Source organism: Cellulosimicrobium funkei (genome assembly GCF_001019615.1).
Classification (GTDB): domain Bacteria; phylum Actinomycetota; class Actinomycetes; order Actinomycetales; family Cellulomonadaceae; genus Cellulosimicrobium; species Cellulosimicrobium cellulans_E.
The window spans coordinates 114,207-171,877 of sequence record NZ_JNBQ01000004.1 but is presented as its reverse complement, the minus strand read 5'-3'; the positions used below and the strand labels follow the sequence as shown (position 1 = coordinate 171,877).

Annotated in this window: 50 protein-coding genes (2 of these 50 cut by a window edge); 21 read left to right on the top strand and 29 right to left on the bottom strand. The window is 73.9% G+C overall.

The annotated features are described in order from the left end of the window. The 3 genes in view from FB00_RS06905 to mtrA are tightly spaced (each overlapping or abutting the next) and all read right to left on the bottom strand, a layout consistent with a single transcriptional unit that may run on beyond the window. A protein-coding gene (locus FB00_RS06905) for an LpqB family beta-propeller domain-containing protein (RefSeq protein WP_047232134.1) crosses the window boundary here: on the bottom strand, nucleotides 1–84 show its beginning. It extends 1,647 nt beyond the left edge of the window; the window shows 84 of its 1,731 coding nt (coding positions 1–84); it begins with the start codon at nucleotides 82–84; its stop codon lies off the left edge, out of view. Next, nucleotides 81–1,922, bottom strand: coding sequence for an MtrAB system histidine kinase MtrB (gene mtrB, locus FB00_RS06900; RefSeq protein WP_331386738.1), 1,842 nt, complete (start codon nucleotides 1,920–1,922; stop codon nucleotides 81–83). The genes FB00_RS06905 and mtrB overlap by 4 nt, the downstream gene beginning before the upstream one ends. Next, nucleotides 1,919–2,602, bottom strand: a complete 684-nt coding sequence (gene mtrA / locus FB00_RS06895) for an MtrAB system response regulator MtrA (protein ID WP_047232133.1) — start codon at nucleotides 2,600–2,602, stop codon at nucleotides 1,919–1,921. The genes mtrB and mtrA overlap by 4 nt, the downstream gene beginning before the upstream one ends. Before the next feature lie 365 nt (nucleotides 2,603–2,967). Between mtrA and FB00_RS06890 the strand changes: the two genes are divergently transcribed. The 6 genes from FB00_RS06890 to FB00_RS06860 all read left to right on the top strand — a co-directional run bounded on the left by FB00_RS06890 (nucleotide 2,968) and on the right by FB00_RS06860 (nucleotide 10,320). After that, nucleotides 2,968–4,281, top strand: a complete 1,314-nt coding sequence (locus FB00_RS06890) for a DUF7544 domain-containing protein (RefSeq protein ID WP_052877512.1) — start codon at nucleotides 2,968–2,970, stop codon at nucleotides 4,279–4,281. After that, the gene (locus FB00_RS06880) at nucleotides 4,278–6,206 is read left to right on the top strand and encodes a DUF4350 domain-containing protein (RefSeq protein ID WP_231581753.1); all 1,929 of its coding nucleotides are present in this window, start codon (nucleotides 4,278–4,280) and stop codon (nucleotides 6,204–6,206) included. The genes FB00_RS06890 and FB00_RS06880 overlap by 4 nt, the downstream gene beginning before the upstream one ends. Before the next feature lie 224 nt (nucleotides 6,207–6,430). Next, nucleotides 6,431–7,405: an AAA family ATPase gene (locus FB00_RS06875; protein WP_087472472.1), complete on the top strand. Its 975-nt coding sequence runs from the start codon at nucleotides 6,431–6,433 to the stop codon at nucleotides 7,403–7,405. Nucleotides 7,406–7,415: 10 nt separating this feature from the next. After that, a complete protein-coding gene (locus tag FB00_RS06870; RefSeq protein WP_047232132.1) occupies nucleotides 7,416–8,708 on the top strand; it encodes a DUF58 domain-containing protein in 1,293 nt (430 codons plus the stop codon). A 171-nt stretch (nucleotides 8,709–8,879) separates the two neighbouring features. Continuing rightward, nucleotides 8,880–9,002, top strand: a complete 123-nt coding sequence (locus FB00_RS22965; protein ID WP_255318720.1) for a hypothetical protein — start codon at nucleotides 8,880–8,882, stop codon at nucleotides 9,000–9,002. Nucleotides 9,003–9,009: 7 nt separating this feature from the next. After that, nucleotides 9,010–10,320: a winged helix DNA-binding domain-containing protein gene (locus FB00_RS06860; RefSeq protein WP_052877511.1), complete on the top strand. Its 1,311-nt coding sequence runs from the start codon at nucleotides 9,010–9,012 to the stop codon at nucleotides 10,318–10,320. A gap of 39 nt (nucleotides 10,321–10,359) precedes the next feature. On the opposite strand, the gene FB00_RS06855 is transcribed toward FB00_RS06860, so the two are convergent. Continuing rightward, a complete protein-coding gene (locus tag FB00_RS06855; RefSeq protein WP_047232130.1) occupies nucleotides 10,360–11,349 on the bottom strand; it encodes a stage II sporulation protein M in 990 nt (329 codons plus the stop codon). An 89-nt stretch (nucleotides 11,350–11,438) separates the two neighbouring features. Between FB00_RS06855 and FB00_RS06850 the strand changes: the two genes are divergently transcribed. After that, nucleotides 11,439–12,257, top strand: coding sequence for an RDD family protein (locus FB00_RS06850; RefSeq protein WP_047232129.1), 819 nt, complete (start codon nucleotides 11,439–11,441; stop codon nucleotides 12,255–12,257). On the opposite strand, the gene FB00_RS22665 is transcribed toward FB00_RS06850, so the two are convergent. The 5 genes from FB00_RS22665 to ahcY all read right to left on the bottom strand — a co-directional run bounded on the left by FB00_RS22665 (nucleotide 12,230) and on the right by ahcY (nucleotide 18,358). Next, the gene (locus tag FB00_RS22665; protein ID WP_231581752.1) at nucleotides 12,230–12,742 is read right to left on the bottom strand and encodes an acyltransferase family protein; all 513 of its coding nucleotides are present in this window, start codon (nucleotides 12,740–12,742) and stop codon (nucleotides 12,230–12,232) included. The two genes, FB00_RS06850 and FB00_RS22665, sit on opposite strands and share 28 nt — an antisense overlap. Before the next feature lie 1,013 nt (nucleotides 12,743–13,755). Further along, nucleotides 13,756–14,415: a response regulator transcription factor gene (locus FB00_RS06840; protein ID WP_047232210.1), complete on the bottom strand. Its 660-nt coding sequence runs from the start codon at nucleotides 14,413–14,415 to the stop codon at nucleotides 13,756–13,758. A gap of 115 nt (nucleotides 14,416–14,530) precedes the next feature. Continuing rightward, on the bottom strand, nucleotides 14,531–16,051 hold the full coding sequence (locus FB00_RS06835) for a sensor histidine kinase (protein WP_082141077.1): 1,521 nt from the start codon (nucleotides 16,049–16,051) through the stop codon (nucleotides 14,531–14,533). Between the two features lie 92 nt (nucleotides 16,052–16,143). Next, complete coding sequence (locus tag FB00_RS06830; protein ID WP_047232128.1) at nucleotides 16,144–16,761, bottom strand: hypothetical protein; 618 nt, start codon at nucleotides 16,759–16,761, stop codon at nucleotides 16,144–16,146. A gap of 34 nt (nucleotides 16,762–16,795) precedes the next feature. After that, nucleotides 16,796–18,358 (bottom strand): adenosylhomocysteinase, encoded by a 1,563-nt coding sequence (gene ahcY / locus FB00_RS06825; RefSeq protein ID WP_082141076.1) that lies wholly within the window; start codon nucleotides 18,356–18,358, stop codon nucleotides 16,796–16,798. A gap of 571 nt (nucleotides 18,359–18,929) precedes the next feature. On the opposite strand from ahcY, the gene FB00_RS06820 reads away from it, so the two are divergent. From FB00_RS06820 to FB00_RS06805, 4 genes are all read left to right on the top strand, one after another. Beyond that, entirely contained in the window at nucleotides 18,930–20,288 is a 1,359-nt protein-coding gene (locus FB00_RS06820) for a quaternary amine ABC transporter ATP-binding protein (protein WP_052877509.1), read from the top strand. Next, nucleotides 20,285–21,154, top strand: coding sequence for an ABC transporter permease (locus tag FB00_RS06815; RefSeq protein WP_047232127.1), 870 nt, complete (start codon nucleotides 20,285–20,287; stop codon nucleotides 21,152–21,154). Before FB00_RS06820 ends, FB00_RS06815 begins: the two co-directional genes overlap by 4 nt. Nucleotides 21,155–21,257: 103 nt before the next feature. Further along, a complete protein-coding gene (locus FB00_RS06810; RefSeq protein WP_047232126.1) occupies nucleotides 21,258–22,202 on the top strand; it encodes a glycine betaine ABC transporter substrate-binding protein in 945 nt (314 codons plus the stop codon). A 74-nt stretch (nucleotides 22,203–22,276) separates the two neighbouring features. Beyond that, on the top strand, nucleotides 22,277–24,436 hold the full coding sequence (locus FB00_RS06805; protein WP_052877508.1) for an acyltransferase family protein: 2,160 nt from the start codon (nucleotides 22,277–22,279) through the stop codon (nucleotides 24,434–24,436). Between the two features lie 59 nt (nucleotides 24,437–24,495). On the opposite strand, the gene FB00_RS06800 is transcribed toward FB00_RS06805, so the two are convergent. The 4 genes from FB00_RS06800 to FB00_RS06785 all read right to left on the bottom strand — a co-directional run bounded on the left by FB00_RS06800 (nucleotide 24,496) and on the right by FB00_RS06785 (nucleotide 30,139). Beyond that, nucleotides 24,496–26,499, bottom strand: a complete 2,004-nt coding sequence (locus FB00_RS06800; protein ID WP_052877507.1) for a hypothetical protein — start codon at nucleotides 26,497–26,499, stop codon at nucleotides 24,496–24,498. Between the two features lie 137 nt (nucleotides 26,500–26,636). Next, the gene (locus tag FB00_RS06795; RefSeq protein WP_172819983.1) at nucleotides 26,637–27,389 is read right to left on the bottom strand and encodes an ABC transporter ATP-binding protein; all 753 of its coding nucleotides are present in this window, start codon (nucleotides 27,387–27,389) and stop codon (nucleotides 26,637–26,639) included. Next, nucleotides 27,389–28,207: an ABC transporter permease gene (locus tag FB00_RS06790; RefSeq protein ID WP_231581751.1), complete on the bottom strand. Its 819-nt coding sequence runs from the start codon at nucleotides 28,205–28,207 to the stop codon at nucleotides 27,389–27,391. The genes FB00_RS06795 and FB00_RS06790 overlap by 1 nt, the downstream gene beginning before the upstream one ends. A gap of 78 nt (nucleotides 28,208–28,285) precedes the next feature. Beyond that, nucleotides 28,286–30,139: a glycosyltransferase gene (locus FB00_RS06785; protein WP_052877506.1), complete on the bottom strand. Its 1,854-nt coding sequence runs from the start codon at nucleotides 30,137–30,139 to the stop codon at nucleotides 28,286–28,288. A gap of 270 nt (nucleotides 30,140–30,409) precedes the next feature. Between FB00_RS06785 and FB00_RS06780 the strand changes: the two genes are divergently transcribed. The 3 genes from FB00_RS06780 to FB00_RS06770 are packed head-to-tail and all read left to right on the top strand — an operon-like array spanning nucleotide 30,410 to nucleotide 33,210. Then, nucleotides 30,410–31,984 (top strand): methyltransferase domain-containing protein, encoded by a 1,575-nt coding sequence (locus FB00_RS06780; protein ID WP_047232123.1) that lies wholly within the window; start codon nucleotides 30,410–30,412, stop codon nucleotides 31,982–31,984. 12 nt (nucleotides 31,985–31,996) lie between these two features. Next, nucleotides 31,997–32,230 carry a DUF6752 domain-containing protein gene (locus FB00_RS06775; RefSeq protein WP_047232122.1) on the top strand — a complete coding sequence of 78 codons (234 nt, stop codon included), beginning with the start codon at nucleotides 31,997–31,999 and terminating at the stop codon, nucleotides 32,228–32,230. Between the two features lie 50 nt (nucleotides 32,231–32,280). Next, the gene (locus FB00_RS06770; protein ID WP_047232121.1) at nucleotides 32,281–33,210 is read left to right on the top strand and encodes a glycosyltransferase family 2 protein; all 930 of its coding nucleotides are present in this window, start codon (nucleotides 32,281–32,283) and stop codon (nucleotides 33,208–33,210) included. Nucleotides 33,211–33,278: 68 nt separating this feature from the next. On the opposite strand, the gene FB00_RS06765 is transcribed toward FB00_RS06770, so the two are convergent. The 4 genes from FB00_RS06765 to rfbB all read right to left on the bottom strand — a co-directional run bounded on the left by FB00_RS06765 (nucleotide 33,279) and on the right by rfbB (nucleotide 36,773). Further along, nucleotides 33,279–33,977: a phosphocholine cytidylyltransferase family protein gene (locus tag FB00_RS06765; RefSeq protein ID WP_260665667.1), complete on the bottom strand. Its 699-nt coding sequence runs from the start codon at nucleotides 33,975–33,977 to the stop codon at nucleotides 33,279–33,281. Between the two features lie 88 nt (nucleotides 33,978–34,065). Then, entirely contained in the window at nucleotides 34,066–34,254 is a 189-nt protein-coding gene (locus FB00_RS06760) for a Trm112 family protein (protein WP_047232120.1), read from the bottom strand. Continuing rightward, complete coding sequence (locus FB00_RS06755; RefSeq protein WP_047232119.1) at nucleotides 34,251–35,723, bottom strand: phosphomannomutase/phosphoglucomutase; 1,473 nt, start codon at nucleotides 35,721–35,723, stop codon at nucleotides 34,251–34,253. The genes FB00_RS06760 and FB00_RS06755 overlap by 4 nt, the downstream gene beginning before the upstream one ends. A gap of 54 nt (nucleotides 35,724–35,777) precedes the next feature. Beyond that, the gene (gene rfbB, locus FB00_RS06750; protein ID WP_047232118.1) at nucleotides 35,778–36,773 is read right to left on the bottom strand and encodes a dTDP-glucose 4,6-dehydratase; all 996 of its coding nucleotides are present in this window, start codon (nucleotides 36,771–36,773) and stop codon (nucleotides 35,778–35,780) included. Between the two features lie 123 nt (nucleotides 36,774–36,896). Here rfbB and rfbA point away from each other — a divergent pair, with 123 nt between their 5' ends. After that, nucleotides 36,897–37,760 carry a glucose-1-phosphate thymidylyltransferase RfbA gene (gene rfbA / locus FB00_RS06745; protein ID WP_047232117.1) on the top strand — a complete coding sequence of 288 codons (864 nt, stop codon included), beginning with the start codon at nucleotides 36,897–36,899 and terminating at the stop codon, nucleotides 37,758–37,760. Here the strand turns inward: rfbA and rfbD are convergent. Further along, a complete protein-coding gene (rfbD, locus tag FB00_RS06740; protein WP_047232202.1) occupies nucleotides 37,733–38,635 on the bottom strand; it encodes a dTDP-4-dehydrorhamnose reductase in 903 nt (300 codons plus the stop codon). The two genes, rfbA and rfbD, sit on opposite strands and share 28 nt — an antisense overlap. A gap of 37 nt (nucleotides 38,636–38,672) precedes the next feature. Here rfbD and FB00_RS06735 point away from each other — a divergent pair, with 37 nt between their 5' ends. Then, on the top strand, nucleotides 38,673–39,290 hold the full coding sequence (locus tag FB00_RS06735; protein ID WP_047232116.1) for a dTDP-4-dehydrorhamnose 3,5-epimerase family protein: 618 nt from the start codon (nucleotides 38,673–38,675) through the stop codon (nucleotides 39,288–39,290). 4 nt (nucleotides 39,291–39,294) lie between these two features. Here FB00_RS06735 and FB00_RS06730 read toward each other — a convergent pair whose 3' ends face one another. After that, a complete protein-coding gene (locus FB00_RS06730) occupies nucleotides 39,295–39,648 on the bottom strand; it encodes a DUF3499 domain-containing protein (RefSeq protein WP_047232115.1) in 354 nt (117 codons plus the stop codon). 112 nt (nucleotides 39,649–39,760) lie between these two features. On the opposite strand from FB00_RS06730, the gene FB00_RS23075 reads away from it, so the two are divergent. Continuing rightward, nucleotides 39,761–40,339: a metallopeptidase family protein gene (locus tag FB00_RS23075; protein WP_082141074.1), complete on the top strand. Its 579-nt coding sequence runs from the start codon at nucleotides 39,761–39,763 to the stop codon at nucleotides 40,337–40,339. 14 nt (nucleotides 40,340–40,353) lie between these two features. On the opposite strand, the gene FB00_RS20995 is transcribed toward FB00_RS23075, so the two are convergent. From FB00_RS20995 to FB00_RS06710, 3 genes are all read right to left on the bottom strand, one after another. Beyond that, a complete protein-coding gene (locus tag FB00_RS20995; protein ID WP_052877505.1) occupies nucleotides 40,354–42,120 on the bottom strand; it encodes a DUF5719 family protein in 1,767 nt (588 codons plus the stop codon). A gap of 4 nt (nucleotides 42,121–42,124) precedes the next feature. Further along, entirely contained in the window at nucleotides 42,125–45,490 is a 3,366-nt protein-coding gene (locus tag FB00_RS06715) for a glycosyltransferase (RefSeq protein ID WP_052877504.1), read from the bottom strand. Between the two features lie 131 nt (nucleotides 45,491–45,621). Further along, nucleotides 45,622–45,951 (bottom strand): WhiB family transcriptional regulator, encoded by a 330-nt coding sequence (locus FB00_RS06710; RefSeq protein WP_082141085.1) that lies wholly within the window; start codon nucleotides 45,949–45,951, stop codon nucleotides 45,622–45,624. A gap of 179 nt (nucleotides 45,952–46,130) precedes the next feature. On the opposite strand from FB00_RS06710, the gene FB00_RS06705 reads away from it, so the two are divergent. Beyond that, the gene (locus FB00_RS06705; RefSeq protein WP_047232114.1) at nucleotides 46,131–46,928 is read left to right on the top strand and encodes a TIGR03089 family protein; all 798 of its coding nucleotides are present in this window, start codon (nucleotides 46,131–46,133) and stop codon (nucleotides 46,926–46,928) included. 68 nt (nucleotides 46,929–46,996) lie between these two features. Here FB00_RS06705 and glf read toward each other — a convergent pair whose 3' ends face one another. The 7 genes from glf to FB00_RS06670 form a co-directional block, all read right to left on the bottom strand. Then, nucleotides 46,997–48,184 carry a UDP-galactopyranose mutase gene (gene glf, locus FB00_RS06700; RefSeq protein WP_047232113.1) on the bottom strand — a complete coding sequence of 396 codons (1,188 nt, stop codon included), beginning with the start codon at nucleotides 48,182–48,184 and terminating at the stop codon, nucleotides 46,997–46,999. 70 nt (nucleotides 48,185–48,254) lie between these two features. Continuing rightward, nucleotides 48,255–50,210 (bottom strand): DUF6541 family protein, encoded by a 1,956-nt coding sequence (locus FB00_RS06695; protein WP_156186324.1) that lies wholly within the window; start codon nucleotides 50,208–50,210, stop codon nucleotides 48,255–48,257. Nucleotides 50,211–50,319: 109 nt separating this feature from the next. Next, nucleotides 50,320–51,759, bottom strand: coding sequence for a hypothetical protein (locus tag FB00_RS06690; RefSeq protein WP_052877503.1), 1,440 nt, complete (start codon nucleotides 51,757–51,759; stop codon nucleotides 50,320–50,322). Nucleotides 51,760–51,777: 18 nt separating this feature from the next. Beyond that, the gene (locus FB00_RS06685) at nucleotides 51,778–53,157 is read right to left on the bottom strand and encodes a lipopolysaccharide biosynthesis protein (RefSeq protein WP_047232111.1); all 1,380 of its coding nucleotides are present in this window, start codon (nucleotides 53,155–53,157) and stop codon (nucleotides 51,778–51,780) included. A gap of 50 nt (nucleotides 53,158–53,207) precedes the next feature. After that, on the bottom strand, nucleotides 53,208–54,020 hold the full coding sequence (locus FB00_RS06680) for an SDR family oxidoreductase (RefSeq protein WP_047232110.1): 813 nt from the start codon (nucleotides 54,018–54,020) through the stop codon (nucleotides 53,208–53,210). Beyond that, nucleotides 54,017–54,754, bottom strand: a complete 738-nt coding sequence (locus FB00_RS06675) for a cytidylyltransferase domain-containing protein (RefSeq protein ID WP_047232109.1) — start codon at nucleotides 54,752–54,754, stop codon at nucleotides 54,017–54,019. Before FB00_RS06675 ends, FB00_RS06680 begins: the two co-directional genes overlap by 4 nt. A 2-nt stretch (nucleotides 54,755–54,756) precedes the next feature. After that, a complete protein-coding gene (locus FB00_RS06670) occupies nucleotides 54,757–55,716 on the bottom strand; it encodes a Gfo/Idh/MocA family oxidoreductase (RefSeq protein ID WP_269429997.1) in 960 nt (319 codons plus the stop codon). A 103-nt stretch (nucleotides 55,717–55,819) separates the two neighbouring features. Between FB00_RS06670 and FB00_RS06665 the strand changes: the two genes are divergently transcribed. The 3 genes in view from FB00_RS06665 to neuC are tightly spaced (at most 21 nt apart) and all read left to right on the top strand, a layout consistent with a single transcriptional unit that may run on beyond the window. Continuing rightward, nucleotides 55,820–56,419, top strand: coding sequence for a NeuD/PglB/VioB family sugar acetyltransferase (locus FB00_RS06665; RefSeq protein WP_047232108.1), 600 nt, complete (start codon nucleotides 55,820–55,822; stop codon nucleotides 56,417–56,419). Between the two features lie 21 nt (nucleotides 56,420–56,440). Next, entirely contained in the window at nucleotides 56,441–57,490 is a 1,050-nt protein-coding gene (locus FB00_RS06660) for an N-acetylneuraminate synthase family protein (RefSeq protein WP_052877501.1), read from the top strand. Continuing rightward, nucleotides 57,487–57,671, top strand: the beginning of a protein-coding gene (gene neuC, locus FB00_RS06655; RefSeq protein ID WP_047232107.1) for a UDP-N-acetylglucosamine 2-epimerase. Its footprint extends 973 nt past the window's final position; only the first 185 of its 1,158 coding nucleotides appear in the window; the start codon lies at nucleotides 57,487–57,489; its stop codon lies off the right edge, out of view. The genes FB00_RS06660 and neuC overlap by 4 nt, the downstream gene beginning before the upstream one ends.

The following is a 57,671-nucleotide window of genomic DNA, read 5'->3' as shown; positions in this document are numbered from 1 at the left end:
GCCGAGCGCGGCGACGAGCGCCGTCGCGAGCCCGGCGGTGAGCGCACGCACGGCCCGACGGCGCAGCGTCCCTGTCGTGCTCATCGCGCCTCCTGCACGTCGTCGGAGGTCAGCCGCTCCGGCTGCTCTCCGGGGTGGGGCTCTGTCCCGCGGCCCGGGTACGGGCCGGGGTCGCGCAGGAGGACGACGGGGATGCCGCCCGTGACGGACGGCAGGTCGGCGGGACCCGCCGTTCCCTCGACGTCCTCGACGACCGGCGTCGTGGCGCTCCACTCGGCGGGGAGCCCTCGGCCGACCGCCGCCTCCGACACGAGCGGCAGCGGCGACGACTGGAGCCGGATGCCCGCGCGCCGCGGGAGCGTGAGCCGGAAGCTCGCGCCGCGCGCCGGGCGGCCCCAGGCCTCGAGCCAGCCGCCGTGCAGGTGGGCGTCCTCGAGCGAGATCGCGAGGCCGAGGCCCGTGCCGCCGGTCGTGCGGGCGCGGGCGGGGTCCGCGCGCCAGAAGCGGTCGAACACGTGCTGGACCTCGTCCGCGGTCATCCCGACCCCGTGGTCGCGCACCGCGACCGCGACGGCGTGCCCGTCGCCCTCGACGGTGATCTCGACGGGCCGCTCCTCGGCGTGCTCGATCGCGTTCACGACGAGGTTGCGCACGATGCGCTCGACGCGCCGCGGGTCGACGTCCGCCGTCACGGGCTCGTCCCCGAGGTGGACCGACAGCCACACGCCCTTGCGCTCGGCGAGCGGGGCGGCGTGGTCGACCGCGGCGTTGACGACGTCGCGCAGGTCGCGGCGCTCCGCGTCGAGGACCGCGGCCCCCGCGTCGAACCGGCTGATCTCGAGCAGGTCCGCGAGCAGGTCCTCGAACCGGTCGAGCTGGGTCTGCAGCAGCTCGGTCGAGCGCTTCGAGACGGGGTCGAAGTCCTCGCGCGAGGAGTGCAGCACCTCGGACGCCATCCGGATCGTCGTGAGCGGTGTGCGCAGCTCGTGCGAGACGTCGGAGACGAACCGGCGCTGGAGCATCGACAGCTCCTCCATGCGCCCGATCTGGTCCTGGAGGCTTCGCGCCATCTCGTTGAACGAGTGCGCGAGCGAGGCCATCTCGTCGTGCCCCTTGACGGGGAGCCGTTCGTCGAGCCGGCCGTCGGCGAGCCGCTCCGCGACCGTCGCCGCCTGCCGCACGGGCAGCACGGCCTGGCGCGTGACGAGCGCGGTGATGCCGACGAGCAGCGCGAGCAGGACGAGCGCGCCGACGAGCAGGACGGACTGCAGGAAGCGCAGCGTCTCCTGGTCGGCCTCCAGGTCGTACAGGTAGTAGAGCTCGTACGTCCCGGCGACGGGCACCTCGACCGTCGAGCCGACGACGATGCCCGGCACGACCGGCGAGTCCGGGTCCGCCGGGTCGACCGGGATGGCGACGGACTGCAGGTACTGCTCGCCGTCGGCGGTGACCGTGGCCGCGCGCATCTCGGGCGTGACGAGGTCGACGAGCTGCGGGTTCGTCGACAGGTCGAGGAAACCGACGGTGCTCGACCCCCCCGCCTGCCACAGGAAGACGTCGCGCGACGACCCCGTGCTCTGGAGCATCGAGAAGAGGTCGAACAGCAGCGACTGCGCCTCCGTCGCGTTCGCGGCGGGCGAGGCGTCGAGCGTGCTGCGCGCCTGCTGCGTCGACTGCGCGCTCTCCAGGTCCACCTCGGCCGCGCGCCGCTCGTAGAGCCCGTCGCGCATCGCGTCGGTCAGGTAGGCGCCGAGCGCGCCGACCGTGAGGACGCCCACGACGAGCGCGGACGTCACGACGCGCAGCTGCATCGACGAGCGCCAGCGCCACACGACGCGGCGGACCGTGGCACGCGCGCGTCGGCGGACCCGGCGCCAGAGCCCCCGCCAGCGCCCGTCGGTGGAGCCGGCCGTCGCGCTCACGTGCGGGTCGCGCCCGCCTTGTACCCGACGCCGCGGACGGTCAGCACGATCTCCGGGTTCTCGGGGTCGTGCTCGATCTTCGAGCGCAGACGCTGGACGTGGACGTTGACGAGGCGCGTGTCCGCGGCGTGCCGGTAGCCCCACACCTTCTCGAGGAGGACCTCGCGCGTGAAGACCTGCCAGGGCTTGCGCGCGAGCGCGACGAGGAGGTCGAACTCGAGCGGCGTGAGCGCGACCTGCTCGCCCCCGCGGGACACGCGGTGACCCGTCACGTCGATCTCGACGTCGCCGATCGACAGGTGCTCCGGGGCCGGCTCCTCCGTGCGGCGCAGGCGCGCCCGGATGCGCGCGACGAGCTCCTTGGGCTTGAACGGCTTGGAGATGTAGTCGTCGGCGCCGGACTCCAGGCCGAGCACGACGTCGACCGTGTCGCTCTTCGCGGTGAGCATGATGACGGGCACGCCGGACTCGGCGCGGATGAGGCGGCACACCTCGGTGCCGTCCTTGCCCGGGAGCATGAGGTCGAGGAGCACCAGGTCCGGCTGGGTGCTGCGGAACGTCTCGAGCGCGAGGTCACCGTCCGCGCAGAACACGGGTTCGAAGCCCTCGGAGCGCAGGACGATCCCGATCATCTCGGCCAGGGCGGTGTCGTCGTCCACCACGAGCACACGAACCTTCATGCGGACATCTTGCCATCGACGCGCCTCACCTCGGCGCGGCCCGACGCCGCGGCGCGGGTGAACCCGCCGCGCCTCGCGCCGAGGTGGCGGGCCGGTCCCGCATGCGCACGAGGCGAGGTCGGCAGGCGCGTGGCCCCGGCCGTGCCACGCGGGACCACGCCTCTCCTCGGCACGACGCGCAGGGGCGCGTACTAGGGTGGCCTCGCCGCCGTTGCCGATCCTCGCCCGGCGGCCTGGAACGACGCCCGAGCCGACCGCGGGGGACCACGAGCACATGAGCACACCCGACACCTCCGGCACGCCGGACGGTGCCACGCCGGACCCGACGGCGGCACCCGGTCCGACGACGCCCGCGGGCCCGAGCGGTGACGCCGGAGGCTGGGGGGGCCCCCGCGTACGGCGCACCCGGCTACGGCGCGCCGGGCAGCACAGCCCCGCAGCCGCCGCCCCCGCCCCGGTACGGCCAGTACGCCCCCGGGTACGCACCCGGTCAGGTCCCGACGGCGGACCAGCCGCCCGCGCCCGACGCGCCCGGCGGGTGGGGGCAGCCGTCGTACGGGCAGCCGCAGTACGGTCAGTCCGCGCCGCAGGCTCCGGGCGGATACGGCCAGCAGGGCTACGGACAGGGGCAGCACGGGCAGGGTCAGTACGGCCAGGGTCAGTACGGCCAGGGTCAGTACGGACAGCCGCAGTACGGCGCCCCCGGCTACGGCCCGCCCGCCGGCTTCGCGGGCGCGCCCTACGTGCCGCCCGCCGCGAAGCCGGGCATCGTCCCGCTCCGCCCCCTGTCGCTCGGCGAGATCTTCGACGGTGCGTTCGGCGCGATCCGGCACAACCCCCGGGTCATGCTCGGCATGAGCGCGCTCGTCGTCGTGATCGCGACGATCATCGGGGCGCTCCTCGGTTGGGCGTTCTCCGGCTACTTCGCCGACTTCTTCCTCTCCCTGCCCAGCGAGTCCGGGCTCGGCGGGATGGAGAACGACTTCGCGATGCTCTACTCGAGCACGCTCGGGACCGGGCTCACGACGAGCCTCGCCACCCCGATCGTCAGCGGTCTGCTGACGGTGTCCATCGGGCAGTCCGTCATCGGGCGCAAGGCCACGATCGGAGAGGTCTGGTCGCAGGTCGGGCGCCGCGCCTGGTTCCTCATCGGCTTCTCGCTCCTGCTGGGCCTCGCGTGGGCGGTCGCCGTCGCGCTGGTCGTGCTCCTGGTCGCTCTCGGCTTCGCCGCCACGACCGGGCTCGGCGTGGTCCTGCTCGTCGTCGCCCTCCCGGGCCTCCTCGTGCTCGCCGTCTGGGTCGGCACCCGGACCGGGCTCGTCCCCCCGGCGCTCGCGCTCGAGGGCCAGCCGTTCTGGGCGACCGTCCGGCGGTCGTGGCGACTGACGCGCGGCAGCTTCTGGCGCCTCTTCGGCATCTACCTGCTGGCCTACGTCGCGATGTACGTCGTCGTGCAGATCGTCGTCTCGCCGTTCAGCATCGTGAGCACGTTCCTCCTCGCCGCGGGTCAGGCCTTCCTCGCGAACGCCCTGCTGGCACTCGGTGTCGCGGTCTCGACCATCGTCATGACGCTGTTCCTCGGGAGCGTCGTGGCGCTCCTCTACATCGACGTGCGCATGCGTCGCGAGGGCCTGGACGTCGAGCTCGCCACCGCGGCGAACGCGCAGCCGCCGGCATGACGCTGCGGTCGCTCGCGGCCGACGTGCCCGTGCAGCCGGACGCCGACGAGGCGCGCCGGTGGCTCGTCGAGGAGCTCGCGAAGCCCGAGTACCGCACGGAGCCGTCGCTCCTCCAGCGGTTCCTCGACTGGCTGCTCGGGCTCTTCGACGGCGCGCCCACGATCGACCTGGGCGGCCCGCTCACCGCGGTGCTCGTCGTCGTGGTCGTGCTCCTCGTGGCCGGCATCGCCTACTGGGTGGCGGGCCCGGTGCGCCTGTCGCGCCGGGCGACGTCGTCCGCCGTCGTGCACGACGACGACGCGCGGACCGCCGCCGAGATGCGCGCGGCGGCCGACGCCGCGGCGTCCCGGGCCGACTGGGCGACCGCCACGCTCGAGCGCTTCCGTGCCGTCGTCCGCTCGCTCGAGGAGCGGGCCGTCCTCGACGCGCGTCCCGGACGCACCGCGTGGGAGGCCGCCGAGGCCGCGGGCGAGCGCGTACCCGACGTCGCCGACGGCCTCGCCCGCGGCGCGCACCTCTTCGACGACGTCGCGTACGGCAAGGCCGCCGTCGGGCCCGAGGCGGACGCGTTCCTGCGGGCGCTCGACGAGCGCACCCTGGCGACACGCCCCGCGCTGCGGGCAGAGCTCGCGAGCTCCGCCCCGGCCTCGGGGGGGTGGCGACGCGTGAGCACCACGGCGTCCCCGCCCCACCCCACCGCGCCCCCGTCCGGTGACGGTCCTCGAACCGTCACGACGGCGCACGTGCCCGTCGTGGGCGACGGCACCACGGCGGGCTCGCGCGCCCGCAGCCGGTGGCGTCGCGCGCGCTGGCCGGTGGCCGTGGTCGTCGCCCTCCTCGCGCTCGCCGGCCTGTCGGCGATCGCACGGCCGACGACGTCGTCCACGCCCCTCGCGCCGGACAACCCCGGGCCCGCCGGCGCCAGGGCCGTCGCGGAGGTCCTGCGCGACCAGGGCGTCGAGGTCACCTACGTGACCACGGTCGCGGACGCGGTCGCGGCGTCCGCTGACGGCGGCACGCTGCTCGTCGCGCAGGGCGACTTCCTGCTCGACGAGCAGGTGGAGGCGCTCGTGCGCACGCCCACCGACCTCGTCCTCGTGGCCCCTCCCGACTTCCTGCTCTCGCCCGCGACGGACGGCGGCGCGGAGCTCGCCTACGACTGGGGCTCGGGGACGTCCGCGCGCTCCCCGCGCTGCGACGACCCGGCCGCGGAGGCCGCCGGCGCCCTGCGCTCGGACGGCGTCGGCTTCCTCGCGCTCGACCGGACGACCGTCCTGTGCTTCCCCTCCCCGGACGACCCGGCCATCGGCGCCTACCTCGTGCACGAGACCGACGAGCGGGCCGTGCGCGCCGTGGACACGACGGCCGTGCTGCGCAACGACTCGGTCACCGAGGACGGGAACGCGGCGCTCGCCCTGTGGATGCTCGGCGAGAACGACCGCCTCGTGTGGCTCGTGCCCGACCCGTTCGACACGTCCCTCGGCGGCGGCGAGGACGAGCAGACCCCCGCCCTGTCGCTGCCGCCCTGGTTCGGCGTCGTCGCGCTCCAGGTCCTCGTCGTCGTGCTCGTCGTCGCGCTGTGGCGGGGCCGGCGGCTCGGGCCGCTCGTCACCGAGGACCTCCCGGTCGTCGTGCGCGCCGCCGAGACGACGCGCGGCCGCGGCCGCCTCTACCGGCGCGCCGGTGCCCGCGGGCACGCCGCCGCCGGGCTCCGCGCGAGCGCCGCGGACCGGCTCGCGGGCCGGCTCGGCCTCCCGCGCTCCGCCGACGCACCTGCCCTCGTCGACGCCGTCGCCCGCGCGACGGGCCGACCGGGCGACCAGGTCGCCCAGCTCCTGTACGGACCACCACCCGCCGACGACGCGGCGCTGCTCGAGCTCGCGCGTCACCTTGACCGGATCGAGAGCGAGGTCTACCACTCGTGACGCACCACCCCGACGGCTCCGTGCCGCAGCCCGACCGCTACGCGCCGCCACCGCACCAGGGGCAGCCGTACACCCAGGACCCGAGCGTCGCCGACCGCGTGAGCGCGGCCGCCGGCGCCCCCGGGCACGAGCAGGGACCGCCCGCCCCCGGTGCCCCGGCGCCGGGCCACGCCGCCGCGCCCCCGGCCGGCCACGGCCAGCCGGGCGTGCCCGCGCCGGCGCCCGTGCACGACGCGCCGCCCGCGCCGTCTCCCGAGCTGCGCCAGGCCCTGGCCGCCGTCCGCACCGAGGTCGGCAAGGCCGTCGTCGGGCAGGACGGGGCCGTGACGAGCCTGCTCATCGCGCTGCTGTGCAAGGGCCACGTGCTGCTGGAGGGCGTGCCCGGCGTCGCCAAGACTCTCCTCGTGCGCACGCTCGCCGCGTCGCTCGACCTCGGCACCAAGCGCGTGCAGTTCACGCCCGACCTCATGCCCGGCGACGTCACCGGCTCGCTGGTGTACGACGCGCGGACCGCCGAGTTCTCGTTCCGCGAAGGCCCGGTCTTCACGAACCTCCTGCTCGCCGACGAGATCAACCGCACGCCCCCCAAGACCCAGGCGTCGCTCCTGGAGGCCATGGAGGAGCGGCAGGTCTCGGTCGACGGGACGCCGCGCCCGCTGCCCGACCCGTTCCTCGTCATCGCGACGCAGAACCCCGTCGAGTACGAGGGCACCTACCCGCTGCCCGAGGCCCAGCTCGACCGTTTCCTGCTCAAGGTCGTGCTGCCCCTGCCCGAGCGCGAGCAGGAGGTCGAGGTGCTCGCGCGCCACGCCGCCGGGTTCAACCCGCGCGACCTCGCGGGCGCGGGCGTGCGCCCCGTGGCCGGACGCGACGTGCTCGACCGGGCGCGCGCCGAGGTCGCGCGCGTCCAGGTCGCGCGCGAGGTCCTCGGCTATGCCGTCGACGTGTGCCGCGCGACGCGCCACTCCCCCTCGCTGTCGCTCGGCGTCTCCCCGCGCGGCGCCACCGCGCTCCTCGCGACCGCGCGTGCGTGGGCGTGGCTGTCCGGCCGCTCCTACGTGACGCCCGACGACGTCAAGGCCCTCGCGCACCCGACGCTGCGCCACCGCGTGCAGCTCCGGCCCGAGGCCGAGCTCGAGGGCGTGACCGCCGAGAGCGTGCTCGACACCGTGCTCGCGTCCGTCCCCGTCCCCCGCTGAGGCGTCGCACGTGGCCCTGACGTGGCGCGCCGTCGTGCTGACGGCGCTCGGGATCGTCCCCGTGCTGCTGTTCCCCGTGCCGGGGACGGTGCTCGTGTGGACGCTGCTGGTCGTCGCGCTGTGCGTGCTCGACGCGTCGCTCGCGGCGTCCCCGCGGCGCGTGGCCGTCGAGCGCCGCGTCCCGGGCTCCGTCCGGCTCACCGACACGACGACGTCGCGCCTCACCCTGACCAACCTCGCACCGCGGCGGCTGCGCGCGCTCGTCCGGGACGCGTGGCCGCCGTCGGCCGGGACCCAGGTCAACCGGCACCCGGTCGACCTGCCACCCGGCGAGGCCGCGCGCGTCACCACCGTCCTCGTGCCGACACGGCGCGGCGAGCGCGTCGCCGACCGGGTCACGATCCGCTCGTTCGGCCCGCTGCGCCTCGCCGCGCGCCAGGCCTCGATCACCGTGCCCGGCCGGTTGCGCGTGCTCCCCGAGTTCGCGTCCCGCCGCCACCTCCCGAGCCGGCTCGCGCGCCTGCGCGAGATGGACGGCCGGGCGGCGGTCCAGGTGCGCGGCGAGGGCACCGAGTTCGACTCGCTGCGCGAGTACGTCCTCGGGGACGACGTCCGCTCGATCGACTGGCGCGCGTCCGCCCGCGGTCGGGACATGGTCGTGCGCACGTGGCGTCCGGAGCGCGACCGGCGCGTGCTCGTCGTCGTCGACACGTCGCGCACGTCCGCGACCCGCGTCGGCGACGAGCCGCGCCTCGACGCGAGCATCGAGGCCGCGCTCCTGCTCGCCGCGCTCGCCGGGCGCGCCGGGGACCGCGTCGAGCTCATCGCGTACGACCGCACCGTGCGCTCGCGCGTCGCCGGCGCCGCCGGCCCGCGCCTCATGCCCGCCATGGCGGACGCGCTCGCCCCGCTCGAGCCCGCCCTGCTCGAGACCGACTGGCCGGGGCTCGTCGGCGCGGTCCACGAACGCCTGTCCCAGCGCGCGCTCGTCGTGCTCCTGTCCACCCTCGACGCCGCCGCCGTCGAGACCGGGCTGCTCCCCGTCGTCGGGCAGCTCACGGCCAAGCACCAGGTCGTGCTCGCCGCGGCCGGCGACCCCGAGGTCGTCGCCCTGCGCGACGACCGCACCGGCACCGCCGAGGTGTACGACGCCGCCGCCGCGGCACGCGGGGAGATCGAACGCGCCGCCGTGACGACCGTCCTGCGCCAGCGCGGCGTCGAGGTCGTCGACGCCCTCCCCGACGACCTCGCCCCCCGCCTCGCCGACACCTACCTCGCCCTCAAGGCCGCCGGCCGCCTCTGACGTCCGGGCCGATGCCCGGTCAGCCGACCGTGACGTAGAACCTCCGGTCACGAGATAGAGCTCCGCGCGTTCTACCTCGCGACCGGCGGTTCTACCTCGGCGGACGAGGACGCTGCCTCAGGGGCGAGGTAGGGTCGTGCGGGTATTTCCACCGAGCTCAGGAGAACCCCCGTGGCCTGGCAGCCGACCGATCCCCGACAGCGCGCACGGCGCAACCGTCGCGTCGCGATGATCGTCGTGGCGGCGCTCCTCGCGACCTTCCTCATCCCCGCGCTCGCGATCGTGCTGTCCTGACGCGCCGATGGCGGACGGGCGGTTCGGGCCGCGGCTGAGCCACGACGACCTCAACCGTGCGCTGCTCGCGCGCCAGCACCTCGACGCCCCGCGCGCGGCGTCGGTGCTGGACGAGGTGCGGCACCTCGTCGGGCTCCAGTCGCAGGTGCCGTCGTCGCCGTACCCCGCCCTGTGGTCGCGGCTCGCGGCGTTCGCGCCCGACGACCTGGGCTCGCTGCTCACCAGCCGTGACGTCGTGCGCGTGGGCGCGCTGCGCGGCACGGTGCACCTGGTCGCCGCGGACGACGCGCTGGCGCTCACCGCACTGGTGCGGCCGACGCTCGCCGCGTACCTGCGGGCGAAGAACCAGCACGGCGCGGCCCTCGCGGACGTGGACCTCGACGACCTCGAGGAGGTCGCGCGCGACCTGCTCGACGAGCCGCTGACCTCGGTCGAGCTCGGCAGGCGGCTCGCGGAGCGGTGGCCCGACGTCGACCCCAAGCACCTCGCGTACGGGGCGCGCTGCCTGCTGCCGCTGGTCCAGGTGCCGCCGCGCGGGCTCTGGGGAGCGAGCGGGCCGGGCACCACGACCACGTGGACGACGGTGCAGGCCTGGCTGGGCCGGTCCGACCCGGTCCTCGACGCGGTCGCGCACGACACGGACCCCGACGCCGTCCTCGCGACCCGCGTCGGGCTCGTGCGGCGCTACCTGGCGGCGTTCGGCCCGGCCTCCGTGGTCGACGCGCAGCGGTGGGCGGGGCTGACGCGGCTCAAGGCCGCGTTCGACGTGCTGCGTCCCGAGCTCGTGACGTTCACCGGCCCGGACGGCAAGGAGCTCTTCGACCTCCCCGACGCGCCTCGCCCGCCGGGCGACGCGCCCGTGCCGACGGTCCTCGCGGGCGACTTCGACAACCTCGTCCTCGCGCACGACGACCGGACGCGGGTGCTCGGCGACGTCCCGGTCAAGAGCGTCGTGAGCATCAACGGCCAGGTCGCGGCGACCGTGCTCGTCGACGGACGCGTGGCCGGGGCGTGGACGGCGCGCCCGACGGCCACGGCCAGCCCGCCCACCCCCGCCCGGCCGACGACCGAGGCGACGTCGCCCGACGCGCCTGCGGACGACGTCGTGCACGTCGAGGTGCGCCCGCTGCGCGGCCCCGCGGGTGACGTGACCCGGGACGGCACGGCTGCCGACGGAGCGGGCGACGCCGACGGCCGCCGCTCCCCCGCGGACCGGCTCCGCGAGCCCGGCGTGCGCGACGCGGTCGTCGCGCGAGCCGAGGACTGGGTCCGGTGCGCGTGGCCGGGCGCGCGGGCGCGCGTCGTCGTGCACGACTGAGCGGCTCCTACGAACCGAGCCCGAGTGCCGGGAAGACGTTCAGGCCGCGACCGGGACGACGTCGCCCGCGTGGTCGGCGGTGAGGTCGCCGGTCTCGCCGGCGGCCACGGCACGACGACCGAGCACGATCGTGTAGACCCAGAACCCGGCGAGCGCGATGGCGCCGATGACGATCTTGAGCCACCACGGCATGGCCGAGCCCGTGACGAAGCCCTCGATGACGCCGGAGATCGCGAGCGCGATGACGAGCCCGATCGCGACCGTGACGAGCGCGCGGCCCTCCTGGGCGAGGGCGCGCGAGCGCGGGAGCGGACCCGGGTCGACCCAGGCCCAGAAGATCCGCAGGCCTGCGGCACCGGCGACGAACACGGACATGAGCTCGAGCAGGCCGTGCGGCGCGATGAGCTGGAGGAAGAGCCCGAGCTCCCCGTGCGCGGCCATCATGCCACCGGTCGACCCGATGGCCACGGCGTTGGAGAACAGCACGTACGCGGGGAAGATCCCCGTGATGCCCAGCCCGATGCACTGTGCCGCGATCCAGGCGTTGTTGGTCCAGACGACGGTCGCGAAGTCGAGCCCGGGGTCGTAGTACGAGGCGAACGCCTCGTTCACGTAGTTCTCCTGGACGCTCGGCGGGCCCATCGACGCGAGGCCCTCGGGCGTCGTCGCGACCCAGGTCCCGGCGACGAGCGCGACCACGAGGCACGCGACCGTCACACCGACCGACCACCACCGGATCCGGTACAGGGCGGCAGGGAGGGACACCGTGAGGAACCGCACCACGTCGCGCCACGCGGGCTCGTGCGCCCCCGCGATGCGCGTCCGGGCCTTGCCGAGGAGCACGGACAGGCGCGAGATGAGCACGGGGTCCGGCGCGACGGACCGGACGGTCGACAGGTGGGTCGCGACGGCCTGGTACAACCGGACCAGCTCGTCCGCCTCGGCGCCGTCGAGCGTGCGCCGCGAGGTGAGGGTCTCCAGGCGGTCCCACTGCGCGCGGTGCACGTCGGTGAAGGCGTCGAGGTCCACGACCGATACCCTGCCACACGGGGCGTGCCGCCGGTGCGCCGACCGGCGCGCGGGCGCGGACCCGTGACGGAACGAGGGCGAGGAGCAGCGTGCGGGACGGCATCCTGATCGGCGAGGGCGTGGTCCTCGACGCGCGACCGGCGTCGTTCGTCACGCGTGGCCTCGCGCTCTTCCTCGACATGCTGACGCTCTTCGTCGCGCTGTTCGCGCTGCTCTTCGCGACGTCGGGCTCGCTCGAGCTGGTCGACCCGGACTTCGCCCCGGCCATCGGCATCGCGCTCGCCGTCCTCGTCATGGTCGTGATCCCCACGACCGTCGAGACGCTCTCGCGCGGCCGCTCGCTCGGCAAGCTGGCGCTGGGCATCCGGGTCGTGCGCGACGACGGCGGTCCGGTCCGCTTCCGGCACGCCTTCCTGCGCGCCCTGGTCGGCATCGGCGAGATCTGGCTGACGCTCGGCTCCGTCGCGCTCGTCGCGTCGCTGACGAACGACAAGGGCAAGCGCCTCGGCGACATGGCGGCGGGGACGTACGCGATCCGGGTGCGGGGCGGGCGGCCGACGCTCGCGCCGCTCGTCATGCCCCCGTACCTCGCCGCGTGGGCGTCCCACGCCGACATGCGCCGCCTGCCCGACGGCCTCGCGCTCGCGGCGCGACAGTTCCTGGCCCGCGCGGGCAAGCTGCACCCGGCGTCGCGGGCCCGACTGGGGCAGGAGCTCGCGGGGCAGGTCGAGCGGTACGTCGCGCCCGGCCCGCCGCCCGGCACGCACCCGGAGACGTTCCTCCTGGCGGTGCTCGCCGAGCGGCGCGACCGGGACTGGGCGACGGCGCAGCGCGCGCAGGCGCTCGCCGGGGAGCAGGCGGAGCTGCTGCACCGGCTCCCCTACTCGATCCCTGACCCCACGCGCTGACGCCGCGCCGCGCGCCGCACGGGACGCGCGTCCTCGAACCGGCCGACGACGCGGGAGATGCCCAGGAGCACGAGCGCGAAGGCGCCGAACCAGACCGGGCGGCTCGCCCACCAGTCGGCGCTGCCCGGTGCCGGGAGCTGCTGACCGAGCACCACGAGCACCGTCCCGACGACGACGATCATCGCCGTGAGGTGCCACAGGTAGACGGTCATCGACCGTCGGGCGAGGCCCGCGACGACCGTCCGGCCGCGCCCGTCCGCCCAGCGCACGAGCGGCCCTCGGGCGGCGAGCGCGAGCGCGACGAGCGCGACCGCGTGCAGGACGACCGGCGCCGTCGGCGGGCCGAGGTTCGACATCGCGTCTCCCGGCATGCCGATGAGCGAGACCGGGTAAGGCCCGACGACGACGAGCAGGGCCGCGAGCGCCGCCGCCGCGAGCCCGACCCCGACGAGCACGAGCGGCCGCGGGAGGACGGCGACGGGCACCACGCGCCCCCTTCGCACGACCCGGGTCCCCGAGCGCGCGTCGGCGTACAGGAGCCCGACTCGCGTAGGGGACGGCCCAGACGAGCACGACGTCGACGAGCGCGAGGCGCTCCAGCCCGGCGCCGAACCGGAGCGCCTCGACGGCGAGCGGCGCGGCGGCGAGCGCCCCCACGGTCCACCAGCCCGCGGCGTGCAGCGCGCGGCGCAGGAGCGGCGTGAGCACGACGAGGCCGAGGTACACCGCGAGGAACCACAGGAGCTGCGGTGCGAGCGTCGCGAGCGAGCGCACGGCGTCCCCGTGCAGTCCCGCGGCGAGCAGCACCCCGATCGCGACGACCCACGCCCCGACGAACACCCCGACGGGCCGCAGCAGCCGGGGCACGCGCCGCCCGGCGAGCCGTGCACCGGCCGCGAGGTCGGCGAGGACGCTCGGGCGGGCCACCACCCGACCGGCACCCGCCGGCCGGGACGAGCGACCGCCGTCGGGCCCGCGCCGCAGCCCGTACGCGGCCGAGGCGCCGGCAGCGAAGAACAGGAGCGCGAGCACCTGGAGCACCCAGGTGACGGTCCAGCCGGCGCCGTGCGCGAGGGCGTTGCCGATGCGCAGGTGCTCGCCGTCCCACGTCGCGTCCGCCATGAGCCAGTGCACCGTGAGGACGCTGAGCGTCGCGAGGGCCCGCACGGCGTCGACGAACACGTCGCGCCGCGGTCGGCGGGGGCCGTCCGGCGCGGTGCCAGGCGCCCGCGCGGTGCCCGACGACGGTCGGTCCCGGTGGGGCTGCGCCCCGCCCGGGGGCGACGGTCGGGCGGGTGCGGGTCGCGCGCGGGACGGCGCGCGGGTCGGGGACGGCGGCGGCGACAGGACGGCCACGGGATGCTCCAAGATCGGCGTGCCCGGGAGGGTCCCCGGTGCTCACCAGTCTCGAAACATCCTGTTCGTCCCGGTACGGGACGGTCCCCCGAGCCTCTCGCGGCGGACCACCCGGTCCGACGGGGGTTGTCCCCCGGCCCGCTCAGACCTTGAGGTAGCGCAGCACGGCGAGCACGCGGCGGTGGTCGCCCGCGTCCTGGGGCAGGCCGAGCTTGCCGAAGATCGACGTGACGTTCTTCTCGACCGCGCCGTAGGAGAGGAACAGCGCCTCCGCGATCGCGGAGTTCGAGCGCCCCTGCGCCATGAGCTCCAGGACCTCGGTCTCGCGCGGCGTGAGGCGTGCCAGCCCGTCGTCGGACCGCGAGGCGCCCATGAGCTGGCTCACGACCTCGGGGTCGAGCACGGTCTGCCCGGCCGCGATGCGCGTGAGCGCGTCGACGAACTCGCCGACGTCGGCGACGCGGTCCTTGAGCAGGTACCCGACGCCGCGCGCGCCCCCGGTGAGCAGCTCGCTCGCGAACCGCGTCTCGACGTACTGCGAGAACAGGAGCACGCCCAGGTCGGGGTACTCGGCGCGCAGCGCGAGGGCGGCGCGCAGGCCCTCGTCGGTGAACGTCGGGGGCATGCGGATGTCGACGACCGCGACGTCGGGCAGCGCGTCCTCGGCCGCGAGGCGGGCGACCCGCGCGACGAGCTCGTCGCCGTCAGCGACCGCCGCCACGACCTCGTGGCCACGGCGCGTGACGAGCGCGACGAGCCCGTCGCGCAGGATGGCGGAGTCCTCGGCGATGGCGAGCCGCATGGTGTCCTTCCGGTCGGGCGGGCCGTGCGACGGCCCCGGCGGGCGGGATGCCCCGGGGACATCGTGCCCGACGCCGTCCGCACGGACCGACAGGACACGGTCGTCCGTGCGCACGTCAGACCCGCACGGGGAGGAGGACCGTGACGACCGTCGGTCCGCCGACCGGGCTCGTGAGCTCGAACGTGCCGTCCACGGAGCGCACGCGCTCCGCGAGGCCCGCGAGGCCGGACCGCTGGCCGTCGGACCCGGGCTGCACGACGCGCGCGCCACCCTGGCCGTCGTCGCGCACCCGCAGGCGCAGCCGCGCGCCGCGACCGCCCCCCTGCCGCTCGACGAGCACGTACACGCCCGTCGCCCGCGCGTGCTTGACCGCGTTCGTCACGAGCTCGGCGACGCAGAAGTACGCGATCGACTCCACGGCCGGCGCGAGCCGACCGGACGCCTCGACGGCGGGGTCGACGTCGACCGTGACCGGGAGCGGCGAGCGCGCCGCGAGCGTCTCCAGGGCGACGGCGAGCCCGTTGTCGAGCGCCGGCGGGTGGATGCCGCGCGCGAGCTCGCGGAGCTCGACGAGCGCCTCCTTGGTCGACGAGTGCGCGAGGTCCACGAGCTCGAGCGCCTCGTCCGGGTCGCCGCCCGCGGCGAGCTGCTCCTTGGCCTCCCCGAGCTGCATCGCGACGGCGACCAGGCGGGCCTGCGTCCCGTCGTGCAGGTCGCGCTCGATGCGCCGCAGCTTCGCGTCGGCGTCCTCGACGGTGCGGCCGCGCGACTCCTCGAGGTCGGCGACGCGCAGGCTCGAGAGGGTCGGGCCGAGCAGCGCGACGGTGAGCGCGCGGAAGAGCTGCGCGAATCCCCGCGTGATCTGCGCCCAGAGCCAGAGGAAGAGCAGGCCGACGACCACGAGGCCGAGCTGCCGCACCGGGGTGTCGACGAACCAGTCCGCGCCGAACGACGCACCGCGGTGCCACGACCCGTCGCTCGCCTGCTGGAGCGGGAGCCAGCGCGACCAGATCCAGTGCGTCGTCCCGCCGAGCCCGACGGCGAGGAAGACGGTGCTCACCACGAAGGACACGATCGCGAGGGGGAACGTGACGAGGAGGAAGAGCACGGCCCGCCAGCCGGTCCCGTCGCCGATGCCGCTCCACAGCGTGCTCCAGAACCCGCGGCGCCGGACGTACGGCGCGGGGGCGGCGACGTCGATGCCGAGCGCCGAGCGCGCCAGGGAGCGGTACATCGAGCCCCAACCGCGCCCGCCGACCACGACCCAGCCGGCGACGACGAGGCCGATGACCGGAACCAGCATCGCCACGAGGAAGACCACCGCGAACAGCCCGTAGGTGAAGGCGAACGGGGCGAGCAGGAGCACGAGCCACAGGTACCCGTACGCGCGCCACGTCTGGCGGTGGAACGGCGCGCTCGCGAACGCGACCCGCTCACGGTGGTCGACGTACCGCGGGTCGGGCTGCGTGCCGGCGAACGTCGTCGCGTCCGTCACCGTCGCGGACGTCGCGGCGGCACCCGTCGCGGACGCGTCCGGAGTCGGCAGGAGGCCATGCGCGGGTCCCGCGGTCGGGGTGCCCGACGTCGGGTCGCCCGCGGGCACGACGCTCGGCTGGTCAGGGGTCACGGCAGTCATGCTGCCAGTCTGGGCGAGCCGCGGTCACGACGACAGGGTGGCCGCCGCCGCGCCGGGGTGGGGACAACCCCCGTGTCCCGGCGCGACGCGGGTCAGTGCAGGAGGTACTTGACGGCGATGACCACGCCCGCGAACGCGGCGGCGAGCAGGGTCTCCCCGACGAGGCGGCGGCCCCGGGCGCCCGCCCGGTAGGCGGCGAGGAAGCCGACGACGCCGAGGAGGAGCACGGTGAACCACACCGCGACCAGCGCCGCGTTCTCCACGTCGAGCCCGAACGCGGAGGCGAGCAGGTAGACCAGCATCCCGGGGACCGCACCGAGCAGCACCCCGACGTTGAGCCGGAGAGCCGTGAGGGTGCGGTCCCACAGGGAGTGCCCGCTGTCGTGGAAGCGCCCGCTGACCGCGTCCACGTAGCAGTGCGCGAGCCAGTACCCGACGGCGACGAGGCCCGTCGCGACGACCACCCGGTCGCCCGTCGGGGCGTGCACGCTCGACACCGCCATGACGAACCCTGCGACGATCGCGCCGTAGAGCAGGTCGTGGGGGGGCTCGCGCTCCCACCGGTCGCCGACCCGGTGCCACAGCGGCCGGACGCCCGGGGGCGGCCCCTCCGGCTCGCCGTCGACCGGCGGACCGGCCTGTCCCGCCGTGCCCCCGCCCGTCGAGGGCGAGGGCACGGCGGAGCGACGCTCGTCGGGCGACAGGTCCATGCGGCCTCCTCGTGGCGCGGGTGGTCGCCCGCGCTCAGTAGCGGTAGTGCTCGGGCTTGTACGGCCCCTCGACGGGGACGCCGAGGTAGTCGGCCTGTGACGGCGAGAGCTCGGTGAGCCGCACGCCGAGCGCGTCGAGGTGCAGGCGGGCCACCTTCTCGTCCAGCACCTTGGGCAGGCGGTAGACCTGGCGCGCGTACGACCGCTCGCGACCCTCGCGCTCGGCCCGCGTCGCGTCCTGGAACAGCTCGATCTGACCGATCACCTGGTTGGAGAACGAGTTGCTCATGACGAACGACGGGTGGCCGGTCGCGTTGCCGAGGTTGAGCAGGCGCCCCTCGGACAGCACGACGATCGAGCGCCCCGCCGGCTGACCGTCCGGCCCGGGCTCGGCGAACGTCCACTCGTGCACCTGCGCCTTGATCTCGGTGCGGGAGACGCCCGACACCTCGGCGAGACCCGCCATGTCGATCTCGTTGTCGAAGTGACCGATGTTGCCGACGACGGCCTTGTCCTTCATCGCGACGAGGTGCTCGGCGCGGATCACGTCCTTGTTGCCCGTGGTCGTGATGAAGAAGTCGGCCTCGCCGAGCACGTCCTCGATCCGGGCGACCTGGTAGCCGTCCATCGCGGCCTGGAGCGCGCAGATCGGGTCGACCTCGGACACGATGACGCGCGCGCCCTGCCCGCGGAACGCCTCGGCCGCGCCCTTGCCGACGTCGCCGTACCCCGCGACGAACGCGACCTTGCCGCCCATGAGGACGTCGGTCGCGCGGTTGATGCCGTCGGGCAGCGAGTGGCGGATGCCGTACTTGTTGTCGAACTTCGACTTGGTGACCGAGTCGTTGACGTTGATCGCCGGGAAGAGCAGCTCGCCGGCCTCGGCGAGCTGGTAGAGGCGGTGGACGCCCGTCGTCGTCTCCTCGGTGACACCCTGGAGCGCCTGGGCGATCGTCGTCCAGCGCAGGGGGTCCGCCTCGAGCGCGCGGCGCAGCACGGCGCGCACGACGTTCATCTCGTGCGTGTGGTCCGGCTCGCCCGGCAGCGTGTCCGGCGGGACGACGCCTGCTCGCTCGTACTGGAGGCCGAGGTGGACGAGCATCGTCGCGTCGCCGCCGTCGTCGAGGACGAGGTTCGGCGACTCGTCCCCGGGCCACACGAGGATCTGCTCCGTGCAGTCCCAGTACTCCTCGAGGCTCTCGCCCTTCCACGCGAAGACGGGCACGCCCTGCGGGTGCTCGGGCGTCCCGTGCGGCCCGACGACGACGGCGGCCGCGGCCTCGTCCTGCGTGGAGAAGATGTTGCAGCTCGCCCAACGCACCTGCGCCCCGAGCGCGACGAGCGTCTCGATGAGGACGGCGGTCTGCACGGTCATGTGGAGCGACCCGGCGATCCGTGCCCCGGCGAGCGGCTGCGACTCCCCGTACTCGGCGCGCAGCGCCATGAGTCCCGGCATCTCGTGCTCGGCGAGGCGGAGCTGGTGACGGCCCGCCTCGGCGAGGGACAGGTCGCGGACCTTGTAGCGGCCGGGGACCTCGTCGAAGCCGGGGGTGGCCCCCGGGGTGCCGGTCGTCGGGGCTGGCGCTGTGGTGGACATGGTTCTCCTGTGCGTTCTCGGTGCCGGAAGGGCCGGTGGTACCGGCCGGTCCGGTGGTCGGCCGGTGGCTGCGCTGGGGGCTCCCGTCCGCGCCGGACGGGACCGCGGCCCGCCCGGTCCCAGCCTACCGACGACGGTGCCGACCGGCCCCGGCGACGGGGACACCCGGCGCGGGTCACACCGTTCGTCCGGCGCGCGCGCCCGGGCGCGCGCGTAACACGAATGCTTGACCATCTCAAGATCACAAAGGGATAACGATCCGTGATCCTCCGTCCTCCGCGCGGTTCCAACGATGTTCGGTCAAGAAACGTCCTGGAATGGTCCCCGGAGGCAGCCTCCTGGGTAGAAGTTGAACCTCGAATCAGGCAGGGTGCTGGAGTACCGATTGACGTCGGACCAGCATGTGGCCCGCTGCGCGCCGAGCGCGGAGGTCGCCCCCGGGCGCCCGACCGCGACGCGATCAGGGGCCACGTGCCGCGCTCCCGAGACGCCGCCGCCGGACCCCCCTCTGGCGCCGTCCTCGCGCGGGGCGTGCCGGTCCCCCGCACGGAAGGTGGCGAGACCCGCCCGCATGACTGCCCCCAGCATCACCCCGCCAGACAGCACCACCGCAGTACCCGAGCAGACCGAGCCGAGCACGACAGCGGCCGACGTCGCCGTCTCCGTCCGCGACGTCTACAAGGTCTTCGGGCGCCGGCCCGTCGAGGCCATCCGGCGCCTCGAGCAGGGCGCGTCCCGCGACGACGTCAAGTCGCTCGGGACCGCCGCGGTCATCGACGCGTCCTTCGAGGTCCGCCGCGGCGAGATCTTCGTCGTCATGGGCCTCTCCGGCTCCGGCAAGTCCACGCTCATCCGGATGCTCAACGGCCTGTGGAAGCCGACGTCCGGCCACGTGGTGGTCGGCGGTACCGACCTCGCGGCCACCGACGCCAAGCAGCTGCGCGCCCTGCGCCGCAGCAGCGTGAGCATGGTCTTCCAGCACTTCGCGCTGCTCCCCCACCGCACCGTGCTCGACAACGCCGCCTATCCGCTCGAGATCCAGGGCGTCGGCAAGGCCGAGCGCCGCGAGAAGGCCCGCACCGCCCTCGACCTCGTCGGGCTCGGCGGCTGGGAGGACTCGCTCCCGTCGCAGCTCTCGGGCGGCATGCGCCAGCGCGTCGGCCTCGCCCGCGCGCTGGCCGCCGACACCGACGTCCTGCTCATGGACGAGGCGTTCAGCGCGCTCGACCCGCTCATCCGGCGCGAGATGCAGGAGCAGCTCCTCGACCTCCAGCAGCGCCTCGGCAAGACGATCGTGTTCATCACGCACGACCTCAACGAGGCCATGCACCTCGGCGACCGGATCGCCGTCATGCGCGACGGGCGGATCGTCCAGATCGGCACGGCCGAGCAGATCCTCTCCGACCCGGCCAACGACTACGTCGCCCAGTTCGTCGCCGACGTCGACCGCACGCGCGTCCTCACCGCGTCGTCCGTCATGGTGCGCCCCGCGGTCGTCGTCCCCGTGAGCGGCGGGCCGCGCCAGGCGAGCCGCGCCATGCGCGAGGCGCAGGTCTCGGCCGCGTACGTCGTCGACCGCCAGCGCGTGCTGCACGGCGTCGTGCGCGACGACGACGCCGTCGCCGCGCTCAAGGCCGGCAAGGAGTCCATCGGGGACCTCGTGCACGACGGCGTCGCGCCCGTCTCCCCGGACACGCCGCTCGCGGAGATCTTCGCCCCCGCGGCCGAGTCCTCGCTCCCCGTGCCCGTGACCGACGCCGAGGGCCGCCTCGTCGGCGTCGTCCCGCGCGTCACGCTGCTCGAGGCCATGGTCCCGCCGGACCAGCCGCGCACCGGCGAGATCGACCTCGGCGCGCCGGCCGGGCAGGACGGGACCGCGGCGGACGCCGCCGTGGACTCCGACCTGACGACCGAGGGAGGTGCCGCGTGAACGACACCCTCGTCCCCCGCATCCCGCTCGGCGAGTGGGTCGACACGTTCGTCGACTGGATGACGACGACGTTCCGGCCGCTCTTCCGCTTCGTCAAGGACGTGCTCGTGGGCATCTACGACGGGCTGGACACCATCCTGTCGAGCCCGCCGTTCTGGGTCGTCGCGCTCGCGCTCGCCGCCCTCGCGCTCCTCGCCAAGGGCTGGAAGCTCGCGCTCGGGTCGCTCGTCGGGTTCGTCGTCATCGCCGGCGTCGACCAGTGGGACAACGCGATGGACACCCTCGCGCTCGTCCTGCTCTCCGCGGTCCTGGCGCTCGTCGTCGCGATCCCGCTCGGCATCTGGGCCGCGCGGAACGACCGCGTCTCCACGGTCGTGCGCCCGGTCCTCGACTTCATGCAGACCATGCCGGCGTTCGTCTACCTCATCCCGACCGTCGTCATCTTCCTCACCGGCCCCGTCCCGGGCATCATCGCGACGATCATCTTCGCCATGGCGCCCGGCGTCCGGTTCACCGAGCTCGGCATCCGGCAGGTGGACAAGGAGGTCGTCGAGGCGGGCCAGGCGTTCGGCTCGACCCCGGGGCGCATCCTGCGCCAGATCCAGCTCCCGCTCGCGCTCCCGACCATCATGGCCGGCGTCAACCAGGTCATCATGCTGTCGCTCTCCATGGTCGTCATCGCGGGCATGGTCGGCGCCGGCGGCCTCGGCAACGACGTCGTCGCCGCGCTCCAGCGCGTCAACGTCGCGCTCGGCTTCGAGGCCGGTCTGGCAGTCGTCATCCTCGCGATGTTCCTCGACCGCGTGACCTCGGCCCTCGGCGACCGCGCGCCCGTCTCGCGCGCCCTCGCCGCCGCGCGCGTCTGAGCGCGTCCCGCACCGTGCCCGGCCGCAGCGCCGGGAAGCCGCCCGCCGTGCCCCCGCCGTCGGGCACACCGACCGGGTCCGCCCGGACCCAGGGAAGGACAGCATGACCCCCGCACGTACCCGCACCACCCGCCGCACCGTCCGCCGCACCGCCGCCGTCGCAGCGACCGCCGTCCTCGGCCTCGCCCTCACCGCCTGCGCCTCCGACTCCGGTTCCGGCGGCTCGGACGGCGGCTCCACCGGGGAGGACGAGACGTCGGTCTCCATCGGCATCCCCTCCGGCTGGGACGAGGGCATCGCCGTCTCCCACCTGTGGACGGCGATCCTCGAGGAGGAGGGCTACGACGTCTCCTCCCAGACCGCCGACGTGGGCGTCATCTACACCGGCCTCGCCGGCGGCGACTTCGACGTCACGCTCGACGTCTGGCTGCCCTACACGCACGCCTCGTACGAGAAGGAGTACGGCGACGAGGTCACCGACCTCGGCTACTGGTACGACGACGCCAAGCTCACCATCGCGGTGAACGAGGACTCGCCCGCGCAGTCGCTCGAGGACCTCGCCGGCATGGCCGACGAGTACGGCAACAAGCTCGTCGGGATCGAGGCCGGCGCCGGGCTCACCGAGATCACCCAGGACCAGGTCGTCCCGACCTACGGGCTCGAGGGCATGGACTACTCCATCTCCTCGACCCCCGCGATGCTCGCCGAGCTCAAGGGCGCGACCGACGCCGGCGAGAACATCGCCGTCACCCTGTGGCGCCCGCACTGGGCCTACGACGAGTTCCCCGTCCGCGACCTCGAGGACCCCGAGGGCGCGCTCGGCGAGGCCGAGAAGATCCACATGTGGGGCTCGTCCGACTTCGAGGAGCGCTACCCGACGCTGACCAAGCTTCTCGGCGCCTTCACGCTGGACGACGAGCAGCTCTTCTCGCTCGAGAACATGATGTTCAACTCCGACGAGTACGCCGACGAGGCGGAGGCCGTCCAGGCCTGGCTCGAGGCGAACCCGACGTTCGTCGACGACCTCAAGGAGTCCGCGGGCGTCTGACGCCCGGAACAGAGCACGAGCGCGGCGGCCGCCTCCCGTACGGGGGGCGGCCGCCGCCTCTCTATCATCGTGCGGTGACCTCTCCCCAGACCGAGCTCCGCACGCACCCTCCGCGGCACGCCGCGCCCCGTGCGTCCGGCGGCACGCCCGCAGCGCCCCGGACCGACGTCCAGGCGCTCCGCGCGATCGCGGTCGGGGCCGTCGTCCTCAACCACCTGTGGCCGAGCCGGCTCGCGGGCGGCTACGTCGGCGTGGACGTCTTCTTCGTCATCTCCGGCTTCCTCATCACGTCGCACCTGCTCAAGGAGCTGCTGTCGACAGGGCGCGTCCGGCTCGCGACGTTCTACGCGCGCCGCGTCCGCCGCCTCCTCCCGGCGGCGCTCCTCGTCCTGGCGGTCTCCGCCGTCGCCGTCTGGGCCTTCCTGCCGTACACGGCGTGGTCACGCAGCGCGCAGGAGATCGCGGCGTCCGCGTTCTACGTCGAGAACTGGGCGCTCGCCGCGCGCTCCGTGAACTACTCCGCGCTCAACGACGACGCCACGGTGGCCCAGCACTACTGGTCGTTGTCGGTCGAGGAGCAGTTCTACCTGCTGTGGCCGCTCCTGCTGCTCGGCCTCTACCTCCTCGCCGTCCGAGGGGCGCGGGGGGCCTCCCGGCCACGGCGCGTCGTCGCGACGGGGGTCCTCGTCGTCGGCGCGCTGTCGCTCGTGCTGAGCATCGTCATGACGGTGCGCTCCCCGAGCGAGGCGTACTTCGTCACCCCGGTCCGGTTCTGGGAGTTCGCGCTCGGTGGCCTCCTCGCGCTCGGTGCGACCCGGGTGCGGCTGAACGGCGCGGCGGCGAACGCGCTCGCCCTGGCCGGATTCGCGACGATCGCCGCCACCGCGCTCGTCTACGACCACGCCACGCCGTTCCCCGGCTGGCTCGCCGCGGTCCCCGCGCTCGGCACGGCCGCCGTGATCCTGGCGGGCACCGAGAGGCGTCCGCTGCTCCACGACCGGGTCACGGCGCTGCGCCCGGTCCAGGTCCTCGGCGACGTCTCCTACTCCGTCTACCTGTGGCACTGGCCCCTGATCGTCGTGGCTCCGTTCGCGCTGAGCCGGTCGCTCACGACCGTGGACAAGCTGGGCATCGCCGTCGCGTCCGTCGCGCTCGCGTGGGTCACCAAGGTCCTGGTCGAGGACAAGGGGCGGTCATGGCGCTGGGCGTCGGTCCGGCCGCGCCGGTCGTTCGTCCTCATGCTGGCGGGCATGGCGATCGTCGGCGCGCTCGCCCTGGGGCTGCACGCCGCCGCGGGACGCTCCGCGGCCGAGGCGGAGCGCGCCGCGCAGGAGGCGGCGGCCGCCGACGCCGCGTGCCACGGGCCGGCCGCGCTCGCCCCCGGCGCGCCGTGCGACGACCCGTTCGGCCCCGCCGTCAACCCCGTCCTCGGCGAGGAGAGCAAGTACTACGTCGTCGACCACGCAGAGTGTGGAGAGATCGGTACCCGGCTCGAGGTGGAGGGCGCCAAGACCACGCGCGAGTGCGACTTCAGCGACGGGGATCCCGCGGCGAAGCAGGTCTGGCTCGTCGGAGACTCGCACGCGCAGCAATGGCAGGCACCGTTGCTGCAGATCGCCAGCGAACAAGACTGGGACGTCACCATGAGCCTCCTGGGCGCGTGCCCGTCCGCCGACGTCGCATACGTCGGCTACCGGGGAAACCCGGCGACTCCCGAGAAGCTCCGACAGTGCGCGGCGTGGCGCGAGGCCGTCCAGGCCGAGGTCGCGCACGAGCGCCCGGACATGGTGTTCACGTCGAGCTTCGCGCGCGCGGAGCAGGTCGACGACGGCTCGGGGCGCTCGCAGCGCGACCAGTACGTCGAGGGTTTCCGGTCGTACTGGCAGCCGTGGCTCGAGGCCGGGACCGACGTGTACGTGCTCGGCGATCCGCCGATGAACGGCATGGTCCGCGACAAGGACTGCGCGATCCTCAATCCGGAGTCGCCGGTCGAGTGCGCGGTCGACCGGGCCGTCGCGCAGCCCGCGGACCCCATCCTCGAGGCCGCGAGCCGACCGGCGGACGGTCCAGGCAGCCTCGTCCCGGTCGACCTCACGGACCGCTTCTGCGACGCCGAGCGCTGCTACGCGGTGGTCGGCGGGCTGCCGGTGTACGCCGACCGCGACCACCTCAACAAGCAGTACGCGCTCGGGCTCGAGGACGAGATCGCCGGTGTCGTCGCGCGCGAGGGCTGAGGTCGAGACCGTCGGCCGAGCGGAGGCGGAGTCGCCGCACGGCCGACGGCCCCGTCGGTTCACCCGTTCTTCGACGCGCGGTAGCCGGCCGCGCGCGCGGCGGCCGCCGTCGTGAAGCACTCCTCCGGCTTGGTCGCCGCGTAGTAGCGGCCACCCGGGACGTGGTAGATCATGCTGTTCCGGTTGCCCTTGATCGGCGCCCAGGAGGGGCAGTTCCAGGTGCTCACCGGCGTCGTGCGCGACGGTCGCGGCGGGGCCTTCACCGCGGCGGTGGCGGCGCTCGTGCGGGACGCGGTGACCCAGGCCGCCCTCTTGCCCGTCACGGTCACGGTGATCTTCTTGCCCTGGTCCGCGGCGACGAGCTTGTAGGTCGACCGGGTCGCGCCGGGGATGGCGACCCCGTTGCGCTTCCACTGGTAGCCGAAGGTCGCTGCGGGCGACCAGGCACCCGGCCGCACGGTGAGGGTCTTGGTGACCTGCGCCGTGCCGGCGATCACGGGGACGACCGTGCGCACGAACGCCCGGACGACCCCAGCCGTCGCGGCGCTGGTCGCGCTCCGCGCCGTGTACCCCGTCGCACGACCGGTGACCGTCACCGTGATCCGCTTCCCGTGGTCGGCGACGGCGAGCGTGTACGAGGTCTTCGTCGCCCCCTTGATGGCGACCCCGTTGCGCTTCCACTGGTAGGAGAGCGTGGGCTTCGGCGTCCACGTGCCCGCGGTGACCTTGAGCACGGACCCGACCCTCGCGGTCCCGGAGATCTTGACCGCTCCGGGAGCCAGGACACCGTCCGCGACCTTCGCGGTCGCCTTGCTCGTCACCGCACGGGTCGTATACCCGGCGTTCGTCCCCGTCACGGTGACGATGACGGTCTTGCCTCGGTCGGCGACGCGCGGGGTGAACGTCGCACCGGTCGCACCCGTCACCTTGGCCCCACCGACGGACCACTGGTAGGCCAGACGCGTGCCCGCCGTCCACGACCCCGCACCCACCGTGAGCCGCGAGCCGACGCGCGCGGTCCCCGACACGACAGGCGTCGGCGCGATGAGCACACCGGCGACGACCTTCGCCGTCGCCGCGCTCGCGGCCTCGCGCGGCGCATAGCCCGGCGACGTCCCGGTGACGACCACGCTGAGCTGCTGACCGAGGTCGGCGGCCGAGGGCACGTAGGACACGCCCGTCGCCCCGGCGATCGCCGTCGTACCGCGACGCCACTGGTACGAGAACGTGGCCGACGGCGACCAGGTCCCGGGAGAGGCGACGAGCGTCGCGCCCACGCGGGCCGTACCGGTCACGACCGGCACCTGCGGGAGCAGCGTGCCCGCCGCGACGGTGACGGGCGCGCTCGACGACGTGCGCGTCGCATAGCCGGCCCTGGTCCCGGTCACCTCCACGACGAGCTCCCGACCCTCGTCCGCGGGCGAGGCGGTGTAGGCCGCGTCGAGCGCACCGTCGACGGGGACGCCGCCACGCAGCCAGCGGTAGGTCAGCGCGACGTCCTCGCCCCAGTCGACGACGGCGACCACCGTGCTCCCGACGGTGGCGGCACCCTCGACGACGGGGTCCGGTCCGGCGACGGTGCCCTCCACCACGGGGTCCGTCGCGGCGGTCACGCGGGTCACGGGCTCGGCACCGGAACCGGGGAGGGAGCCGACGAGCTCGGCGTGCACGCGCGCCCCGACGAGCGCCGGCGGCAGCGCGAGGTCGGAGCCGACGACCCCGTCGAGCAGCGTCCCGTCGGCGTACCAGGAGACCGCGAGCTCGACGCCCTCCGGCCCCCACGGGTCGGAGGACACGCTCAGCGTCCCCCCGACGCGCGCCTCGCCGACGATGACCGGGTCGGTCGCGGGCGCGATCACGACGTCCGCCACGTCGGGCGTGGTCGCGTCCGTCTCGTCAGGGGCGATCACCTCGCCCGTCCCGGGCTCGACGACGAGCGCCGCGGCCGGCTCGTGAGCCACCGCGGGGACCGCTGCCAGAGGGGCGAGGACGAGCGCGGCGACGAGGGCAGGGACGACCAGCCGGCGACGGGACGACGCGGCGTCGTGCGAGATGATGACCACGAGAGCTCCAGGCGGTGGCGGGTCCGGTCGGCCTGACCGGCGAGAGAACCGTAGTGGACGGCGGAGCGCTCACGGCCCCCGTAGCCTCGATCTGCGCGGAATTCACCCGCGCCCACGACATCGTTCCGGTCGCGGTGTCAGTGCTCCCGCGCGTACTGCTCCAGGACGTCGTCGAGCGGCCCGTCGGCGCGCAGCTCACCACCGCGCAGGTAGAGCCCGCGGGTGCAGAACCTCCGCAGGTCGTCGTTGTTGTGCGAGACGAGGAACAGGGTGCGCCCGGCGGAGAGCAGCTCGCCGATCCGCTGGTAGCACTTGTCGCGGAACGCCTTGTCCCCGACCGCCAGGACCTCGTCCACGAGCAGGATGGGGCCGTCGAGCTGCGAGACCACGGAGAACGCGAGACGGACCTGCATCCCCGAGGAGTAGTGCCGGTACGGCGAGTCGAGGAACTTGTGGATCTCGGCGAAGTCGACGATCTCGTCGAAGCGCTCGTCGATCTCCTTCTTCGACATCCCGTGCAGGCCCGCGGCGAGGTAGATGTTCTCCCGGCCCGTGAGGTCGGGGACGAACCCTCCCGTGATCTCGATGAGCGGGGACACGTCGGCCTTGACCGTCGCCCGGCCCTCGTCGGGGAGGAGGACGCCCGTCACGACCTTGAGGAGGGTCGACTTGCCCTGCCCGTTCCGACCGATCACGCCGATCGCCTCGCCCGGCGAGACGTCGAACGAGACGTTGCGCAGAGCCCAGAACGAGTCGCGGGCCGGTCCCTTGTCACGGCGCAGGATCATCTGCCGCAGGCCCGCGCTGCGGCGGCCGCGGTCGAACTGCACGCCGACGTCCTTCACCGAGATGATGGGGTCGGGCAGCCCGGAGAACGTGGTCGCTGCCATCACAGCTCCTTCAGCATGGAACGCTCGGTCCGCGCGAAGACGATCCAGCCGAGCACGAGGGTGAACACCGAGACCCCGCCGGCGATCGCGATCGCGTCCCAGTGCACGGCGTCGGGGAAGAACCCCGCCCGGAACGCCGTGATGATCCCGCTCATGGGGTTGAGCAGGTAGAGCGTCTTGAGGAGCTGCGGGATGTTCGCGTTGTAGACGTCCTGGATCCCGTACAGCACGGGCGACGCGTAGAAGAGCACGCGCATCGCGACCCGGATGAGCGGCTCGATGTCGCGCAGGAGCACCTGCAGCGGCGCCAGGAGGAGACCGACCCCGGCGAGCAGGACGAGCTGCATGAGGATCGCCACGGGGAAGAGCCAGATGTGGCCGTTGATCTCCGGCTGGAAGATGAGGAGGAACACCGCGAGCACCGGCATCGAGAACCCGAACTCCACGGTCTTCGACATCACCACGCGCAACGGCCAGACCTCACGGGGAAGCCGGGTCGACCGCACCAGGCGGGAGTCGTGCTGGAGCGAGTTCGCGCTGTCGCCCACGCAGTTCTGGAACCAGGTCCAGGGCAGCAGCGCGGCCAGCAGGAAGATGATGTAGGGCTCTTCCCCGACCGAGCGCGGGAAGATCTTGGTGAAGACGAACCAGTAGACGGCCGCCATGAGCAACGGGTCGAGGATCGACCAGAAGTACCCGAGCAGCGAGTCCGCGTACCGGACCTTGAGGTCACGCCGGACCAGGAGGCCCAGGACGGAACGGGCCTTCCACAGCGCCATCGGCCTGTTCACGGCCGCGACGACGCCTGTATCACTCACTTGTTCCTCCACGCGCTGGACGCCTCGCACCCGAGGCCGTCGCACACCCTACCGTCGCGGGAACCCGCGGACGGACGGTCAGTCGTCGCCATCGGTGATCCCGATCGTCGCGCGCCATGCCGAGGGGGCGACGAGCGCCGACGCCTGGTCGCGGTACGCCTTCTGCACCTCGGGCCAGCGCCGCTTGAGCTCGCGGTGCAGCGCGAGCGACTCCCGCCAGAGCGCGACGAAAGCCTTGCGGTCTCGCACGTACCAGTTCCCCGTGCGGTCCTCGCCGGCCAGGACGAGCACGCTGTCGTACCGCGGAAGCTCCCACCAGACCCCCTGGCCCCGCTCGAGCTGGGCGTCGGGGCGGCTCCGCTTCTCGGGGCGCACGGGGACGAGGAGCTGGCGTGCGACGGAGCGCAGCGTGAAGACCGCGAGCGCCGCACCTCGGGGACCGTGCTTGCGGGCGGTGGGCGGCACGTCCTTGCGGGCCGGCACGGGGGCCGGGGCGTCGACGGTGTAGCTCCTGGCCTCGCCGAACTCCTTGGCCAGCGCCCGCAGCTCGCCGAGCCGCGTCCCCATCGTCGCGTGGAGCTCGCCCGGGCCCTTCAGCACGTCGCGGAGGGCCGCGTTGCGGAGCGTCACGGCGTAGTACTGCATCGAGAGGAGGTGCTTGAGGTTGAGCCGGCTGCTGTCCGCGAGCAGCGCGCCGCCGTGCTCCTCGCCCGAGTGGATCAGCCCCGAGACCACGCGGTTGCGGGCGTGGAAGTACGCCTGCCAGTCGATCGCGTCGTCCTTGTCCTGCCACGTGATGTGCCACAGCGCGACGCCCGGGAGCGAGACCGTCGGGACGCCGGCCGCCTTGGCGCGCAGCCCGTACTCCGCGTCGTCCCACTTGATGAAGTACGGCATCGACAGCCCGATCTCACGGACGACCGCCGTCGGGATCAGGCACATCCACCAGCCGTTGTAGTCGGCGCGCGGCCTGCGGTGCAGCCAGCGCGTCGCGCGCAGCGACTCGTCCGAGAAGTCCACGAGACGGTGGTCGGGGTCCGCGGGGCCCCACATGAAGTTGGACTGCTGCACGATCTCGCTCACCGCGTGCAGGTTGGTGGGGCGGTACATGTCGAACATGTGTCCGCCGACGATGGTGGGCCGCGAGCAGGCGTCCGCGAAGCGCACGGCGCGGAAGATGCTCTCCGGCTCGACCGCGACGTCGTCGTCGAGGAGCATGACGTGCGTGGAGCCGAGCGCGACCGCCTCGAGCATGCCGCGCGAGAAGCCGCCCGAGCCGCCGAGGTTGGGCTGGTCCACGATCTTCAGGCGGTCCCCGAGGCCTTCGCGCGCCTCCTCGAAGCCCGGCTCCGCCGCGACCTTCTGGGTGCCCTGGTCCACGACCACGACGCGATCCAGCACCTGCCGCACGTCCTCGTCGGAACCGAGCGCGCGCAGCGTCCGCACGCAGTAGTCGGGCTTGTTGAAGGTGGTCACGGCCACCGTCACCGTGCCGTCCGCCGAGGGACCGTCGACCTCCCATCGTCCTGGACCGATCTCGACGTCCGTGGACGCCGTGATCTCGAACCAGCACCAGCCGCCGTCGGCCGAGCCCGCCGTGGCCACGTCCAGCCGGACGGTCTGCTCTCCGTCGAACCGGACGGCCTCGAGCCGCGTGGCGTGCCCGCGCGCGTCTGTCCGCACGAGGCGTACCTGCCCACGTCCCGCGAGCTCGATCTCCAGCGTCACGGTCTTCACCGCGGTGTTCGCCGCCCAGTGCATCAGGGGGAAGGCGTTGAAGTACGAGGCGAACGACACGTCGCTCCCGGCGACGAGACGAGCCGTGCGACGCGACACGACGTCGATCGACGACGTCGCTCCACGGGGGCTCTCGACGTACAGCGGGAGCTTGTCCAGGTCCGTGGGGTAGACGACGTGCTGGACGGTGATCACGGTGGGCGCCTCGCAGGATGGGTCGAAGATCCGGACGGCCGAAGACGTGCGCAGCGCCCGCTGGGGCGGCGCGTCGGCCCGATGGCACAGGCTACCGGCCCGACCGCTCGGGACGGGCGAAATCGGCCTGGTTCACAGAATGTGCAGATCGCGTTCACGAACGCGTCGGTGACGCGTCCGCCGGACGACGCTGGCGTAAACTCGGGTCGGCCTCGGGGCGGTCCACCCGCTCCCGCGGCACTCCTCGAGACCCCGATCCGAAGGGCCCCCATGCCGCGTCGTCCCGCCACGACGTCCCGCGAGCTGCGCGCGAGCCGCACCCGCCTTCGCCTCCCCGCACGCGTCCCGGACCATGTCTCCTCCCTGGACGTCCTCCTCAACGGTCACCGGGTGTGGTCGATCGACCTCGTCTCGGACGACGCGGTCCGCGAGCGTCTCGACCACCCGTGGCCCGCACCGATCACGCCGTTCCTCGACGGCACGGCGCGCATCGACGTCGCCGACTCGACGACCGGGGACGTCCTGTGGAGCACCTCCGTCCGGTTCGGCAGGAGCGAGCGGCCCGTCGAGGTCGTGGACGCCCTGGGACGCCACGTCGCGCTCAACAAGTGGGGGCGGCTGGGCAAGACGTTCGACGGTGCGGACGAGGGCTTGCAGCAGCGTCTGCTCGACCGCCTGGACGTGCTCGTCGATCTCCTGCACGCGCTCGGCCTGCGGCCCTTCGTGGTCGGCGGCACGCTGCTCGGCGCCGTCCGCTCGGGCCACATCCTGCCGCACGACGACGACGCCGACCTCGCCTACCTGTCGGAGCTGAGCCACCCCGCGGACCTCTCCCTGGAGAACGCCCGGATCGCGGCCGACCTCACGTCGCGGGGGTACGAGATCGTCCGGCACAGCAACGCGCACCTGCAGATCACGTTCCGCCGCGACGACGGTCTCGTCGACGGCTACATCGACATCTTCACGGCGTTCTTCACGCCGGACGGCCAGATCAACCAGCCGTTCCACGTGCGCGGGCCGATGCGCCAGGACTCGATGCTGCCGTTCTCGACCGTCACGCTCGAGGGTCGCTCGTACCCGGCACCGGCCGTCCCGGAGGACTGGCTCGTCGTCAACTACGACGAGAACTGGCGCACGCCGCTCCCGGGCTACAAGCTCCGGACCCCGCGCGCGACGGCCCGACGCTTCCGCAACTGGTTCGGCTCGTACAACTTCCAGCGCGACTTCTGGGAGGACCGCTACCTCTACGACCCGACGAGCGGGAGCGGCACGGACCTGCGCGGTGCGGACGCCCTGCTCGCCCGCACGGACGACGGCGACGTGGTGGTCGACCTGGGCTGCGGAGCCGGTGCGGCGGCACGGCACCTGGCCGCGCACGGTCGTCGGGTCGTCGGCGTCGACTACGCCGAGTCCGCGCTGCTGCGCGCCCGCGGCCTCACCGACGCCGCCGAGGCGGAGCGGGTCACGTGGCTGCGTCGCAACCTCATCGACTTCCGCGAGGCCGCGGACGTGATCGCCCTCCTCGCCGAGGAGGAGGGCCGTGTCCACGTGCTCGCCAACCACCTGCTGGAGCGTCTCGGGCACCACGGCAGGGCCACCGTCTGGCGTACCCTGCGCCAGTACGCACGAGCCGGGAGCGTCGTGGCGCTCGTCGTCGACACGGTGCCGGACCCCGAGGTGACGTTCCGCGACCCGACGACCTGGCACCTGACGCTCGAGGAGATCGAGCAGGAGCTCGCCCCTCTGGGGCTTTCCCTCGACGGGACGACGCCCCTGCGCGGGACCGCACGCGACGACGTCCGGCGACCCGTGCTCACCTACCTGACCACCGCAGCCCAGAGCTGAGACGAGGACGACATGAAGCAGAAGATCATCGCCGTCGGCGACCGCGTGGCGCCTTCCCTCATGGCACGCCTGCGGGGCAAGCCGCTGCCGAACCACGCGCAGGTGCTCGAGGAGCTGGCGCAGCTGCGCGAGGACGTGCGCGACCTGCGCGCGGAGATCGACGAGTGCCGCCGGGACAACGTCCGCATCGCCGAGCTGACCGACATCGTCGAGGCGCGGCTCGCCGCGCCTCGGTCGGTGGACTGACCGACCCGCGCCGCCCCGGCCCCCACCTCGACGGAACAGCGAGCACCCCCATGACCCAGACCCCCCACGTGGCAGCAGTCGTCGTGACGTTCAACCGTCTCGAGAAGCTCAAGAAAGGCATCGCCGCGATCCGCGCGTCGAGCGTCCCCCCGCAGACGATCCTGCTCGTCGACAACGACTCCACGGACGGCACGGGCGACTACCTGCGCACCATCGCGGACGACGAGGACATCCACGTCCTGTCGCTGCCGAAGAACGTCGGGGGGGCCGGCGGGTTCGCCGCCGGCCTGCGCCGCGCCCACGAGCTCGGGGCGGACTTCTTCTGGATCATGGACGACGACTGCTACCCGGAGCCGGACGCGCTCGAGCGGCTCCTCGACGAGCACCGTGCGGTCGAGGAGCACGTCCACGACCGCGTGCCCTTCGCCTGCTCCGTCGTCAAGTTCGTCGACGGTCAGCTGTGCGAGATGAACGAGGCCGTGACCACCTGGGACTGGCCCCGCTACCTGGTGCAGGGACTCAACGCGGTCAAGGTCCGCGAGTGCACGTTCGTCTCCGTCCTGCTGCCCCGGTGGACGGTCGAGGAGCACGGGCTGCCCCTGGCCGAGTACTTCATCTGGTACGACGACAAGGAGTACACGAAGCGCCTGTCGGGCCGCACGCGTCCCGGCATCCAGGTGCTCGACAGCTACGTCGTGCACGACATGGGCGACAACAAGGGCGTCAACTACGGCCAGATCACCGCGCAGAACGTCTGGAAGTTCAAGTACGGCGCCCGCAACCAGTCGTCGTACCGCTGGCACTACGAGGGCAAGCTCTCGTGGATCACCTACGTGAAGAACGTGGTCGGCAAGATGCGCCAGGGCGGGGTCTCCCGCAGCCTCCAGGTCCAGATGGTCCGGCAGCTCCTCGCCGGCATCCGCTTCAACCCGCAGCCCCAGTTCCCCCGGACGTCGCCGAAGGCGCCGAGCGCGAGCTGACGCCGAGCGGACGAAGGGCCGGTCTCCCGTGCGGAGCCCGGCCCTTCGCGCGTCCTGGGACGGTCCTCTCAGAGAAACTCGTTCGCCCGCTCGAGGTCCTCGGCGAAGTCCACCTCGACGGCGTACAGGTCGGAGACGTCGACGGGGACCACCTGGAGCCCGTCCTTCTCGATCGCGACCTCGATGCCCCGCTCGAAGTAGTCCTGGTCGCCGACCTCGGCGAGCCGCGCCACGAGCGCGGCCTTGTCGGCCGGGGCGACGAAGTTGATGCCGACCGCCTCACCGAGCGCTCCCTGGACGGTCTTCGAGAGCTCGTCGATCCGCCCGTCGGCGTCGACGGTGTACTTGACCTCCTCGTCACCGACCGCCGCCGTGTTGACGCTGACGAACGACTGCCCCGACTCGATGTACGGCTTGAGCCGCTCGAGGACGCGCGGGTCGAAGACGACGTCGCCGTTCATCCACAGGACCCCGCGGTCGCCGGTCACGCGCAGCGCCTTGAGCAGGCTCTTGGACGTGTTCGTCTGGTCGTAGATCTCGTTGTACGCGAACGTCACGTCGGGTGCCGCCTCGAGGATCTGCTCGAGCTTGAACCCGACGACGACGAGCACCTGGACGTCGCGGCCGAAGGCGCCGCGGACGTTGCCCAGCTGCTGGGCGAGGATCGTGCGCCCGTCCTTGAGCTCGGTCAGCGGCTTGGGGAACGGCCGCCCGAGGCGGGTCCCCATCCCGGCGGCCAGGATGACGACCTGGGGCGCGTTGCTCACGGTGTGTCCTTTCGTCTCTCGCTCCGGCTCGCCGACGAGCGGAGCACCGGACCGACTCTACCGACTGCGCCCCTCCTGTCCGGCCGCGTCACAGCTCGCGCGCGTCGTCCTCCAGCAGGACCGGGATGCCGTCGCGCACCGGGTACGCGAGCGGGCGGTCGGTATCCGTGGAGTGCAGCTCCGGCTCTCCGGACGGGCCGGTGCCGTCCACGAGGCGGGCGCCGGTCACGGGACAGCGCAGGGCCTCGCGCACCCAGGGGTCGATCTGCAGGCTCATGCTCGCTCCTCGTCGTCGTGGGTGCGCACGAGCGACAGGACGTCGTCGCGCACCTTCTCCATGATGTCCTCGTCGGCCGCCTCGACGTTGAGCCGCAGCAGCGGCTCGGTGTTCGACGCGCGGAGGTTGAACCACCACTGCGGGTGGGAGTCCCAGTGCGAGACGGTCAGCCCGTCGAGCTCGTCGACCTCGACCGGACCACCGCCCTGCTGCGTCACGTAGGCCTCGACGACGCGCGCACGGGCAGCGGGCACGTCGGCCACGGTCGAGTTGATCTCCCCCGAGGCGACGTACGGCTCGTACATCTCCCCCAGCGCCGACAGCGGGTGCGGCTGCGACCCGAGCGCGGCGAGCACGTGCATCGCCGCGAGCATCCCCGTGTCCGCGAAGAAGAAGTCGCGGAAGTAGTAGTGCGCGCTGTGCTCGCCGCCGAACACGGCGTCGTTCTCGGCCATCTGCGCCTTGATGAACGAGTGCCCGACGCGCGTGCGCACGGTCCGGGCCCCCGCGGCACCGAGGAAGTCGGGGACGGCGCGCGAGGTGATGAGGTTGTGGATCACGGTCGGCGTGCGCCCCGCCTCGACCTCCTTGGCGACCTCGCGCAGCCCGACGAGCGCCGTGATCGCCGACGGCGACACCGGGTCGCCGTGCTCGTCGACGACGAAGCAGCGGTCGGCGTCACCGTCGAACGCGAGCCCCAGGTCGGCGTCGTGCTCCACGACGGCGGCCTGGAGGTCGAGCAGGTTCTTCGGGTCGAGCGGGTTCGCCTCGTGGTTCGGGAACGTGCCGTCGAGCTCGAAGTACAGCGGCACGACGTCGAGCGGCAGCGCGGGCAGGCCCGCGCCGGTGCCCAGGACGGCCGGCACGGTGTGGCCCCCCATCCCGTTCCCGGCGTCGACCACGACCTTGAGCGGCCGGATCCCCGACAGGTCGACGAGCGAGCGCAGGAACATCGCGTAGTCGGCGAGCGTGTCGCGGTCCGTGACCGATCCCGGCTCGTCCGCGGCGGCCGGGAGGCCGTCGTCGAGATACCCCTCCGCGAGCCGGCGGACCTCCGCGAGCCCCGAGTCCTGACCCACCGGGCGCGCCCCCGCGCGGCACAGCTTGATCCCGTTGTAGACGGCCGGGTTGTGGCTCGCCGTGAACATGGCGCCCGGTACGCCCAGCGCGCCGGACGCGTGGTAGAGCCCGTCCGTGGAGCACAGGCCGATCCGCACGACGTCGACCCCGGCCTCCGTGAGTCCGGCGGCGAACGCGTCCACGAGCTCGGGCCCGGAGTCGCGCATGTCGTGCCCGACGACGACGCTCGCCCGGCCCGGCGCGTCGTCGGCACCGCCGCTCGCCTCGGGCAGGACCACCGTCCGGGCGAACGCGGCACCGATGGCCTTCGCCACCTGGGGGTTCAGCTGGTCCGGGACGGTGCCGCGGACGTCGTACGCCTTGATGAGGTGGGAGAGGTCGGTCGTCACGCGCCCCAGCCTATCGGCGCCCGCGTCCGTCGCCGCCGGTCGGCGGCGCGCCCGCTACTGCCCGCCGGCCGCGTACCGCGCCTCGGTGCGCGCCTTCGCGGGGCGCCACCACGCCTCGTTGTCGCGGTACCAGTCGACCGTGCGGGCGATCCCCTCGGCGAACGACGTGTAGCGCGGCGCCCAGCCGAGCTCGGTGCGCAGCCGCGTGGCGTCGATCGCGTAGCGCAGGTCGTGCCCGGCTCGGTCGGCGACGAGGTCGTAGTCGGCGCGGTCGCGCCCGAAGATCTCGAGCAGGTCACCCACGACGTCGAGGTTGGACCGCTCGCCGTCCGCCCCGACGAGGTACGTCTCGCCGACGACACCTCGCTCGACGATCGCCCACACGGCGTCGTTGTGGTCGTCCACGTGGATCCAGTCCCGGACGTTCTGGCCCGCGCCGTACACCTTGGGCCGACCACCGTCGAGGAGGTTGGTGATCTGCCGCGGGATGAACTTCTCCACGTGCTGGTACGGGCCGTAGTTGTTGGAGCAGTTGGAGATCGTCGCGCGCACGCCGAACGAGCGCACCCACGCGCGCACGAGCAGGTCGCTCGACGCCTTGGTCGACGAGTAGGGCGAGGACGGGTCGTACGGCGTGGACTCGGTGAAGCGGCCCGGGTCGTCGAGCTCGAGGTCCCCGTAGACCTCGTCGGTCGAGACGTGGTGCAGCCGGACCCCGTGGCGGCGCACGGCCTCGAGGAGGGTGAACGTCCCGACGACGTTGGTCCGGACGAACGGTGCCGGGTCGGCGAGCGAGTTGTCGTTGTGCGACTCGGCGGCGAAGTGCACCACGAGGTCCGTCGACGCGACGAGCCGGTCCACGACCGCGGCGTCGGCCACGTCGCCGACCTCCAGCGCCACCCTGTCGCGCACGGGGTCCAGCGACCGCTCGTCGCCCGCGTAGGTGAGGGCGTCGAGCACGACGACGTCGACGTCGGGCCGCGTCTCGACCGTGCGTCGCACGAAGTTCGCCCCGATGAAGCCGGCCCCGCCGGTCACGAGCACCCGCACCGACGACCTCCTCGACCCGTTCCCCTGCCGCCCGCGAGTCTAGCGACGGAGGTCCGCGCGCACCGGCGCGTCGCACGGCATTTCACCCTCCCCCGCCCCTCCTGCTCGTGAGAGCCTGCCGGGATGAAGGGGATCGTCCTGGCAGGTGGCGCGGGCACGCGCCTGCACCCGATCACGCTCGGGGTGAGCAAGCAGCTGCTGCCCGTCTACGACAAGCCGATGGTCTACTACCCGCTGTCGACGCTCCTGCTCGCCGGCATCCGCGACGTGCTGGTCATCACGACCCCGCACGACGCGGCGGCGTTCCACCGGCTGCTGGGGGACGGGTCGCAGCTCGGCGTCTCGATCTCCTACGCCGTGCAGGCCGAGCCGAACGGCCTCGCCCAGGCCTTCGTGCTCGGGGCCGACTTCCTCGACGGCGACTCGGCGGCGCTCGTCCTCGGCGACAACATCTTCTACGGGCCGGGTCTCGGGGACCGGCTCCAGCGCTTCGCGGGGATCGACGGCGGCGCCGTGTTCGCCTACCGCGTCGCCGACCCGACGGCGTACGGCGTGGTCGAGTTCGACGGGTCCGGGCGCGCGCTGAGCATCGAGGAGAAGCCGGCCCGGCCTCGGAGCAGCTACGCGGTCCCCGGCCTCTACTTCTACTCGGCGGACGTGGTCGACGTCGCGCGCTCGCTCCGGCCGTCGGCGCGCGGCGAGTACGAGATCACCGACGTCAACCTGCACTACCTGCGCGAGGGACGGCTCCAGGTCGAGGTCCTGCCGCGCGGGACGGCCTGGCTCGACACCGGGACGGTCGACTCGCTGCTCGACGCGAGCGACTTCGTCCGCACGATCGAGAACCGGCAGGGGCTGAAGATCGGAGCGCCGGAGGAGGTCGCGTGGCGACGCGGGTTCCTCTCGGACGAGGAGCTGCGCGAGCGGGCGACCGCGCTCGCGCCGTCGCGCTACGGCACCTACCTGCTGTCGCTGCTCGACACGTGAGCGCCGGCGTCCTCGAGCCCGGCGAGGACGCGCGGGGCGGCGGCACGCCACCGCGCGCGCCAGTCCCCGACCGGCTCCACCCCGAGGCGGCGCAGCGCGTCGTGGCCCAGGACGGACCACGCGGGACGAGGCGCAGGCCGGGCGAAGGCCGCGCTCGACGTCGGCCGGACGCTCCCCGGGTCGAGCCCCGCGGTCACGACCACCTCCCGTGCGACCTCCCACCACGACGCCTGGCCCTGGGCCGTCCCGTGGTAGGCGCCGCCGGGCGCTCCCGCGCCGACGAGACGCACCACGAGGTCGGCGAGGTCCACGGTCCACGTCGGCTGACCGACCTGGTCGTCGACGACGTCGACCGATCCGCGTTCGCGCACGAGGCGCGCGATCGTGCGGGGGAAGCACGCGCCGTGCGCGCCATAGAGCCACGCGGTGCGGACGACCAGGGCGCCGGGGTGCACGGACCGCACCGCCCACTCCCCGGACGCCTTGGAGCGCCCGTACGCGGAGCGCGGCGCGAGCGCGGCGTCCTCGGCGTAGGGCCTCGCGTCCGTGCCGCTCACCCCGCCGTCGAACACGTAGTCGGTCGAGACGTGGACGAGCCGGGACCCGTGCCGGGCCGCGGCCCGGGCCACGTGCTGCGCCCCCACCGCGTTCACGGCGAACGCTCGTGCCTCGTCGTCCTCCGCCGCGTCGACCGCGGTGTACGCGGCGGCGTTGACGACCACGTCCGCCCCCCGCACCGCGGCGTCGACCGCCGCGGCGTCGGTGACGTCCAGCCCCGCACGGTCGAGCGCTCGCACGTCCTCGCCGCGCGAGCGCAGCAGGGCGACGAGGTCCGTGCCGAGCATCCCTCCGGCACCCGTGACCGTCCATCGCACCGCGACCACCTCCGCACGCACCCTACCGAGGAGCAGCATGAACGCCCGTGAGCTGACCGTCCCCGGCGCGTGGGAGCTCACGCCGCGCCAGCACGCCGACGAGCGCGGGGTCTTCCTCGAGTGGTTCACGGCCTCGGCCCTGCGCGAGGCGACCGGACGCGACCTCGGCCTGGCGCAGGCGAACGCCTCCGTGTCGGCCGCCGGAGTGGTCCGCGGCGTGCACTACGCCGACGTCCCGCCCGGTCAGGCGAAGTACGTGACGTGCGTCGCGGGGTCCGTGCTCGACGTCGTCGTGGACCTGCGGGTCGGTTCCCCGGCGTTCGGACGCTGGGACGCGGTGACCCTCGACGCGCACGAGCGCCGCGCCGTCTTCCTCCCGGAAGGCGTGGGGCACGCGTTCATGGCGCTCGAGGACGGGTCGACCGTCGTCTACCTCTGCTCGAGCGGCTACGCGCCCGAGCGTGAGCACGGCGTGGACCCGACCGACCCGGACCTGGCGATCGACTGGCCGACGACCGGGCCGCACGGGCGCGCGCTCGTCCCGTCGTTCTCCGCGAAGGACGCCGCGGCCCCGTCGCTCCGGGCCGCGCTCGAGGCCGGTGCGCTCCCCCGCGCCGACGAGGTCGACGCGTTCGTGCGCACGCTCAGGGCCTGACGGGTCAGTCGCCCTCGGCGCGCAGCACGCGCAGGTGGCCGCGTCGTCCGACCTCGGTGACGTCCGGCGGCTCGGGCTCCGTCCGGACCTTGCCCGCCTCGCGCACCGCGTCCGCGAGCGCCGACAGGTCGTCGTCGCTCGGGCCGGTCTCGACGAACTGCGGCGAGAGGCGCACGACCTCCCAGCCGCGCGGCGCGGTGAGGCGCTCCGCGTGCTCGGCGCACAGGTCGTAGCTGTGCGGCTCGGCGAGGTGCGCGAGCGGGCCCAGGACCGCCGTGGAGTCGGCGTAGACGTAGGTGAGGGTCGCGACGGCGGCACGGACGCACGCCGTGCGCGAGCACTGCCTGACGGATCTCACGCGCTGACCTTACGCCCTCCGGGCGTGTCGTGGGGTCGGCACACGCCGTCCGGACCCCGTGGCGCCGCAGGTGGGCGCGCTGCGCCGGGCGTCGGCGGGCTACAGTCGTCGTGTGCGTGGCAACACTCCCTCTCCCGGCTCGCGGCCAGAGCCCGCCGGCACAGGGCGCCGAGCCCGCGACCGCTGGTCGCGGCGTGGCGCCGCAGCCCCGCCCCCGGTCTCGTTCGACGAGCTCGTCATCCCGCCCCGTGCACCGGGCCCGGGCGGCCACGGGCCGGTGCCGCGACGCCGCGACCGCCGTGGTCGCGGGATCCGCGGGCCGCTCCTGCCCCCCACCGCACCTGCGAGCCGCACCCGGGCGGAGAAGTTCGACGACGTCGTCGTCGACGTCGTCGAGCGGGTCGAGCGCTCATGGGCCAAGCAGCTGCGCGGGACGGAGTTCGCGGTGGAGGACGTCCCGCCCTCCGACCCGGCACCCTGGGAGGACGGCGGCGTGCCGCTCGGCCGGTGCTTCCCCGCGGAGTCGGGACAGCCCGCACGCGTCGTCGTCTACCGGCGCCCGGTCGAGGCGCGCGCGTTCGACGCCGAGGACCTGGAGGACCTCGTCCGCGACGTGCTCGTCGAGCAGGTCGCGCACCTGCTCGCGCGGACCCCGGAGGAGATCGACCCCCGGTACACCGGCGACCGCTGAGCCGGCGCAGGTCCCTAGTCCCCGAGCCCCGCGGTGTCCGACGCGCGGACCGCGACCTCGCCGGGTGCGGGCGCGTCGACGACGGGCAGCAGGACCGACAGCAGGCTCGGCGTCTCGTCGCCGTCGTCACCGCTCGGCGGACCCGCGCTCGCCGTGACCGACCAGACCGGGTCCAGGTCCCCGCGCGGACCGACGACGTCGACCGTCACGGCCGCGACCACCGCCTCCGAGCCCTCGGCCCGCAGCGTGGACGGGTCGAGCGTCTGGGCCGTGCCGGAGGCGAGCGTCACGGTCGTCGTCCCGGCCTCGGCGCCGTCCTCGTCGTAGGCGCGGACGCGGAGCTCGAGGCGTCTGTCCGCGTCGTCGCCGTCCTCGGCCGCCTCCGTCGTCGGGACCGCCGCGAGCGTGAGCGCCGACGACGTCCCGGGGACGAGCGCGACCTGACCGGCCCGCGCGCCGTCCTCGTCGACGGGCGCGTCCCCGCCCGCGGGGGCGCTCGTGGCGGGCGCCAGCGCACGGGCCGCGACCCACGCCCGGTCGTACTGACGCTCCTCGTGCAGCAGGTCGGGGTCCGCCTCGCCGCGCCGGTCGACCGACGCCCCCGCGACGACGGGGACGTCCGCGTGCACGGCCACGGCGTACGACCCGGCGGGGAGACCGCCGAGCGAGACGTCGGTGACGACCCCGGGCGTGAGGGCGACGTCCTCCACGCCGCGCAGTGGCACGGGCCCGTCCGCGCCGAAGACGGTCACGCGCGCGGTCCCGGCCGCGTCGCCCGGGGCGAGGAGGCGCAGCTGCGGGGCGTGCGGGTCGTCGACCGCCTCGCCGGCGCTCGCGACGCCGGAGAGGGCCAGGTCGTGCGCCGGCTCCGCGCCCGGCACGACGTAGTCGACGCCGAGCGGGACCAGCCCGTCGAGCGTGGAGTGCTGGAGGTACGCGGAGACGAGCCCGCCCGTCGCCGAGACGTGCACGACGAGGCGCCGCTGCTCGGGGGCGGCGGCCTCGACGAGGGTCACGACCTCCTCGCCCGGGCCCACGAGCTGCTGCCCGCCCCCGGAGAGCACCGCCGCGCCACCCTGGCCCCAGACGTCGACCTGCACGACCGCCGGCGTGAGGCCGGGGTTCTGGAGCACGAGCTGGGTGCTGCTGCCGATCTGGGTGCTCCCGCCCACGAGCCACTGGCTGATGCCCGGCCGTGCGCAGCTCGCCGCGGCGAGGCCGCGCAGGTCGCCGGCGGTCGTCACCGACCCGACCGACGCCGCGACCCGCGGCCCGGCGCCCTCGCCCGGGCGGACGGTCAGGACGGTCCCCGCGGCGGGGTCCTCGACGGTGCTCACCGTCGCGTCCGCGTCGGGGGCGCGCTCGAGCGTCCGGGCGTCGGCGCGCGCGGCCGTGCCGTCGAACGCGCCGAGCTCGGCCGACCCGTCGCCCTCCACGACGGCGCGCAGACTGCTCTCGGTGCCCACCGGCGCCGGGCCGAACTGCGCGTCGCCGACCGTCTCCGGGTCGGTGAGCCGCGCGGGGCCTGGGCAGACCGTGACCTCCGGGCCCGGCTCGACCGCGACCTGCTCGACCGCGTCGACCGGGGCCGGCGCCGCGGGGACGAGCGTCGCGCCCGTGCTCCCGAACGCGGCCACGGCACCGGCCGCCAGCATCCCGACCAGGCCGGCGCCCGTCGTCGTGACGCGCCGCACCACCCCGCGCCGTCTGCCGCGGGACGTCCCGGCGCCCGCCTCGTCGGGGGCCGCCTGGCCCTGACCCGTCTCGTCCTGCGTCGTCACCGCGCTACCTCGTCCCCGCCCGCCGACGCCGTACCGGCACCGCGAGCAGCACGTACACGAGCAGGGTCACCCCTGCCACCGTCATCCAGCCCGACCGGTGGTCCGCCGCGTGGTACACCTCGAGGTGCCCGTCGGCGGCACCGAGGGCGAACGCCTGGAGCCCGCCGGTGGTCGACGGGTCGACGACCTCCAGGGGGCGGCCGTCGAGCGTCGCCCGCCACCCGGAGGAGGCGTCCTCCGCGAGCACGACGACACGGTCCTCGGACCCCGCCGGCACGGCCGTGTCGACCGGTCGGAGCGCCTCACGGTCGGCGTCGAGCGGCTGCGTCCCCGCGGACGACTCGACCCGCGCGTAGGCGGGGTCGACCCGCTCAGGCGCCACGCGCCACACCAGTCCCGCCTGGCCCTCCGTCATGCGCTCGAGCCCGGGCACCGTGTCGAGCCGTGCCACGAGCTCCGCGCGCGCCTGGTCCTGCTCGGCCGACGCCGGCAGGAGCACCGCGCCCACGCCGAGGCGCCCGAGGCCGTCGGCCACGTCGGCGGACGTCCCGGAGACGAGGTCGGCGACGAGCCGGGGCAGCTCGCCCTCGGTCGCGCCGGGGTCCGCGGCCCGCCACGCCTCCACGACGACCGAGGAGTCGACGGCCTGCGGCCCGTCCGAGCGCAGGGCCGCGTACTCGACGACCCCGCCCGGAGCGAGCTCGAGGCTGAGGACCCGGGCCTGGCGCGGGGAGGACTGCATCTGTCGACCGACCGGCGGGACGACGGGCTGGGTCGTCGCGCGGACCGCGCCGACCCGCGCGTCGTCCCGGTCGAGCACGCCCGCCGTCCACGACGCCGCGGCGCCCAGCGGGAGCAGCGTCACGACGAGACCGAGCGCGACGACGGCGCCCGACCGCCAGGGCGGGGCGCCGCCGTCGGGCAGCCGCGGCGCCCCGACGAGAGCGGCACCGAGGAGCGCGAGCAGCGCGAGCGAGATGCCCGCCCCGGGCCAGCCGGTCACCGGAGCGTCCGGCGTCGTCCCGGCCGCGACGACCGTCGAGCCGGCGAGGACGGCTGTCGCGAGGCCGATCGCCGCGACGAACCACGCGCCGACGGCGAGGCGACGGCCGCGGAGCACGGCCACGGCGGCGAGCGCCACGACCACCGCGCCGGCCGCGAACGGCGCCCACCGCGCGAGCAGGTCGACGGCGCCCGAGCCGTCGAGGCCGAACCATGCGTCCGGCGTCACCGGCAGGCCGAAGAGCTGCTGCCACGGCGGCGCGGCCGTGGCAGCGACGGGCGCGCCGGGGTCGGCGAGAAGGAGCCGCCACCCGCCGTCCCCCGCGGTCCTCACCACGTGCACGAGGAACGGCGCGAAGAGCACGACGGCGGGGACGGGCACGAGCGCGAGGTAGCGGCGGTGCGCGGGGACCCCGACCGCGGCCACCACGAGCACGAGCACGCCGACCGGGAGGAGCACGGGCGAGCCGGCGACGACGACGGCGAAGAGCAGGCCGGCGGTCGCGGCCGCGGCGAGCGACCCCGGCTCGCGCCGTGGGGCAGGACGCGCGGCGTCGGGCGTGGCCGGCGCGACCGCGTCGACGCGCTGGAGCCCGAGGGCGCGGACGATCGCGAGCGCGAGCCACGGCAGGGTGGCGTGCACGAGCACCGCGCCCACCCGGCCCGCACCGACGGCGGTGAGCAGCGCCGGCGCGGCCACCCACACGAGCGTGGCCCAGGCACGCGCCGGGACCGAGCGGACGAGGGCGCCCGCGGCGAACCAGGCGCCCAGCCCCGCCGCGACGAAGCACGCCGGCACCAGCAGGTTCACGGCGGTCTGCGTCGCGCCCCCCGCGAGCAGGGAGGCGGGGACGAGCGCCGTGACGTAGGGGTCGGCCGGCGCCGGCGCGCCGAGGCCGGTCGTGACCCACCCGGTCGTGGCGGCGCGCCAGACGTCGCCGAGCGTCCCCGTCGCGGGGAGCAGCGAGCCGCCGACGAGGCGCCCGCCGGCGAGCAGCGCCCCCGCGAGCGGGCCGAACACGACGGCGGTGTAGACCCCGAGGACCACGACCGTCGCCGCGAGCCCCGCTCGTCGCCGCAGGGCGAGGGCGCGCAGCTCCCGTCGCTCGATGTCGGTCGGGGCCCACGCGGTGCGCCGCTGCTCCGCCCGGGCCAGACGACGGTCGCGGCGCTCGGCGAGGACCTCGCGCCACGTGCCCCGCAAGGGGCGCAGGGCACGACGCGGGAGTCTTCGGGTGCGCCGGGCGGCGCGCCGCGCGCGCCACACGGGCCCGACCCGCACGAGCGCCCACAGCGGGGCGAGCAGCTCGTCCCGCGCGTGGCCGGGCTGCTTGACGAGCAGCCGGTACGCGGCGTGGAACGGCGCGCCCAGCACCATCGCCAGAGCGACGAACGGCAGCCAGGGCGCCGCCACACCCACGAGCCGCGCGTGGAGCTGCGACCGGCGCCGGGCGGCGGACGAGGAGTCGGGGTCGGGCGCGGGGAGCGTGGTCGCGCCGCGCCGCCGGTCCCGCAGCCCGAGGAGCGACGCCTGCGCGTGCCGCACCACCGCCGACGGCACGACGATCACGCGATGCCCGGCGAGCCGTGCCCGGCGGCACAGGTCGAGTCCGTCGCCGAACGGCCCGTACTCGGGGTCGGTCCCACCGAGCTCCTGCCACACCGTGCGGCGCACGAGCGCGCCCGCGAGCCCGACGGCGAGCACGTCGTCGCGCGCGTCGTGCTGACCCTGGTCGATCTCGTCGTCGTCGATCCCCGTCATGCGCCGGCCCAGCGGCGTCGTCGTGACGCCGACCTCGACGAGGCGGCTCGCCGTGCCCGGCTCGAACGGCGCGGCGGGACCGCTCCCCGTGCCCACCGTCCACCGCTCCTGCTTGGGCCCCGCCACTGCGACCGCGGTCGAGTGCTCGACCGCGCGCAGGAGCTCGGCGAGCGCGTCCGGCGCGGGCGCCGAGTCGTCGTGGAGCAACCAGAGCCACGTGCCCGGCTCGACGTGCGCGAGCGCGGTGTCGACCGCGTCCCCGAACGAGCGGGCCCGCGGGGCCGCGACGAACCGCGCATCCCCCAGCTGGAGGCCCTGGTGCTCGCGCGTCGCGTCGCCGGTGGCGGCGTCGACGACGACGACCCCGTGCGGGCTCGTCGTCTGGGCCCGCAGCGCGGCCATCGTGTGCGCGAGGAACGGCGTGCTCCCGCGCGTGACGACCACGGCCGTGACGGTCGTGACGACGGGCAGCGCCCCGGTGACGGCGGCGACGATCTCGGGTGCCGCGATGACGCCCGGCACGGCAGCAGCACGCGCGGCCGCCCCCGGCGTGAGATCGCCGGGGCGGGCGCTGCGCGCGGACGTGGTGAGGTCGGAGGAAGTCATGTCGCGTCGATCATGCGACGGACACGGCTCCGGGCGCGGCATTTGCGCGCCCCGGTGTGGCGGGGTGTCGTGACCCCGTCACGGTGCGGCTCGGCGACCCGTACGAGGAACCGCCCGCGGTGCGCTCGTCGTCAGACGACGCGGCGCTTGAGCTTGCGGCGCTCGCGCTCCGAGAGACCGCCCCAGATGCCGAACCGCTCGTCGTTCTCGAGCGCGTACTCCAGGCACTCCGCGCGGACCTCGCAGCCCGTGCAGACCTTCTTGGCCTCGCGCGTGGACCCGCCCTTCTCCGGGAAGAAGGCCTCCGGGTCCGTCTGGGCGCAGAGCGCCCGCTCCTGCCACCCCATGAGCGAGTCGTCGACCGGCTCACCGAAGAGCGGCAGCACCGGTGCCACGCGCTCCACCTCTCGTTCAGCGTCGGAGGGGAAGACCCCTCCCGTCCCGTCCAGCATGTTCCACATCGTGCGCCCCTTCATGCCGTTCGCCGGGCCTCGTGGCGAGAACCCCGCCGGAAACTGCATTGAAGAAATTACACGCGTGTCGTCCTCAGGCGTCAAGCCGAAATGTGATAGCGAGGAGGAGGCGAGGGGTGAAATTCCGACATGTCGGGAGCGGATACCAGCACTCTAGGGTGGTGTCCATGGTGACCGCTCCCCATCCCTCCGGACCTCACGCCGAGCGCCCGGCGCACGTCTCTGACCTGCTACGTCTCGTCACCCGAGACCCGGGCCGGCCGCGGCTCACGTGGTACGGCGACGACGGCGAACGCGTCGAGCTCTCCGGCGCCGTGCTCGAGAACTGGGTCAACAAGACGACCAACCTTCTCGTCGAAGAATTCGACGCCGGCCCCGGCACGCGCGTCGTTCTCGACCTTCCCGTGCATTGGCGCACCGTCGTCTGGGCGCTCGCCGCATGGCGCGTCGGAACCACGGTCGTGCTCGCGCCCGCTGAGGACGACGGTACGACGGGGACGGACGGCACGCGACCGGACGTCGTCGTGACGACCCGCCCCGACCGCTGGACCGGCACTCGCGCCGAGCTCGTGGCCGTCGCGCTCCCCGCGCTGGCACGTCGCTTCGACGGCGACCTCCCGGCCGGCGCCGTCGACGCCGCGTCCGCCGTCATGACGTACGGGGACCAGGTCGGCTGGGCTCCGGAGCCGGACCGCGGGGCGGCCGCGCTCGAGAGCGCCGCCGGGACCGTCGCCTCGCACGCGGACCTGGTCCCGGACTCTCCGTCCCCGGAGGGCGCGTCCACGGGCGCCCGCGTCCTGGCACGAGGCGGAACCTCCCTCGAGGAGGCGCTCCGCACGGTGCTCGCCGTCCTGGCCGACGACGGGTCCGTCGTACAGCTCTCCCCCGGCCGCGCTCAGGCGCTGGCCGTGGACGAGGACGCGCTGGCGCGGCTGGTCGCCACCGAGCGGATCACGGTCTCCTGACGCCGGTGGCGCGCACCCCTGCGGGTGCGCGCCACCGGACGCGGGCGTCGCGCGGGCGACGTGGGAGGTCAGGCGTCGACGCCGCCGCTCTCGATCGCGGTGCCCCGACCGAAGTGCGGGGCGAGCTTGTTGTCCACCATCGAGAGCGCGGCACCGATCGCCATGTGCATGTCGAGGTACTTGTACGTGCCCAGGCGCCCACCGAAGAGCACGTCCTGCTCCGCCGCGGCGAGGTCGCGGTACTTGAGGAGTCGCTCACGGTCGGCCGCCGTGTTCACGGGGTAGTACGGCTCGTCGGCGCGCTCGGCGAACCGCGAGAACTCGCGCATGATGACGGTCTTGTCCGTCGGGTAGTCCCGCTCCGGGTGGAAGTGCCGGAACTCGTGGATGCGGGTGTAGGGCACGTCCGCGTCGGCGTAGTTCATCACGGAGGTCCCCTGGAAGTCGCCGACCGGGAGCACCTCCTCCTCGAAGTCGAGCGTGCGCCACGACAGGTCGCCCTCGGCGTAGTCGAAGTAGCGGTCGACCGGCCCCGTGTACACGACCGGGACGTTCCCCACGACGTTGCCCTTGCTCACCGGCTGCGACTCGTCGAAGAAGTCGACCCCGAGGCGGACCTCGATGTTCGGGTGGTCCGCCATCCGCTCGAGCCACGCGGTGTACCCGTCGACGGGCAGACCCTCGTGCGCGTCGTTGAAGTACCGGTTGTCGTACGTGTAGCGCACGGGCAGGCGGGAGATGATCGACGCCGGCAGCTCACGCGGGTCGGTCTGCCACTGCTTGGCGGTGTACTCGCGGATGAACGCCTCGTACAGCGGGCGACCGATGAGCGAGACGCCCTGCTCGTCGAGGTTCTCCGGCTTCTTGTCCCCGAGCTCGGCGGAGAGCTCCTTGACGAGCTCGCGCGCGGCGTCGGGGCCGTGCGCGGACCGGAAGAACTGGTTGATCGTCCCGAGGTTGATGGGCATCGGGAAGACCTCGCCCCGGTGCGTGGTGTACACGCGGTGGACGTAGCTCGTGAACGCGGTGAACCGGTTGACGTACTCCCACACCCGCTCGTTCGACGTGTGGAAGAGGTGCGCCCCGTAGCGGTGCACCTCGATCCCCGTCGTCTTCTCGGCCTCGCTGAACGCGTTGCCGCCGATGTGCGGCCTGCGGTCGATCACGAGGACCTTCCGGCCGTACTCCTCGGCGATCCGCTCAGCGACGGTCAGGCCGAAGAAGCCCGATCCCACGACGACAAGATCCGCGTCCACACACACTCCTAGTCTCGGCACGACAGCCCGGCAAGCCTATCCGGTACGTCACCGTCGGCTGACGCCTCCGTCACCCGTCGCAGGCGGTGATCCGCCACAGGCGGACGTCGCCCTCACGCGCGACGACCTCTCCGACCCTGCGCACCTCGCGAGCGTCGAGCCCTTCGAAGCCCTCGGGGTGGCGGCCCCACAGCATGCTGTCCGAGGTCAGGACGTACTCCACTCCCGTCCGCTCGAGCGCCTCGCACACCGCCTGATCAGTCCCGGCGTCCCCGAGGCTCTGCGCGATCAGATCCTGATCCTCGGTCGTGAGACTCTTGCTGTGAGGGAACAGCGACTCGCGGTCCGCGAGCGCCCACGTCATGCTCGCCCCGTTCCACGGGTTGCCCGCGATCACGACGCCCTCGGGGACGATCTGCTCGATCTCGTCCATCATCGCGACTTCGTCCTCGTCCACGAACGCGTTGTCCCGACCAGCCTCCGGAGTCGAGTAAGCGTCGCGGACGTAACGGATCGACCCGGTGTAGGGGTCCGTCCGAGGCAGGACGACGAGCACGAGGAGAGCCGCGACGGCGGCAAGCACGGGGAACGACGTCGCCCGCAACCAGCGCGGGTCCGATCCGTGGTCGCGGGCGAGTCGCGAGAGCCCGTCGACCACGGTCGCCAGCCCGATCGTGGCGAGGGGGACGCCCAGGAGCGGGAGGAGCGCGGCGAGGCGCTGGACGTCGCCGTACCAGTAACCCGTCAGCAACTCACGGGTCGACTCCCCGGAGCTCGCCGCGACGATGAAGAGCATGGCCAGCAGCGCGTAGGAGAACGGGAGCCAGCGCCACCGGCGGACGACGAGCGCGACGACGGCACCGACGAGGAGCAGTCCGGCCACGAACAGGTTCGCCTGCCCGTCCGGGTGCATCGCGGACAGGCCGACCGCGTCATTGATCGCGTCCGTCCTGGACAGCCTGGCTGGCCACGAGACCTGGCTCCGGAACTCGGCAACCATGGGGACGAGCCCGACCACCCAGTACGCGACGGTGCAGCTGACGGCGAGCACGACCGGGGCGGCGATCGCTGTCGCACGACGACCTCCCACCCATGCGCGTCGGCTCACGTGCGCGACGAAGTGGACGAGGAGGGGAAGCACGACGTAGCCCACCGTGAACAGGGCGTTCGGATGGGCCAGGATCATCACCACGAGACCCGCGCCCGTCAGCGCGAGCGGCGCGACACGTCGACGACCGCGACCGTGCCAGAGGGTCAGCCACGCGAGCGCGATCACCGTGGGAAGCAGCGCGTACGCGAGCAGGTTCGGATAGAGGATCCCGAAGGCCGTGAACTGGTTGGGGAACTGCGTCATGGAGAACGCCATGACCGCGGTGAGGCCGAGCAGCACCGGCCGCGGCCCGAACAGCACGCGTGCCAGGACGAGGACCGACGCGGGCCACACGAGGCACGCGATGACGAGGGTGGTCCAGTTGGCTCCAGCGACGACGTCGGTGCTGCCTGTCGACTCCAGCACGAGAGTGACGAACCCGTGCCACAGGCCCGGGTAGAAGGACGAGGCGAGCTCCGGGGTGGTCAACGTCATCTTGAGCGAGGACGCGTCCCCGGTCTCGAGCATGAGACGCAGCGAGTTCAGGTGGTACGGAGTGTCGTAGGTCTGCGGAAACTGGTCGGGTCCGCCGAAGGCGCCCATGAGGCGCCGCGCCTGCAACCCGGCGGCGACGAGCACCGCGACGGTCACGGTGACCAGAACCTGCTTTCGTGACCGGAGACCTCGCGCCACGAACGGCGACCGCCATCCCCCGGAAGCGAGCCTCGCCAGCCAGGCGACGCCGGCGAACACGACGGTGCCGGCCACGACCACGAGCAGCGACCATCGCACGCCGAGCAGCCCACCACCGATCGCGGAGACACCGACGACGAGCGACGAGAGCAGCGGCGCGCTCCCCCACGCGACGAGGCCGCGGAGGCCCCCGAGATACCCGACCGCCAGCCCCGGGCCCCCGAGCAGCAGCACGGCAACCACGCCGAGATGAGCGGTCGACAGCCACTCGAGCACAATGCCTCCAGTCGTTCCTCGGTCACGGCGCCGCGCGCCGCCCGCCACCCCGGCCCGGTGGACCAGGTCGTCTCGGCTAGGCCGTCACGTCCGCCGAGCCGGCAGCTCGCGAGCTCCTGTCCTCGACGATGCTCGCCGCCTCGGCGTACGCCTCGCCGAAACCGCGGAGATTCTCCGGGCTCATCACGGCGGGGAAGCGAGGGGGGTCGAGCGCCACGCCAGGGTAGCTGTTCGCCAGGTGGACGTCGTGCCACCACGTCCGCAGGACTGCAGGATCAGGCACGAGCGTCTCCCAGCCGCGACCAGCGACGAACTCCGCCATCGCCTCACCGTCCCGGACGAGAGCCACGTTGGGCAGGACCGTCCACGGCATGGCAGCACCCATCACGACGCGCTGTCCCCGAACCGCGCCCTCGAGACCCGCTGTGCCGGTCGGGGTGAAGGTGAACTCCGCCCCCACGGCGAGCTCGGTGGTGTTCGACGTCGGGTCGACGGCCACGATGTTCCTGTGCGCGTCCAGCTGCTCCCAGAACGACGGGTCACGGCGCCAGATGAAGTTCTGGTGCTCCTTGACGACGAGCTGGATGCCGTGCGGCTCGAGCGCGTCGGCGAGGCGGACGGCAGCATGGACCTGGTCCCGCCACTCGGGCGCGATGACGTCCACCGACGACTCCGGCTGGACGTGGAACGGGAAGAGGACGTAGCGACCGCTGGGTGGGGCATCCCATGCGCGCGTGCGGTAGTGACGCAGGTTCATGCGACCGCGCACCACGTTGAGCCAGGGCAGGTGGACGTAGTCGCGCACCTGCGGCAGCTGGAGGTTCTTCCCGTGCTCGAGGCGGAACTCGTTGACACGGTCCTTCGCGAGCCGGAAGATCTCCGAGGCGCCTTCCGCCTGCGAGTTCGCGACGAAGTAGTTGGGCCGTTTGCGCCCCTCGACCACGTCGGCGAGCAGCGAGTCGGACTCCTCCTGCGCGATGTCGACCGGGTGCTTGCGCGGGATGGGGGTGATGCCGCGCGGGGTCGAGACGAGGGCGAAGCGGTCGCTCGGGTGCCGCAGCGTGCGAGGCCAGAACTGGAGGCCCCCGGCCGCCGCGACGAGCCCGGAGAGGACGATCTCGCTGGTCACGGTGAACTCGGCGATCGCGATCGTCGGCCCGTCGACGACGCCCTCGAGCGTCTCCGCCGCGAGGTTCGCGAACGAGATGCCGACGTCCGCCGGGCGACGCCGGAGCGCGCGTTCGCTGAGCACGACGTCCCACGGGTCGAGGCCGGCGCCTTCGGCGGCGCGGGCGAGCGCCGGCCGGACGGTCGTCCCCACGACCGGGTTCGTCTTCAGCGCCTCCTCGTACGGGAGGTACACGACGTCGGCGTCCGGGGCGTTGCGCTGTGCCCAACCGGTGTTGGCGCGGGTCCGCGCGACCAGCACGAGGTCCTTCGTGGCGAAGCCCGCGTCGACGAGCGCGCGCAGGTGGAAGTCGTCCCACCCGAGGCCCATGTGCAGGATCGGTCTCATGTGTGCTGAAGCCTCCAACTACTCGTTGCTCGCCGCGCTCGCGGACGTGCGGGCACGCTGCACCCAGGCGGCCACGGCCAGCAGGGGCAGGCTGATGAGTGCGACGACGATGACGACCGTACCGGGGGCTGCGAGCGCGGCGGAGACGACGAGGATCGGAACTCCGCCGGCCACCCAAGCGGGCCAGCCCACGAAACGGAGGGGCACGTCTGACGACGCGGCCCGCCAGGTCGCTACGAAGAGCAGACTGTACGCGACCAGCTTGGCCACCGCGAGCGCCTCCAGGCCGCTCGCGGCGACGGCGAGCCCGCCGCCGAGCACGAACAGCACGGCGATCACGGACGCGACCCCCGCGAGGCGCCCGGTTCGCCCGTGCTCGATGAGCGCGAGGCTGCACGCCAGGTAGAGGACGTACGGCACCGCGGTCCATGCCAGGATGCTGACCAGCGTGACGATCGCGGCGCGGTCGAACTCCGGTCCAGTCAGGATCGCGACCGCCCACGGCGCGACGACGGTCACGAGGGCGCCGACCCCGGCGAGGAGCAGCCCGAAGAGGACTGCCGACCGACCGGTCCACTGCCATCGGGTCCCCGGGTCCCTGCGGTAGACCGCCGGTCCCCATGCGTTGTAGATCGCCGTCGCCGCGACGAACGCGACGTTCCCGAGGAGCAGGGCCGGCTGGTACGTCGCGACCGCCGTCGGCCCGCGGAAGGCGCCGGCGATGATCGTGTCCCCGCTGAGCAGGACGAGCATCGCCACGCCGTGCGGGAGCATGGTGAGCGCCGTGCGGGTGGCCACCCGGGTGCGCGGCAGGTCGTGCCACGGCCAGACCGGTCGGGTGACCGTGACGGCAACCACGGCGAGCCCGAGCAGCGTCGCCATGAAGCCGAGGAGGTAGGTCTCGGCCGTGCGGCTGAACCACGACAGGCCGATGCCGACGAGCTGCGCGCCGAGCGTGGAGGCGATCGCCATCGTGGCGAACGCGAGCGGCCGCTCGGTGGCACGGAAGACGGACTGGCAGGCGATGACGCAGGTGAGCCCCGCGGAGCCTACGGTCACCACGAGCACCGTGAGCGCGGTCGCGCTCGACCCGGCCAGCAGGAGGAGCAGCGCGGCGACGGCTCCGAGGGCGGCGGCACCCATCGCACCGACGATCATGATCCCGACGAACACGCGTGCGTCGCGGACCCCGCCCTCCCCCCGCTGGTGGTCCCGGAGGATGAGCTGGGGAAAGCCCGCGGCGAGGACCGTGGCCACGGTCTGCGTGAGGACGATCGCCAACGCGACCTTCCCGTACTCCGTCTCGCCGAGCAGACGCGTGGCGAAGGGGGTCACGGCGAGCACCGCGAGTCCCTGGATCGCAGCACCGATCAGGTAGAGCAGGCCGTTACGAGTCATTCGATTTCACCTGGGGTGTCCGTGAGGGCGACGGGCGAGAGCGGATGCCGCTACCAGGCTGTCCAACCGCCGTCGACCGCGACGGTCTGACCGGTCACGTACGAGGCGGCGTCGCTCGCGAGCCACGCCACCGCCCCGCGCATGTCGTCCTCGGTCGCCATCCGCGCCAGGGGCGTCAGCCCGGAGTACCGCTCGACGAACCGCTCGTCCTGGCCTCGGGCGATCCCGCCCGGGGCGACGGCGTTCACGCGGACCCGCGGCGCGAGCACGGTCGACAGGTACCGCGTCAGCTGGCCCACGCCGCCCTTCGTCGCGCCGTACGCGGCGGGGTTGCCCATCGTGGTGCCGTCGTAGAGACGCATGTTCGGCCCGACCAGGCCGTAGATCGAGGAGATGTTGACGACCGAGCCCCGGCCGGAGGCGGCGAGGAGCTCGGCCGCTCGCTGGGTGAGGGCGAACGGCACGAGGAGGTTGAGCCGCGTCGCGGCCAGGAACGCCTCGGAGGTCTGCTCGGCGAACGGGACCGCGTACCCGGGCACGCCGCTGGTGCCGGTGAACGCCGCGTTGTTCACGAGCACGTCGAGGCGCCCGTACGTGCCCTCGACGGCGGCGAGGACCGTGTCGGCCGCGTCGTCGGCCATGAGGTCGACGACGAGGGCGGAGTGCTCGCCCTCGGCGACCTCCCGGAGCCCTTCGAGCGCACGGGCGCACGCGGCCTCGTCACGGTCGACCAGGCACACGTGCGCGCCGGAGTCGGCGAGCGTGCGCCCGAGGACCGAGCCGAGCGGGCCGGCGCCACCGGTCACCAGGGCCACCCGGTCGCGCAGGGAGAAGAGCTCGCTCGTCGGGCGGTGCCCGTTCATGCCACGTCACCCGCCTCCGGGAGCCGCAGCACGCCGGCCGACGCCAGGGCCTCGACGAGTCGGAACTCTTCCTCGTCGTCGATCGAGAACGCCTCGTTCTCGGGGATCTCGAACGCGGCGAAGGTCCCCTCGTCGAGCCAGCTCGAGGAGAGCGCCCGGACGTAGTCCGCCCGCCACAGGTAGAACGAGCCGTTGACGCGCAGGTAGGTCCGGCGCGTGTCCTGCCTCCGCGTGATCCCCGCGGCCTCGGGGAAGTACCGGTGCAGCACCCCGTCCGCACCCGTCTCGACACCCACCCACAGGGGGTCGAAGCGAGGGGCCGAGACGCTCACGACGCCGTCGATCTCCGGGCGCTCGCCGAGCATCCCCACGGCCTGCTCGATCTTGGCGGGGTCGCGCCCCGGGCTCGTGGGGTCGAGGAGGAGGACGGCGTCGTAGGGCTCGCCCTCCTCGGCCTCGACGGCCTCGAGCGCGTGCCGGATCACGGGCGCCATCGGGGTGTCGTCACGGGCGAGCTCGTCCGGACGCAGGAACGGGACGTCGGCCCCGTACTCCTTCGCGACGCCAGCGATCCCCGGGTCGTCGGTGGTGACGATCGCCCGGGCCACGGACCGCAGCTCCCGGGCGCACCGCACGGTATGACCGATCAGGGGGACGCCGGCGAGCGGCCGGACGTTCTTGCCCGGAAGGCCCTTGGACCCTCCCCTCGCCGGGATGACGGCAAGGACTCTCATGCTCACGCGAACTCCGTACGTCGTTGGCCTGTCGATTCCCGGACCCGCTCCCCGATCCGCACCGCGAGCAGCGCGGTCTCCAGATCGAGGAGGTCGTCGCCCTGCCCTGCGCCGAGCGCGAGCAGGGCCTGGGTCTGACGGGAGAGGATCACGTCGCGATCGTGGTCCTGAGGGTACTCGGTCGACGCGACCGACCCGTCGGCGCCGACGGTCTCGACACGGGCGCCGAGGACGTCCCAGAGCACCGACCCGTCCGGCGACGTGACGAGCATCGAGCGGCGCGCCGGGCGCGTGACGTAGTCGATGCGGATCGAGACGTCGGCGCCCTCCGCCGTGCGCCACGAGAGGTCCGCCGACTCGTCGACCGCGAGGCCGAGCACCGGCGACGGGACGTCCGACGCGTGCCCCTCGAGGGCGACCGGGCGGCCGAAGGTCCACAGCGCGTAGTCGATCTCGTGGACGAGGTCGCGCAGGACGCCGCCCTCCCCCGGACGCGCCGAGTACGAGTCGCGGTAGTCCCGCTCGGGCCGCCAGCCCGGCAACCAGCTCTGTGCGACGACCCGGGCCGCGACCGGACCGCCGGGCAGCGCCGTCACCGCCGCGCGGGCGTCGCGCAGGCCCTCGTGGAAGCGCAGGGGCGCGCTGACGCGCACGCGGTCTCTCCGCGGGTGGGCGAGCAGCGGCGCCGCGTCCGCGGCGTCCGCACAGAGCGGCTTCTCGACGAGGACGACGCCCGCGCCGGCGTCGAGCGCCTCGATCGCGTCGTCGACGTGGCGCGCGGTGTCCGTCGCGACCACGACGACGTCCGCCTCCTGCGGGAGCTCGGCGGCGATGCGCGCGTCGCCGAGCTCCGGCGAGCTCGCGCGCCCGGGCCGGACCGGGACCGCCACGAGGTCCTGGACTCCGAGAGCTCTCAAGACACGAAGGTGCCGGGCACCGATGGAGCCCGTGCCCCGGACCACAGCCCTGCCGATCACGACCGTCCTCTCCCGCGCCCGCCGACGATCCGTGCGGACCGCGGCTCTAGTATGGCGGCATGCACGCCACGGACCGACAGGCGATGTCGTGACTGCCCTGATCCTCCTCGGTGGCGGCGGTCACGCGCGCAGCGCCGCGGACGTCGCGACGCGCCTCGGACGGGTCGTGCGGGCGGTCGTCGCCCCCGGGGGCGCCCCCGGCTGGACGGTGCCCGTGGTCGACACGCTCGACGAGGTCGAGACCGCGGACGCCGAGCTCCTCGTGTGCATCGGCGACAACGCCGTCCGGTCCCGCGTCACGGCGGAGGTCGAAGGGCTCGGGCTGCGGCTCGGCACGCTCGTCGCCCGGACCGCAACCGCCGGGTCGCCGGTGGCGGCCGGCACCCAGATCCTGGAGCACGCGCACGTCGGACCGGGTGCGAGCGTCGGCCGCGGCGTCATCGTCAACACCCGCGCGACCGTCGAGCACGACTGCGCGGTCGGTGACTTCGCACACGTCGCGCCCGGCGCGACGCTGCTCGGCTCCGTGAGCATCGGGGCATGTACGCTTGTGGGCGCCGGCGCGACCGTGCTGCCAGGCGTGCAGGTCGGTGCCGATGCGGTGATCGCCGCAGGTGCCGTCGTCGTGAGAGACGTGGCGCCCGGACGGCTCGTCCGTGGCGTCCCGGCACGAGCGCTCGACCGCTGACTCCCCCCTCGAGAGGCTGCCTTGGAACACGTCAGGATCGGAAACCACGTGCTGGGCGGCGACGCCCCCTTCGTCATCGCGGAGGTCGGCGTCAACCACGACGGAGACGTCGGCAAGGCCCACGAGCTGATCGACGTGGCGGCCGATGCCGGCGCGTCATCGGTGAAGTTCCAGACCTTCGAGCCCAGCGCGCTCGTCGCGGTGGATGCCTCGGCCGCCCCCTACCAGGAGGCCGCCACCGGTTCGACCACCCAGGCGGAGATGCTCGAGGCGCTCTCGCTCCCCCGCGCGGCCTGGGCCGAGCTGTCGGACCACGCGCGGGAGAAGGGGCTCGTCTTCCTCTCCACGCCGTTCGACCTCTCGAGCGCCGACCTGCTCCTCGGCCTCGGAGTACCGGCGCTCAAGGTCCCGTCCGGCGAGCTCACGAACACCCCGTTCATCTCGCGGCTCGCAGCGTTCGGCGTGCCGCTCCTCATCTCCACGGGGATGGGCAGCGTCGACGAGGTCGCCGCCGCGCTCGACGCGGCCGCCGCGGCCCCCGGTCTCGCGCTCTTCCACTGCGTCTCGGCCTACCCGGCGCCCGCCGAGGACTGCAACCTGCGCGCCATCCCGGCCATGGCGGAGCAGTTCGACGTGCCGGTCGGCTGGTCGGACCACACCCCCGGCCTCACCGCCGCGGTCGCAGCCGCCGCGCTCGGGGCAACCCTCTTCGAGAAGCACTTCACCCTGGACCGCACGGCGCCCGGGCCCGACCACGCCGCGAGCCTCGAGCCCGCCGAGCTCGCCGCGTACGTCACGGCGATCAGCGACTCGATCGCCATGCTCGGCGACGGACACAAGCGACGGATGCCGAGCGAGGAGGAGAACGCGCCGCTCGTGCGTCGCGGCTGGCACGCGGCTCGTGACCTCGCCGTCGGCGACGTCCTCGGCGAGGACGACATCCTCGCGCTGCGGCCCGAGAGCGGTGTGTCGGTCGCCGTGGACGTACGGGGTGCCGTCGTGACGCGTGCCGTCCGCGCAGGGGCCGCCCTCGACGCCGAGTCGATCTCGAGCGCGGGTCGCGCTGGATGACGGTCTGCGTCTTCGTCGGAGGCCGGGCCGACCTCAGCCCGCTCGCCCCAGTCCTGCGCGCGCTGGCGCAGGGTGACGACCGCGTCGTCGTCCTGACCGCCGTCGGGTTCGACGAGGACGGCGCGCTCGCCGCGCTCGACGCCGAAGGGCTCTCGGGCCTCGAGGTGCGCGCGGTCGGGCC

Excerpts from the sequence above, each read along its gene's own strand:
- FB00_RS06880 (WP_231581753.1), top strand. The coding sequence starts at position 4,278 with ATGACGCTGCGGTCGCTCGCGGCCGACGTGCCCGTGCAGCCGGACGCC.
- FB00_RS06810 (WP_047232126.1), top strand. The coding sequence starts at position 21,258 with ATGACCCCCGCACGTACCCGCACCACCCGCCGCACCGTCCGCCGCACC.
- FB00_RS06705 (WP_047232114.1), top strand. The coding sequence starts at position 46,131 with ATGGTGACCGCTCCCCATCCCTCCGGACCTCACGCCGAGCGCCCGGCG.
- rfbA (WP_047232117.1), top strand. The coding sequence starts at position 36,897 with ATGAAGGGGATCGTCCTGGCAGGTGGCGCGGGCACGCGCCTGCACCCG.
- FB00_RS06680 (WP_047232110.1), bottom strand. The coding sequence starts at position 54,020 with ATGAACGGGCACCGCCCGACGAGCGAGCTCTTCTCCCTGCGCGACCGG.
- FB00_RS06675 (WP_047232109.1), bottom strand. The coding sequence starts at position 54,754 with ATGAGAGTCCTTGCCGTCATCCCGGCGAGGGGAGGGTCCAAGGGCCTT.
- ahcY (WP_082141076.1), bottom strand. The coding sequence starts at position 18,358 with ATGTCCACCACAGCGCCAGCCCCGACGACCGGCACCCCGGGGGCCACC.
- FB00_RS06820 (WP_052877509.1), top strand. The coding sequence starts at position 18,930 with ATGACTGCCCCCAGCATCACCCCGCCAGACAGCACCACCGCAGTACCC.
- FB00_RS06780 (WP_047232123.1), top strand. The coding sequence starts at position 30,410 with ATGCCGCGTCGTCCCGCCACGACGTCCCGCGAGCTGCGCGCGAGCCGC.
- FB00_RS06690 (WP_052877503.1), bottom strand. The coding sequence starts at position 51,759 with ATGAGACCGATCCTGCACATGGGCCTCGGGTGGGACGACTTCCACCTG.
- FB00_RS06715 (WP_052877504.1), bottom strand. The coding sequence starts at position 45,490 with ATGACTTCCTCCGACCTCACCACGTCCGCGCGCAGCGCCCGCCCCGGC.
- FB00_RS06775 (WP_047232122.1), top strand. The coding sequence starts at position 31,997 with ATGAAGCAGAAGATCATCGCCGTCGGCGACCGCGTGGCGCCTTCCCTC.
- FB00_RS06685 (WP_047232111.1), bottom strand. The coding sequence starts at position 53,157 with ATGACTCGTAACGGCCTGCTCTACCTGATCGGTGCTGCGATCCAGGGA.
- FB00_RS06795 (WP_172819983.1), bottom strand. The coding sequence starts at position 27,389 with ATGGCAGCGACCACGTTCTCCGGGCTGCCCGACCCCATCATCTCGGTG.
- mtrA (WP_047232133.1), bottom strand. The coding sequence starts at position 2,602 with ATGAAGGTTCGTGTGCTCGTGGTGGACGACGACACCGCCCTGGCCGAG.
- FB00_RS06770 (WP_047232121.1), top strand. The coding sequence starts at position 32,281 with ATGACCCAGACCCCCCACGTGGCAGCAGTCGTCGTGACGTTCAACCGT.
- FB00_RS06860 (WP_052877511.1), top strand. The coding sequence starts at position 9,010 with ATGGCGGACGGGCGGTTCGGGCCGCGGCTGAGCCACGACGACCTCAAC.
- FB00_RS06760 (WP_047232120.1), bottom strand. The coding sequence starts at position 34,254 with ATGAGCCTGCAGATCGACCCCTGGGTGCGCGAGGCCCTGCGCTGTCCC.
- FB00_RS06735 (WP_047232116.1), top strand. The coding sequence starts at position 38,673 with ATGAACGCCCGTGAGCTGACCGTCCCCGGCGCGTGGGAGCTCACGCCG.
- FB00_RS06830 (WP_047232128.1), bottom strand. The coding sequence starts at position 16,761 with ATGGACCTGTCGCCCGACGAGCGTCGCTCCGCCGTGCCCTCGCCCTCG.
- FB00_RS06840 (WP_047232210.1), bottom strand. The coding sequence starts at position 14,415 with ATGCGGCTCGCCATCGCCGAGGACTCCGCCATCCTGCGCGACGGGCTC.
- FB00_RS06710 (WP_082141085.1), bottom strand. The coding sequence starts at position 45,951 with ATGTGGAACATGCTGGACGGGACGGGAGGGGTCTTCCCCTCCGACGCT.
- FB00_RS06835 (WP_082141077.1), bottom strand. The coding sequence starts at position 16,051 with ATGACTGCCGTGACCCCTGACCAGCCGAGCGTCGTGCCCGCGGGCGAC.